Below are 57,671 nucleotides of genomic sequence, written 5' to 3'. Positions count from 1 at the left end.
CTGCCGCAGCGGCTGGCTACCGCTACCGACCTGGGGGCGCAAGCGCGGAGATCATATCGTGCGGCCTGAAGCGCGCCGCCAGAGCAAAGCAGAGCGGAGCAAATGGCCTGGCACCGCGCTGAAAGTAGCGTGACGTGACAGAAGGCCAGCCTCTCTTGTGCGCGGTGCGCTCAGCTCACACTCCTCACTGCAGGCTAGCTGGTTGGCTGGCAGAGCAGGAAGGAGGAGAGCAACTCCAATGCTATCACCGCCCGAAAAAGCTGTCAACGCCGAGGAAAGCTGCTACAATGCCAGTGTTTCAGCACTTCCCTATAGTTAGGAGTAATCTGAAAGAGGCTCCTGGGCTAAAAACAGGCAGCGGGAACGTTCTCTGAATGGAGCACAAGAGGGGGCAAAATCGTTGTATGTCTGATCTACATTCTCTGGCTTCTCCATCACCGACTGATCGCCCTGGTCCGCGGCTGGCGCCGGCGGTCCCGGCGCGCGGCGCAGGCCGCAGCAGCCGCTGGCGACCGGACGAAGAAAAACCATCGTGGCAGCGGCTCTGGCTGGCACTGATCTTGATTGTAGCTCTGCTTGCCTTGGGGGGAGCCGGCCTCTTTGTCTGGGGCTGGCTACGCAGCCTTGAACCTTCCCCGAATGCTTCGCTGCCAACCCCGGCCGTCGCCACCCTGCGCGTCGCGCGGGCGGCGCCCTACGCCGGCCTGACCTTCCAGGTAACTGACGCCCAATATGCCACAGCCTTCAGCGACGATCCGATCCGTCCTGGGCCGGCTCAGGTGCGCCTTCACCTGCATGTGATCAATACCAGCAATACCCAGGTCTCGGTGATCTATTACGAGGCGGCGCGCCTGCTGGTTCCTGGACAGAAGCCGATCGCGCCGAGCAATGTCAATCTGGCCGTCGCTCTGGGACCCGGCAAGAGCGCCGATGGCTGGCTGGACTTCCCGGTTCCCCAAGGAACCAGGCTGGAGACGCTCAAGCTTCAGCTCGGTTCAACCACGCTCAATGAGTCGTTGGTGGTTATTCCTTTCAGCGGCCCCTTTAATCCGGCTAGCTATAGTGGCAAAATCTATCCCCAGAACCTTACGATCTTCTACACCTATAACGCGCAGCCGGGCCTCTATCTGACCTATCACCTGGTCAGCGTGGAGCGTCAGTTTGCCTATAGCGGCTGGGGGCAGGTCAAAGCGGGCCAGCAGTACTACATTTTCAATTTCCGGGTTGATAATCCCAACGGCGTAGCCGTCAATCCCGGGCCTGGCTTTGACTATCTGCGCCTGGTACTCGATGGGAACGTGCGTGCTCCCCTCGATAGTACCCTGCCGACTGGCTTCAAGCCAGGCGCCCATCAGGTGGGGGGGCGGGTGATGTTCAGCGCCCCGGCGGGCCTTCATAGCCTCACGCTGCGCTTTCTCTACCAGTACGGCCAGGGGGGCAATGACTACAGCGTCCAGCTCTGACGAACGCTCGTCAGCTCGCGGGCAACGCGGCCCGCTCCCGCTACAGTCTGCTACCCGGGGAGCAAGCCGTCTCTCTCCAAATGAGGACGGCTTGCCCGCCTTCTCACTCAAGCTCACGCAATCTGACGGGGAAACGACTGTCCAGGCTAGCCGACCAGCCGAACCAGCCCGCCAGCGGGACTGGCCTGAATCCGCCGGTGCCAGGCCAGTCCTGTTCTGGGGCCAGTGGTCTTATGTGAGCGTGAGTGAGCGTCGCCCGTCAGGAGCGGATAAAGGCTAGCAGCTCATCGCGCTTGGCCTCCATCAGCTCGCGCGTGTTGGCCTCCACATTCAAGCGCAGGAGCGGCTCCGTATTCGAAGGGCGCACGTTGAACCACCAGTCGCCAAAATCGAGCGTGATGCCATCGAGGCGGTCAACTGAGCGCGCCTGCGGCCCATAGCGCTCGACCAGGGCCTCTAGCTTCCCCTGCACATCGCTGACGCGGCTATTAATCTCGCCGCTGCGCACGCGCGTATTGAGCGGCCTGATCAGCTCCGAGAGCGGCTTATTCTCGATCGAGACCAGTTCGAGGAGGAGCAGGAAGGCGATCAGGCCCGAATCGGCATACCAGTTGTCGCGGAAGTAGAAATGGCCCGAGTGCTCGCCGCCGAAAATAGCGTTCAGCTCGCGCATCTGGGCCTTGATGTAAGAGTGGCCCACGCGGGTGCGCACGGCCTTGCCGCCCAGGCGCTCGATCAGCTCAGGCACACTGCGCGAAACAATCAGGTTATAAAGGATCGTGGCCCCGGGGTGCTTACGCAGCAGGCTCTGCGCCACGAGCGCGGTGACCATTGAGCCATCGATCACATTGCCCTGCTCATCGACTGGAAACATGCGGTCGGCATCGCCATCGAAGGCGGCACCCAGATCGGCCCCTACCTCGCGGACCTTGCGCTGCACGTCGACCATGTTCTCCGGCTCGATGGGGCTGGCCGGATGGTTGGGAAAATGCCCATCCAGTTCAAAGTAGAGCGGGACCAGCTCGCAAGGCAAGTGCTGGAAGACGCGCGGCATGATCAGGCCAGCCATCCCGTTGCCGGCGTCAATGACCACCTTGAGCGGCCTGACCTTGCTCACGTCGATAAAGGACAAGGCATGTGCCACATAGTCATCGGTCACATCGCGCTGGATAACCTGGCCCTTGCGCTCCGGCTCAGGGAACTGGCCACGTAAGGCTAGATCGCGGATCTCGGCCAGGCCACTATCCAGGCTGATTGGCGCCGCCTGGGCCCGGCAGAACTTCATGCCATTGTACTCGCCCGGATTGTGTGAGGCAGTGATCATGACGCCTGCCGGGTAATGAAACTTGCCCACGGCGAAGTAGAGTTCATCGGTAGTGGTCAGGCCCAGATCGACAGCATTGACGCCCTGATCGGTAATGCCGCGAATAAGAGCCGCAGCCAGCGCCGGCGAGGAGAGCCGCATATCGCGCCCGACAGCGATTTCCGGCACGCCCAGATAGAGGGCGGCGGCCCGCCCGATCGTATAGGCCGCCTCGTCGGTCAGATCGCGGCCATAGATCCCGCGCACATCATAAGCCTTAAAGATGCTCGGATCTATTGGTTTCTGAGAAGTTGGTGTTGTACTCATGAGGCAGCGCTTTCCTCTGTTTTAACGATTTCCAGCAGCACCCAGGGGGCCCCGGTGCTGCGAGGATCGAAGATCTGGCCAACCTCCGTAAAGCCAGCTTTAGCGAAAGCTCGCCTGGCCGGGTGGTTAGCCTGGGCTGTCTCAGCGTAGACGCGCACCAGACCGAGCCTCTCGAAAAGGAAGCGCACCAGCGTGCGGATGGCCTCCGGCCCATAACCCTGGCCCCAGCGGCTCTTTTCGCCAAGGCCAAGGCCGATCTCGGCCTGGCGCAGGCGATAATCCAAGTTAAAGTAAGTGATCGTGCCGATAGGCACGTGGTGTTCGTCCTCTATGATAAACCAGAACTGGCGTCCATTGCCGATGACATAATTGCGCTCGAAAAGAGGCAAGAACTCCTCCAGGGTCTCCGAATAGGGGCGATGAGGATCGTAGCGCCAGACCTCATCATCGCGTTCCCAGGCAAAGACCAGGGGGGCATCGCTCTGCCGAGGGCGGCGCAGAAAGACGCGCTCCCCATGCAGCAGCGGATAAGAGTCGTTAGGCTGTTGTCGGTCGGTCATAGCAGTCCCAGTTCCTGTGCAAAGCTGGTCCCGGCGGCCAGCGGCTCAACGCCGAACGCCTGCGCGATCGTCTGGCCAAGATCGGCAAAGGTGGCGCGCACGCCCAGATCAACGCCAGGCCGCACGGCTGGGCCGTAGGCCAGCAACGGCACCTGTTCGCGCGTATGGTCGGTCCCGCGATAGGTTGGATCGACGCCATGATCGCCGGTGAAGAAAAGGGCGTCGCCCGGCTGCAGACGCTGACGTACGACGCCGAACCAGGCATCGACCTCGCGCAGGGCCTGAGCGTAGCCCTGGCTATCGCGTCGATGGCCCCAGAGCTGGTCAAATTCGACCAGATTGACAAAGAGCAGGCCGGTAAAGTCGCGTTCCAGCCAGCGCAGCGCGGCCTCCATGCCGGCCCGATTGGTTTCCGTGTGCTCGCTGGCGGTCAAGCCGCGCCCGGCAAAGAGATCCTCGATCTTACCGAGGCCGATGACGGAGTAGCCGCGGGCCTGCAAGTGGTCGAGGAGCGTCGGCCCGGTAGGCGGCAATGAGAAGTCGCGCCGGTGCTCCGTCCGCACGAAATGGCCGGGGGGGCCCGTGAAGGGGCGAGCGATCACGCGCCCTACGGCATGCTCGCCCACTAGCAGCGAGCGCGCGACCTGACAGATGCGGTACAGCTCGTCCAGGGGAATAACGTCCTGGTGAGCGGCGACCTGAAAAACGCTATCGGCTGAGGTGTAGACGATCGGGTAACCGGTGCGCAGATGCTCCTCACCCAGCTCCTTGATGATCTCGGTGCCCGAGGCCGGCTTGTTGCCGAGCACCTTCCGCCCGATCGCCGCCTCGAAACGGGTGATCAGCTCTGGTGGGAAGCCGTGTGGATAGGTAGGGAAAGGCTGACGCAGAATCAGCCCCGTGATCTCCCAATGGCCGGTCGTGCTATCCTTGCCGGCCCCTTGCTCGCTCATGCGACCCCAGGAACCATCGGCGTCGGCTCGCGGCGGTGTACCCATGATCGGCGTAATGTTGCCGAAGCCGGCGCGGCCCAGATTGGGCAGCTCCAGACCGCCGACGGCCTGGGCGCAATGCTCCAGCGAGCTGGCGCCCTCGTCGCCGTAGGCCGCCGCATCAGGATTGGCGCCAGCCCCAACGCCGTCCAACACGACCAGAATTGCGCGTTTCAGTGACCCCATTGTCTTTCTTCTTTCACCTGACTTTTATGGGCGCCAGTCGCGCATAGCGCGCTGGAAGCTCGCCCAACAGTGGCAGCGCATAGCGCCGAAAAGCCTCTGTGATCATCGTTCCGCTTGCATCCAGATACTCGGCCGGCAGACAACGCCTCTCGTTAGCGATCGCGGCAAGCGGCGCCAGACCGGTTGTACAGCGGTAGGCTGGCCCCTCTTCCCGCTGCAACGTTACCATCTGGTCGCTGTGGCCCGCAAGAGCGGCCAGAACGCCCTGACGCCCAACCAGCACCGCCTCAGCGCGGTCGACCGGCGAGACGTAGGCGCTGGCCATGCGCTGCAAATCGCCGGGTTTATCGAAGCGTGCCCGCAGACCAAGCTGACTTCTGACTGATTCTACCAGATATTGGGCCGCGCCGCTGAGTAGGGGATGGCCGAAGGCATCCACGCCCAGAGCACCCAGACTACCCAATGGGCGCCCGCTCTCATCCCGCACCGTCTCGGCCACAATGACGACGACGTAGCCCAGGCGGCGATAGATCTCCTCAACGCGTGCCAGAAACTCTGCCTGACGAAAGGGACGCTCAGGAACCAGGATCACATGCGGCGGGTCGCTCTCTTCGTCTTTGAGCAAGGCGGAGGCGGCTGCCAGCCAGCCGGCATCACGCCCCATAGTCTCGATGATCTTCACAGGATAATGCCAGGGAATGGAGCGCGTATTGAGGCTCGAATCCTGCGTCGCCAGCGCGATGAAGCGGGCAGCGCTGCCGTAGCCGGGACAGTGATCGGTCAGCGGCAGATCGTTATCGATAGTTTTGGGTATGCTGATCGCCTGTAGCTCGTAGCCCCGCTCCTGAGCGGCGAGGGCCAGGCGATGCAGGGTATCCGCCGAATCGTTGCCGCCGATATAGAGTAAATAGCGGATCTCGTAGCGTCGCAGCAGCTCTAGTGCGCGCTCTAGGTCCTCCTCGCGCAGACGATAGCGACAGGTGCCCAGAGCTGCCGAGGGCGTCTCACACAGGCGTGGCCACACCTCCGCCGGCTGCCGGCCCAGGTCAATCAGCTCCTCCTTCAGAAAGCCCTCAATGCCGTGAAGCATGCCATAGACATTGGCCACCCGCTCGCTTGCCAGCGCGGCCTCCACGGCTCCAACCAGGCTGGCATTGATGACAGCGGTGGCCCCGCCCGACTGGCCAATGAGCAGGTTAGCGCGGGCCATCTTCTTCAAGCAAACCCCCCGAACGAGTTATTCTGCGGCCATTATAGCAAGAGGAGGACGCAAAAGATACCGCCTTCTCCTCCCCACGCCGCAAAGGCTGGCCCCGCTATCCTGGGCAATCATGCTGAGAGGGCAAGCCATCGACCCACCCCGTTCAACTCCGCTCCTTTGTTGAATGAGATGGTACAATCGTTCTGTCCGCTAGAGCCGACAGAGCGGGAGGGCCTCCCCTTAGCGCGCCTGGCCGTCTGGTTGCCAGCGGCGCGCTGGGCCGGGCTGCGCCACTCTGTTGCTGCCGATCAGAGAGCGCGCTCTCTTGTCATAGATAGAGGCATAGCAATGGAGAAGAAGCAGAAGATTATTCTTGATTGTGACCCGGGACATGATGACGCGATTGCCCTGCTGCTGGCTGCGCGTCACCCGCAACTAGAACTATTGGCCATTACCACAGTGGCTGGTAATCAGACGGTAGAGAAGACCACGCGCAATGCGCTGAGTGTCTGTACGCTGGCGCACATTCGCGATGTGCCGGTAGCCAGGGGCATGGCACGGCCGCTGGTGCGAGAAGCGCGACACGCCGCCGATATTCACGGCGAATCGGGCCTGGATGGGCCGGCGCTGCCGCCGCCCGAGCGGGAAGCGGTCCCTGAGCATGCCGTCGATGTCATCATCGATCTGGTGCGCAGCACGGATGATATCGTCCTGGTTGCTACGGGGCCACTCACCAATGTCGCCAGCGCCATCACGCGTGAGCCGACGATCCTCTCGCGTCTCAAAGGCATCTATTTGATGGGGGGCGCTATTGGGCTGGGGAACGTGACTCCTGCCGCGGAATTCAACATCTACTTCGATCCCGAAGCGGCAGCCATTGTCTTTAACAGCGGCTGCCCGATCACCATGATTCCGCTGGAGGTCACACATCAGGCGCTGGCGACACCGGCAGTCATTGAGCGCCTGCGCTCTCTGGGGCGCCCTGTCCCTGCCTTCGTTTGCCAGTTGCTTGATTTCTTCGGAACCACCTATCGGCGCATCTTTGGTTTCGCGGCTCCGCCGTTGCATGATCCCTGTGCGGTGGCGGCCCTCATTGATCCGACCCTGGTCAACATGCATGCGATGCACGTGGCCATCGAGACGCGCGGCGAGTATACCCTAGGGCGGACGGTCTGCGATGTCTATGGAGTCTTAGGACGGCGAGCCAATGCCCGCGTCGGCTACGGCCTCAATACCGCCCGTTTCTGGGAGCTGCTCATCGAGACACTGGCGAGCTATGACGAGGTGACGTCAGGCGTCGGAGGCCAATAAAAAGCCAACAAGAAGCGGTGGCCATACCTGCCTGCCTGCCTGCCTTTGCCAGCCAGGTAGCTGGCCAGGCACGCGCGCAGAGGCGACAAGGGGAGAGTAAAGCGAGGATGAACACAAAAAAACGCGGGCGGACGGTGGGTGCCAGACCAGGCCCGCCCGCGCTACCAGGGAGAGAGATCACCTGAACGCGATCGAAGCTATATCCGGCGAGAGAGGAAAGCCGCCAGGCCAGGCCTAGCCCGCCGCTGTGGTCAGGCGATCTGGCTGGCCGCTGCCCTCCTCTCTAGCGAGCCTTAAATCTGATAGTCCATCTCCCAACCCTGCGTCAGTTCCTCGTGCTTCGCCAGGGGCTCGCCGCTCTTCACCAGCAGCTCAGCGGGCTTGGCCGCAACCACCGAATTAGGCGGCACTGACTCCAGCACGAGGGCCATCGCCCCGATCTTGCTGCCGCGCCCGATGGTAATCGGCCCGAGAATAGCGGCCCCTACGCCGATGGTCACATCGTCCTCGATGGTAGGATGGCGCTTCTGCTTGCGCCCAGGGCCTGGCCGCCACCAGCCGGTGGCGCCAAGCGTCACCTGGTGGTAGAGCATAACGTTATTGCCGATCTCGGCAGTCTCGCCGATCACCACACCGGCCCCGTGGTCGATAAAGAAGCGCTTGCCGATCTTCGCGCCCGGGTGGATCTCGATGCCGCCGGTGACGAGGCGCGCGAACTGCGAGATCAGGCGAGGAATAACAGGGATATGTAGATTATAGAGGAAATGCGCGATGCGATGGAAGAAGATAGCCCAGAGCCCCTGGTAGAGCAAAGCCTCAAAAATATTGTTACAGGCAGGATCTTTCTCAAAGATCACATCGATGGCATCCGGCCAGCGCGTGCGCTTGCGCGGCGGGCTGGTGGGTGCCGGAATCAGCATACCGGGGGGAACCTCCGGCAACTGAGAGAGATCGCTGTCTCTCTCCCTGGCCTGGTCGCTCTTGATCTCCTCTGACGTATGGTGAACCATGTAGCCACGTGCCCTTTCTGCAACAAAGAACCGGCCTGTTTGCTCTACTAGTGCCTTTGTTTGGAGTGTATGGCACGACCGGGCCGATGTCAAGTCTTCGCCTGCTGCCAGTGGCATCCTCGTCCAGAACGACCAGCGGCAGCCAGTCCTCTTCTCTGGTGGCCCGGCTCCTCTTGACAAGCAAGCCGAGCAATAGGTACAATTCTACAAAACAGGCTGCTTGCTCGCGAACCATCGGGCCGGCTTCAAGCATCGTATCGGGCCAGAATGGACGGATGATAGCAACGTTGCTCAAGTATTCTGGCCGGCTGGCTGGCATCGACAGCCTCGCCTGCGCCAAAGAGGGAGGCAGCGATTATGGCTTCCGAGGCAGGCAATCCATCGCAGCCCGTGGCCGGCGCGGGCAGCACGAGCAGCACGGCGGCAGCCGTGATTGCGCGTCTGGACCGTATCCCCATCTGGGCCTTGCCCTATCTCTACATCGGCATCATTGGAGCCGGTTTCCTCTTCACCTTTTTTGACATCTTTGACATCAACGTTTCCTTCATCCAGACCTGTGTACAGATCGTAGCGGGCTGTACCCCCGAATCGGCAGCCAACTATCTGGGGCTGCCAGTGCTCCTCAACCTGGTGGGCTACGTGATCGGGACACTCATCCTCAGTCCTCTGGCGGATCGCCTTGGGCGGCGCGATATGCTGCTGGTCACGATGGTCATCACCGGCCTCGGCTCGCTCTACAATGCCCTTGTCGGCGATTATGTCAACTTTATCATTGCCCGCACCATCACCGGCATTGGTGTAGGGGCGGACCTGGCCCTTGTAAACACCTATATCAACGAGGTGGCGCCGAGTGGGGGACGGGCGCGCTATACCTCCCTTATCTTTATCATGTCCTCGCTCGGCGCCTTTTTGGGGGTCTGGCTGGGCCTGCTGCTCACCACGCAGCCAGAGGCCTTCCCCTTGGGGCTGCCCTTTGCGCTGGCTGGCCCCGGCTTCACCTTCGGTTGGCGCTTGATGTATGGGATCGGCGCCCTGCTGGCGCTGATCGGCATTCTGATGCGCTTTCAATTGCATGAGTCGCCGCGCTGGCTGATCTCCCAAGGGCGTGTCGGAGCAGCGGAAGAGGTAGTCGCCCAGATGGAGGCACAGGCGCGGGCCCGCGTTGGTGAGCTGCCTGCGCCGTCCGAGATCCCTGTTGAGGCGCAGCCGGGGCGTATCCCGTACATCGAGATCTTTGGCAATCGTCTCTATCTGTTGCGCACCATCTTCCTCTTTGTGGTCTGGTTCATCGGGTATATCACAGTCTACGCCATCGCGGCGGGGCTAACTTCGCTGCTGACAGCCCTGAAATTCCCGCCGCCGGAGGCTGGCCTGATCGTGGCGATTGGCTCGGTGGGCTTCGTGCTGGTGGCTGTCTTCGATTATGCCTTTGGCGAGCTGTTGGAGCGCAAGTACTGGCTGCCGGTGGCGGCCCTGCTCACGCTGATTGGCTGCCTGCTGATCGCCCTGGGCGGGGCCGGCAATTTCGCTGTGGCCGTGCTCGGCTCGATTGTGCTCTTTTTCGGCTTCAATCTCTGGGTGCCGATGACCTACACCTGGTCGACAGAGCACTATCCGACGCGGGCGCGCGCTACGGGGTTCGCCCTGGTCGATGGTGTTGGCCACCTGGGGGGCAGCGTTGGCCTCCTGGTCATTCCTCCCCTGATCCCAACCCTGGGGCCACTCAGCACCTTTCTGATTATCGCTGGCTGCCTGATTGTGGCAGCGGTCATTGCCCAGTTTGGGACGGCCACGCGCCTGCGTCGTCTCGACGAGGTCTCTCCTTAGTTGGCTTTAGTCTTAGCGCTCTCCTGGTCCCCGGTAGGCTCTGGCCTGCAAGCCTCGTGTGGCTGGTGCTGGCTGGTGGTTGCGGCCAGGGCCTGATTGGGGCCATTGCCCTATTGACAGCCGACAAACTCTCCGCTATACTGGCTGTGCAACAGGTAGTGAGAAAACAACACGGTGGCCGTAGCTCAATCGGTAGAGCTCTGGATTGTGGCTCCAGCGGTTGTGGGTTCGAGCCCCATCGGTCACCCCTTTTTTTATGTGTGAGTGGCTCTAGCCTGGCGCCGCCTGAGTCTTCCGGCGCCGGCTGAGCAGCCTTGTAGTGCGGCGAACGATGCTCTACGGTCTGCACCTCCCCAATTTTGGCCCCCTCGCCGATGTACGCTTGCTCTGTGAGCTGGCTCAGGAGGCGGAGGCCGCCGGTTGGGATGGCTTCTTTCTCTGGGACCAGATTGCGCGGACAACTCTGTCGCCGACTAATGATCCGCTGGCTGAGGTCTGGGTGGCCTTGACCGCCATCGCTCTGCAGACTCAGCGCCTGCGTTTTGGTCCTCTGGTGACGCCCCTGCCTCGCCGTCGTCCCTGGGAGCTGGCTCGCCAGACGGTGACCCTTGATCATCTCTCACATGGGCGCCTGGTCTTGGGTGTGGGCCTGGGTGGTGGCTATTTCGATTTTGCGGCTCTGGGCGAGCCAGCCGATCTCAAGGTGCTGGGGGCAATGCTCGATGAGGGCCTGGCTGTCCTCAGTGGGCTGTGGAGTGGTCAGCCCTTCCACTTTGAGGGGCGCTACTATCATATTCAGGAGGCGCACTTTTTGCCCCCGCCTCTCCAACAGCCGCGTATTCCCATCTGGGTGGCTGGCATGTGGCCCAATCGCGCCCCGCTGCGCCGGGCGGTCCGTTGGGATGGTTTTATCCCCATCGGGCGCGATCTGGGACTGACAGAGATGCTCTCGCCCGAGACGATGGCGGAAATCGTGGCTGCTCTGCAGCGGCTCCGTTCGCAGCCGGGACCCTTCGAGGTGGTGCATTTCGGAATCAGCTCCGGCGAAGACCCGGAGGCCGATCGGGCGCTGGTGGCGGCCTATGCCCGCGTGGGGGTGACGTGGTGGGTTGAGAATATTGTGCCGGAGCGCTGGGGGTCCTGGCAACAGTGGCCTCTGGAGGCGATGCGCCGCCGGATTCGCCAGGGGCCGCCGCGCTAGGCTCTCTCTGGCTGTCTTCCTGCCTGGTGCGCTCTCCTCGTTGAGCTTCTTTCTCCCCGCTCACTGGCTGGTGAACTCTGGGAGACCCCGCTCCTGGTCCGACGCGCCGTGCTGTGGCGCTCGGCATGATCTGCTTGACCGCCACCCGGTTGACAGGACACAGGCACATGGCTGATGCCTGGCTTTGATCCCTCCAGGTTAACTGGCTGTGACAGATTTGCGACAAAGATCCGATATGGCCTTGACAACTGGGGAGTAGATTCATCTCCCAAGAGTGTCACTAAGCGGCGTGTTCTTAGTGACTGGATTGAGAGTGTCACGCCAGGCCGACAAAGGCCATGTGTGATCTGAGCGCAAGGTGAAGAAAGGAGCGTTGTTCCCATGTGGGACAATAGGGATGGGGCAACCGGTTGGGCGGCCTGGCCTCCCTCCGGGGCTACTGATGAGATACCAGGGGAGAGCTTATCTCAGCAGGTACTGCTGATGAGAGGCATGTCAACTGCCGATGGAGTTCCGGCGGCAGGCTTGTGGCCAGAGAGTGCTCAGGCTGCAAGCGAACTATCGCCTGCTCTGCATGCTGAGGCTGTCTTAGGCCTGCTCTCGTACCTGGGCGGCTGGCTCTCCGGCCTGCTGGTCCTCCTCTTCGGTGGCAAGAGTCGCCTGGTGCGTTTCCATGCCCTACAGTCCTTGTTCTTTTTTGGGCTGCTAATGATCATCGATATCTTCATGCTGATGATACCTGTCTATGCAAGCCGTTTCTCCTCCTGGTGGGGCTTACACGACTACGACCTGGAGGTCTTGGCGGCCTTGTCCTGGCTGCTACTGCTTGGCACGCTGCAAGTGGTGACCATCACGGGCTGGCTCATCGGCATGATTCAGGCGGCCCGCCGGCGTGTCTATCTCATGCCCCTGGTAGGGCGCCTGGCACTGCTCTTGGCCGGTGGACAGACATATAGCGCACGCTTAAAGTAATCGCTGTAATCCTATGCCAGAACGAGGAAACAAAACGCTCTTGCTCGTCGAAGACGCCCAGGACCTGGCGCAGCTCATCATTCGCGAACTGAAGGCTGATGGCTATGAGGTCCTCTATGCTCCTGATGGAGTGGAGGCCTTGCGCCTGCATGAGGAGCATCGTCCGGCGCTGGTCATTCTGGACTGGATGCTGCCGCGTATGGATGGGCTGGAGGTCTTGCGTCGTCTGCGCCAGCGGGCGCCTACCCCGGTGCTTATGTTAACGGCGCGCGGCGAAGAGACTGACCGCGTGGTGGGCCTGGAGGTAGGAGCCGACGATTACCTGACCAAACCCTTTAGTATGCGCGAGTTGTTGGCGCGGGTACATGCTCTGCTGCGGCGCGCCGAGCTGATTCAGCAGATGCTGCAACGCGATCTGATGCGGGCTGAGCAGCCGCTGACCTATGGACCGCTCTGCCTGGATGCTCAGGCTCACCTGGTGACCCTGGACGGTCAGCCGCTTGATCTTAGCCCAACAGAGTTTGAGCTGCTTCATCTCTTCCTGCGCAGTCCCGGGCGTGCCTTTAGTCGGACCTACCTGCTTGATACGGTCTGGGGCGAGAGCTACGTTGGCGGTGATCGCTCCGTTGATAATACGGTGCTGCGCCTGCGCAAGAAGCTGGGGGCCTTGGGAGAAGCGATCGAAACCGTCTGGGGGGTGGGCTATCGCTGGCGCGCGCGTGGCTCTGCCCGGGAAGGAGGAGAGCGATGAGGGAAGGATGGGCAAACTTCTGGCTGGGGGCCAAACGACAACGCGCTGTAGGCGAAGCGGTGCTGACGGCTCTATTGCTAAGCGGCTTCATCGGTCTGGCGTCTGCCACGGAGACGGGACGTGAGTTCAGTCTGGCGCTATTGGCGCCTTTCGGTTTAGGCTACTTCGCTATGCGGGCCGAGGTGGGACCACCCCCCTGGTGGCGGCGCTGGGGGCGTGACCTGGCCTGGGGGCTGCTCCTCCTGTTTCTGCTCAATGGGCTGCCTTTTCTCCTTCTAAGCCTGCAGGCTCTCTTTGGGGTCAATTTCTGGCCTGCCTATACGGCCGGTTTCCCGGTGGTGCTGCTGGCTACAGCTTTGGTCGATTTGATTGGCTTTATTATCTGGCGTGGATTTCTGCGTCTGCTCTCTCTATGGAGTCACCTGAGGCGCAGACAACTATTGTGGGCCTTGACCCACGCTCACGCTATGCTGGTCCTGCTCGCCGCGGGGCTAGTCATTCTGCTCTTTGATCTGATGGCCCTGGCCAGCCTGAACGATGTGGCGGTGGTGGTCTCGCTGACGATGGTGTTGGGGGTGATTTCGCTGATCGCTCTGCTGGCTGTTATTCCGCCCACTGCTTTCTTCTCCTACCTGGTGGTGCGTCGCACTACGGCCCGCTTGCGCGATCTGGCGGCGGCGGCCCATGCCTTGCGCCAGGGGAATTATACTGTGCGCGTGCCTGTCGAGGGCGAGGATGAAGTAGCTCAGTTGCAGGCCGACTTTAATGCGATGGCCGCTGAGCTAGAGCGCGCCCTCCAGGAGCTGAAGCAGGAGCGCGATACAGTCGCCGGACTGCTCAAGACACAGCGCGAGCTGGTGGCCGCCGTGTCCCATGAGCTGCGTACACCAGTGGCTACTGTGCGCGGCTATCTGGAGGCGGCGCTGCATCGCCTGGACCGCGGAGAGCTGCCGGAATCGTTGCCGCGCGATCTGGAGGTGATGGAGGCTGAGGTGTTACGGCTGCAGAAGCTGGTCGAGGATCTCTTTGCTCTGGCCTGCGCCGAGATTGGACGCCTGACGTTGCGCTGCGTGCCGACCGATGTGGGCGAGCTGGCCCGCCGCCTGGTGGCTGCCCGCGCTCCGTTGGCCTGGCAGAGCGGACGTGTGCAGGTGGTGGCAGAGACCCCGCCTCTGGGACCGCTGGCTCTGGTTGATCCCGAGCGCCTCGCTCAGGCGCTGCAGAATCTGCTGCACAATGGTATTCGCCATACCCCCCCTGGCGGCATCGTATCGGTGGCGGTCTCTCAGGAGGGCGATGAGGTGGTGATCCAGGTGCGCGATACTGGGGAGGGTATCCCTCCCGAGGAGCTGCCTCGCATCTGGGAGCGCTTTTATCAGGCTTCGAGCAAGCTGCGTCGCGATGGCAGTGGGAGCGGCCTCGGGCTGGCACTGGTCAAGGAGTGGGTGGAGGCTATGCAGGGCAGGGTAGCGGCGACCAGTGTGCTGGCCGAGGGCAGTTGCTTTACTCTCTACCTGCCCGCCGTCCGCGCTGAGGCCAGCCCGTCAGCGCAGCGCCAGTCAACGACCCCCCTGGAGCCGGTCTCAGCTCATACTTATGAGTAAAAGGATGTCAGATAGTCAACTCTCTACTAGAGATGTTTCTGTCCATAAAAATGGCGAGAGAGATACAAGCGGCTTCCTTTTCTTGTAGTCTGATTTGTGGAGCGGCCTCTCACTCGGAAATAAAGTACGCGTTTGCAGTGTTTTTTCTAGTAGATGGAGTGAATGCACTGAAACCCGTGCCGATGGTGGTGCGTGTGGCTAGATGAGAGCAGGTCGTACCCGGCTCGCTGGCCTATGGAGAGCGTAGGAGGAGAAAGGGAAAGCAAGCAAGCAGGTTATGGGGAAGAGTGCAAAGCGAGCGAGCGGACGGGTGGGACTGGCCGGCTGCGAGTGCACAGCCCTCATGGAGGTACCTCATGTCTGAGCGTGTCCTGACCATTGCCGACCTCTGTACAGCCATTGCCGAAGGCCGAATCCCTGCCACCGTGAAAGGGTCCGCATATCATGTCAACGCCCTGGAGGTGCGTCGCTATCTGAATCGCTTGCGCCCGCTCCCTTTTATTTCGGTCCGGCGTTCACTTCACTCCTCTCCCGAGTCCGGGCGTCATCGGGCCTCGTAGAGTGACCTGTCTCTCTGCGCCTCTGATTAGCTGGACTGGAGCGCGTCGAGAGGAAGGGCTGAACTGGGCTGCTCTCAGCAGAGTTGCTTTCGTCTCCCGGAAGCACTATAATAAGGGCCGGTGAACGGAACGAGGCAGCGGCGTGAGGCTGCTCATAGTGGCGCCGCTGGTTCACCAAGCACTGAGCTGAATGCTGAAATCATCCGCTGCGGGTGCGAGCCACTGGAGTTCAGAGCCGGATCATCTGGGCTGCTAATCTGTGACTTGCACTCGCTGCCGTAGAAAGGCGTTTCATGGAGCCACTGGAGTCTGATTATACACCGTTACCGAGCCGGCGCCGACGGGCTGCCGATCCAACACGGCGCTACAACTGGCTCTATCTCTTCCCAGCCGTTGGGATTCTCGTCGTACTGCTCTTTGCCTTCGCCGGCCTCTTTCAATTCAGCCTGGCCCCCATTATCGATGGCCTGATGGGGTTCCTGATCCTGCTGTTCGCCCTCTTTGTGGTGACGATCTTTTGGGCCTCCGCGCCCAGGCGCGGCGAGCAGTCTTGACGAGCGTCGCTGGCTGGCGCTCACCCTCTTATCTTGCCCCTGCTGCCGCTACCACTGCTTGTGGCAAACAGCAGGCAAAAAGGGTCACCCTTCTCTGGCTACGCTCGCCTGTCTTGGGCCAGCGCTGGTACATGCGGCTCTGTCTTATCTCAGGCACACTAAGGGCGCTGCCAGTGCCAGCCAGGACCGATGAGCGAGCCAATTCCGAAGGGTGACCCTCTTTCTTCCCTCACAGGAATCTCTCTTGTGGCCTGCTAGCTTTAGCTTGCTGGCTCGTAACGCAAGCTCGGGTCCCTCCCTTCAGCTCCCTTCAGCCTAAAGGCTGCCAGCCTTCAGCCGGCAAGGGCACCCCTGCCCGCTCACCCCAGAGCGCCAACGCGATCAGCTCCGCCGACTCGACCAGCCGAGGCCCTGAGCGGTTCAGGTAGTGGTTTCCATCGATAAGGTAGACGCGTCCCTCACGCACGGCGCGCAGGGCGGGCCAGTAGGGATGCTGCTGGAGGAGGGCCGCATCCTGCCGTGTACGCTCCACGTCGAAGCCGCAGGGCGAGAGAATCAGCACCTCTGGATCAGCCTGGCGCAGCTCGTCCCAGCTCACCCACGGCGCATGCTGCCCACTGGCGCTCAGGACAGGCTCGCCACCAGCGCAGGCGATCAGCTCGGGCGTCCAGTTGCCCGACCCCATCAGCGGGTCAAGCCATTCCAAAACGGCCACGCGCGGTGGCTTCCCGCGCTCAGCGCTGAGGCTGGCACAGCGCTGACGCAGCGCCTCCAGACGTTGCTGATAGCCGGCGATTAGCGCCTCTGCCTCGGCCTCACGTCCCAGCGCGGCCCCCACCCGTCGCAGGTCTTCCCAAACATCGCTGAGACGATAAGGGGCCAGCGAGACGATCCGCGGCTGCAAACCGGTGAGCTGCCGCACCGCCTCACTTACATCGCGCTCGCTGACAGCGCAGACCTCGCATTGGGTCTGCGTCAAAATGACATCCGGTTGCAGCTCCTGAAGACGAGAAACATCGATCTGATAGATGCTCAGAGCTTGAAGCGCGGCTTCGTTGCCACTCCGGCGTGTTCCGGCAAGCTGCCGCACCTGGGCATCGATCCCTGCACTGCTGGTATTGATGTCGATGACGGGACGGCTCAAGGCTGGCAAACGCTGGACTTCAGGCGGATAGTCGCATTCATGAGAGCGCCCCACCAATTGCTCTGTGCAGCCAAGGGCCGCCACCATCTCTGTTGCGCTGGCAAGCAAGGAAACAATGCGCATCGTTGCTCTCTCCCTTCTTCTCTGCCCGTGACAATGTTGCGTCGCTACTCCTGATCGGGCCTATACACTGCTCTCATCATCACATCGGCAGGCAGGGACTGGCGACGCCGCCAGATACAACCAGCAAGCCACTGCCACGAGCGGCAGCAGGGCTATGGGCGTTGTCTCCCTGCGCTCCTCTATGGTATCACAGCAGCGCCAGCGCTCTGCATCACAGACCCTATGCGCCTGCTCTCTCGGCATCCTGAGCCTGCCAGGTCGACGGCACCAGTACACGCAGGCGCTCGGGGGCGATGCGCACAGCGATGGGCGTCTTCCCCTTGACCTCGCCATCTAGCGTCACCTCACAAGGCCCTGTCGGTGTCTCGATTGTCACCCCAACGGCCTGCCAGTGTCGCAAGCCCGGCAGGACCGACAGCTCTGCGGGATGGCGCGCGGGTCCCTCGCCCGCCTCACCCTGCCCACTCTCGCCGCCAGCGAAAAACTGGCCGATGGCTCCCGCGATCTCCTTCCAGTCAGGTCCCTGGACGACCACGATATCGAGCAGGTGATCGGTAATGCTAGAGCCTGGAATGCTCAACTGCAGTGGGCCGCCAAAGATGGGGGCATTGATCACAGCAACCTGCATGACCTGACAGCGTAGCTCTGCCGGTAGAGACGCGCTCTCGCAGGACTGCCCGGCGGTAGGGGGAATAAATAGCCCTTCAAAGCGCAGCACGACCTCAAGCGGCTCATGAGAGCGCAGGGCTTCGAAGGCTGCCACAGGGTAGGTCATGGCCCCGAAGCGCTCCCGCATCTCGCTGCTTGTGGCCAGACGAGCGAATTCAACGTTCAGACCAATGGTCAGGGTATGACAGAAGTAGTCACCCTCGCTCCCTAGAGCCTCAGCCGCAGAATCTGCGGTGGCAGGTGCTGCCGGGAGGGCCATGCCGACGTCGACCGCCGCCTCATGACCGGCCACGATCACCTCAACGGCACCGCTTAGATCCTGGGGAATAGCCAGCGAGCGCGCTGTGTCATTGGCCGTGCCTAGCGGCAGAATGGCCAGCGGCGGCCCCTCTTTGAGAACATGCCTGATCATCCCCCCAACCAGACCATCGCCGCCCGCGGCGATGGCTAGGTCGAGACCCTGGGCGCGCCAACTGGCTCCCTGTGGCGGTAATTCGTTTAAGCTCGTGATCGGCTCAACCTGTACCAGCTCAATATCGGCCTCTTGTAGCAGCTTAAGAGCCTCTTCAAGCTGCGGCGCCCGCCCAGAGTGGGGACTATGGATGACGATTGCTTTGCGTTTGCCCGGCATTGGTTCCTCCCGACTGGTGTGAAGTCGCTTCCTGATGGCTTCGCTGAGGAGTATATACCGCTGATGAGTGGCCTGTAAACATGCGTAGATCTGCCGAGTGTCCCTATCCCACTGGTAGTCTGTCTACTCGCTTGAAAGCTCCCTTGATCGCCCTGGCCCTTGCCACCAGATAAGAAAGTGTCGCTCTTGCAGCCCCGCCCTTTTTGCCGGATAATAAGAACATCATTTCATTTTGGCACCGATGCCCACGCGCGGCGCCCAGCCCAGCGCCCGGCGCGCCTAGATCGCCTACCCGCCGCAGGGTTGGCATCATCCGCGGCTGCGATTCTCAGGAGGTTGAGTCACCGTGTCTGAGTATCAACAGAGATCCCAGGCGCCCACTTCTGCCCCATCTTCGTCTCCGCTTCCGCTTCGCCTGGTTCCGCTCTCGCCTGGCCTGGCTATGGGGCCGGTCTGGCTCTATCGCTCGCCAGCGCTCCAAGAGCAAAGCCAGTCCCAGTCAGCGACCAAGACCGCTGGAAGCAAGCTAACACCAGATCAAATAGCCGAGGAGCAGCAGCGCCTGCGCGCGGCGGTTGAGCAAGCTGTGACCGAGCTGCAGGCCCTGACTGCCCAGGTGGCGCGCACGGTGGGCAAGGAAGAGGCCGCTATTTTTGAGGCTCATCAGCTGATTCTGCAAGACCCCGAGATTCTCGATGCGGCCCTGGAGCGCATCAGTCAGCAGGGCCTCTCGGCTGAGCAGGCCCTGCGAGAGGTTGCCGAGGAAAATGCTCAAGTGTTGGCCGCCCTCGATGATGAGCTGCTCGCGGCGCGCGCTAGCGACGTGCGCGATGCTACCGGGCGCGTGCTGCGCCTGCTCTCCGGCCCTAGAGCAACCTCCGGGGCTTCCCTGCTCCCCCAGGCCGACAGCGTGCGCGAACCAGTGATTCTCGTGGCCGATGATCTCACCCCCTCCGATACCGCGACACTCGATCCGAAGCTGGTCGCCGGTATTTGTACAGTCTTCGGCGGCCCCACGACCCACGCCGCCATTATCGCCCGCTCTCTGGAGATCCCCGCTGTCAGCGGTCTGGCCCCCGAACTCTTTGAACAGCTCACACCTGGCCAGCGCATCGCTCTCGATGGCGGGCGCGGCCTGCTCTATCTCAAGCTGACACCCGAACAAGAGCGAGAATTAAAGCAAAATATTCAAAGGCAGCAGCATGAACGAGCACAGCGAAACCAGCAACGCGAGCACTGGCGCGGGCGTCCGGGGGCCACAGCTGATGGCATCCCTGTCGCTATCTTTGCCAACGTCGGCGATGAGGAGGGAGCCGGGCAGGCTGCTGCGCTGGGAGCCGAAGGCATCGGCCTGCTGCGTACCGAATTTCTCTTTAGCGGGCGGCCTCAGTTCCCCGATGAAAGAGAACAAGAGGCGGCCTACGTACGTCTCTTCCAGGCCTTTGCGGCTGGCCAGCCAGCGGGCAAAACCATCATTGCACGCACACTCGACGCGGGGGCCGACAAGCCCTTCCCTGCTCTGGAGGCCCTCATTGGCGCCTGGCGCGAAGCCAATCCGGCCCTGGGTTTGCGCGGGGCGCGCATCCATCTGCTCCATGAGGAGCTGCTCCGTCAGCAGCTCCGCGCCTTACTACGTGCCGCCCAGGCCACGGGCGTGACACTACACATCATGTTCCCCATGATTGCCACAGTAGAGGAAGTGCGCCGCCTGCGCGCAGTGACGGAGGCGACGCTGACCGAGCTGGAAAGGCAAGGGCTGCGGCTGGAACCAAAGCCGGCAGTAGGCATCATGATCGAAACGCCCGCCGCTGCCTTGATGGCCGATGTTCTGGCGCGCGAAGTTGATTTCTTCAGTATTGGCACCAATGATCTCTACCAATACGTGATGGCGGTCGATCGCACCAACGGGCGAGTGGCCTCCCTCTTTGGGCGTCTAGAGCCGGCGGTCTGGCGAGCCATTGCCCAGATCGCCAGGGCCGGTCAGCAATATGGGCGCCTGGTGGCTGTCTGTGGTGAGCTGGCCGGTGACCCTGTCCTTGGCCCGCTGCTCGTTGGCCTGGGGGTGCGCGAGCTAAGCATGAACCCGCCAGCCCTCCTGGCCGTCAAGGAGCGGCTGGCACGTCAGCCCCTGGCCTACTGGCAGGCCCAGGCTCAGCGCCTCTTGCAAGCTGAGACCGCCAGCGAGCTGCAGCATATGCTAGAATCTATAGCGTAGGCCGGGCAGGCGGCAACGACACGACAGAGGCAGGCAGGCAGGGCCTCACGCTCACCAGCGAGGAGGCGACGGCAGCGAGGCCAGGCTAGATCAGGCCAGTCAACTCTATCCGCCTGGCCTTTTGCTTCTCTGCCCGGCTTCTGGCTTGTTGAGGGCCGGCCTTCTAGAGAGGCGAGCCTTGACATGACAGTCGCGAGCTGCTTGCGATCTACTGAGCTATTAGCTGTGCAAAAGGAGTAGATAGGCATGGGTGTCATCCATCGTCTCCAGTCCCAGGAGCGTGGAGAACTGCGCTGGGAAGGCGTGCCAGTGCGCGCCTATGGGCCGGACAATAGCCGGGCCAAGGACGCGACGCGCCAGATCCTGATTGGCAACGACGAGGGAGCGCAGAACTTTCATCTGCGCTATTTTGCTGTGCAGCCTGGAGGACATACCTCGCTGGACCAGCATGCCCATGATCATGGTGTTTATGTGCTGCATGGGCGGGCGCGTCTGCGCCTGGGCGATGAGGAGCACGAGGTCCGCGCGGGCGATGCCATCTATATTCCCGGCAACGAGATCCATCAATTCTTTGCCTTGGGCGACGAGGCTTTCGGCTTCCTGTGTGTCGTCCCGGCCAAAAGATGAGTGGGCGGGGGCGAGCAAGCGCTATGCGTGCTGTTGAATATCACAGCAACCAAGATGTGCGGGTCGTGGAGCTGCCGCAGCCGACCATTGGCCCTGGTGAGCTGTTGGTCCGGCTTGTGGCCTGTGGCATCTGCGCCAGCGACGTCATGGAGTGGTATATGCGTCCGCGGGCGCCGCTCTATCCTGGTCACGAGCCGGTGGGCATAGTCGAGGCTGTCGGCGAGGGGGTGGAACCGTTCAAAGTTGGCGACCGCGTCTTTGTACACCATCACGTGCCATGCATGGTCTGTCACTATTGCCAGCGCGGCGCCTTCTCGCAGTGCCCGACCTTCCGCGCTACCCGTCTTGATCCCGGCGGCCTGGCCGAGTATATTCGCGTGCCGGCCCCCAATGTCGAGCGCGACGTACTGCCGCTGCCCGCCTCGCTCTCGTTCGAAGCAGCTACCCTGATTGAACCGCTGGCCTGTTGTATTCGCGGCATTGAACGCGCCATGATGCGCCCCGGCGATCGCGTCCTGATTCTGGGGGCAGGCAGTAATGGCATCCTGCTGGCACAGTTGGCACGGCTACGCGGAGCGGTGCGTGTCATGATCGTGGACCCGATTGCCTATCGGCGCGAGCGAGCGCTGGCGGCGGGGGCTGATCTGGCTTTTGATCCAGAGGAGGGGGCGCTCCTGCCGCGTGTGCTCGCCGCCAATGAAGGACGCAAGCCCGACGTGGTCATTGTCACGCCTTCGAAAGTCCAGGCCATGCGGCAGGGCTTAGAGCTGGTGGGACCAGGCGGCACGGTGCTGCTCTTTGCCCCGCCTCCGCCGGAGGAGCAGCTCCCCGTGACACCAAATGAGCTGTTCTTCCGTGAAATCACCTTGCGCACCAGTTACTCCGCTGGCCCTTATGAGACGCGCCAGGCGCTTGATCTGCTGGCTCAAGGTCGGATACGCGCCGAGAGCGTGATCACCCATCGCTTCCCTCTGCACGAGGCCTCACAGGCCTTCCGGCTGGTGGCCCAGCCGGGCGAAGCGCTCAAAGTGGTGATCATGGCTGCGACCCCTCCTGTAGCGGAGGTCAACAGCGAGGTCGGAGCTGAACGGACGGACGGCGGCCGAGCCGGGGCCGGCTCAGGAAACCGGCGGCTGAGCTAGCTGCAAGGTCCTTCGCCGCGGTCGCAGTCCGATCCCCGTTGCATGGCGTTGGCGTCAGCCGGTGCAAGGAAGCACTATAATTCTTCACAGGAGAGGTTGCCGCCACGACGGCCAGGCTTCCCTGGCCTGGCCTGGTCCGTGTGCAGGCCACAGAGCGAACGAAGGCGCGAGCATCAGCTTGCCCTGGGGGGGCAGTTGTCCTACAATAGAACGGTATTCGTCGAATAGCAAGCGAACGATTAACACACATTAGGAAGGCAAGAGGATTGGCTGATGACGACAACTCAGGCACAGACTCAGGTCGAGCAATGGACCAACCTTGCTCAGCAGCTGCGTGTAGATAGTATTCGCTGTACCACTGCGGCGGGTTCGGGACATCCGACCTCATCGCTTTCCGCCGCCGATTTAATGGCAGTGCTGCTGGTCAGCTACCTGCGCTATGATTTCGATAATCCGCGCCACCCGAATAACGACCATCTGATTTTCTCCAAGGGCCATGCCGCGCCGCTGCTCTACGCTATGTACAAGGCGGCGGGCGCCATTTCCGACGAGGAGCTGCTCACGCTGCGCAAGCGTGGCAGCCGGCTAGAGGGCCATCCGACGCCGGTTTTGCCCTGGGTAGAGGTGGCGACTGGCTCGCTGGGGCAGGGCCTGCCGATCGGCGTCGGGATCGCGCTGGCGGGCAAGTATCTGGATAAGCTCCCATATCGCGTCTGGGTTCTGCTGGGCGATAGTGAGATGGCCGAAGGCTCGATCTGGGAGGCCATCGAGCATGCGGCTCACTATAAGCTGGATAACCTGATCGGCATTCTCGACTGCAATCGCCTGGGCCAGCGTGGCGAAACGATGCTTGGCTGGAACACGGCGGCCTACGCTGAGCGAGCCGAGGCCTTCGGCTGGCGAACGTTGGTTATCGATGGGCATAACTATGAGGAGATCGATCGCGCCTATGCCCAGGCCGTGAAGACCGAGGGAGCGCCGACGCTCATCATTGCCCGCACGCTCAAGGGGAAAGGGGTCTCCTTCCTGGAAAACGCCGAGGGCTGGCACGGCAAGGCCCTCAGCAAGGAACAAGAGGAGAAGGCGCTAGCCGAGCTGCCTCATGTGCGCAGCCAGGTCTTTACGGTGCAGAAGCCCGAGGATCGGCAGCCGGCGCGCGCGGGTGAGCGTAAGCCCCTGGAGCTGCCCCGCTATGCCAACGGTCAGGAGGTGCCGACACGCAAGGCTTATGGCGATGCCCTCAAAGCTCTGGGCGCTGCCTATCCCGAGGTGGTGGCGCTCGATGGCGAGGTCAGCAACTCGACCTACGCCGAAGAGTTCGCTAAGGCCTATCCCGAGCGCTACTTTGAGCAATACATCGCCGAGCAGCAGATGATTGCGACGGCCATCGCCATGAGCGTCTGCCGCCGCGTTCCTTTCGCTTCAACTTTCGCGGCCTTCCTGACGCGAGCTTACGACTTTATCCGCATGGGGGCCATCTCCCGGGCTAATATCCGCCTGTGTGGCTCGCATGCCGGTGTGTCGATCGGTGAGGATGGGCCGTCTCAGATGGGCCTGGAAGACCTGGCCATGATGCGGGCCGTCTTCGGCAGCACCGTTCTCTATCCCTGCGATGCCAACCAGACGGCGAAGCTGGTGGCTCAGATGGCTGAGCATGGCGGCATTGTCTACCTGCGCACAACGCGCGAGAAGACGCCCGTGATCTATAGCCCTGAAGAAGAGTTCCCCATCGGTGGCAGCAAGGTGCTGCGCCGCTCTGATAACGATCAGGCGACGATCGTGGCGGCTGGCATCACGGTCCACGAGGCCCTGAAGGCCTATGAGTATCTCAAGTCCGAAGGCATCCTCGTGCGTGTGATCGATGCCTATTCGGTTAAACCGATCGATGAGGAGACCCTTTTCCAGGCTGCTGATGAAACGAGGCAGCGTATCGTGACAGTTGAGGATCATTGGCCAGAGGGCGGCCTGGGTGAAGCCGTACTGGAGGCCTTTACGCAGCGCGCTGGTCCATTGCCGCGCGTAGTCAAGCTGGCCGTTCAGGAGATGCCCGGCTCGGCCAAGCCAGCGGAACAGCTAGAGGAAGCCGGCATCGATGCCCACCACATCGCTCAGGCGGTCAAGGCCCTGATTCATAGCTAGCCTGCCTGCTGTTGCCGCAGCTTCCCCTCATCTGGCTGGCAAGCCAGATTGCTCGTCCGGCTCTTGCTTCCTCTGGCTAACTGGGGGCCGGACGAGCAGCTCTGGCCTGCCCTGGGCCAGAGGGTTAAAGCGGCGAGCGAAGCCGCAGAAGGAGGCGCCAGTGAAGGAACGGCTCACTGGCCCGGAGGGAGAGAGCCATGTCCGCAGAGGGAAGGGAGTTATTGCGACCTCCACGAGCGGTGGTGCTGGCGGTGCTCTTCGACTGGAGCCTGCTGGTGCAACTGCTGACCATGCCGTTTCTGGCGCGCTGGCTCAGGCTTCCTCCCTCGCTCAGCCTTCCCTGGCTTTCACCCGCGCTCAATACCTTGCTCTCCTTGCTCTCAGCCCTCCCGTTCGTCCTATTGCTGGCGCTGTGCGGTGAAGGAGTGCGCCGGGGCCTGGCCTGGGCGCGTAACGTGCAGGTGGCCCTCAATTCCCTGCTCGCCCTGGCGGGACTGGCCGGGATCTATACGCTCTGGCTTGATGCCCAGCGCGGTAACTATTGGCCGCTGGTGACAATAGTGACGCTGGTGGGACTCTCGCCGCTCATCATCTGGGGGCTGTACCAGCCAGCAGCGCGCCGCTGGTTCAGTCCACCTCCTGAGCTGGCCTCAAGGATCAGGCAGCGTCGGGCCAGTGTGCCGCCATCTTGGTCGTTGCTGCTCGCCACGCTGGGGCTGGGTCTGCTGGAAGCGCTGGCGGCTCTCCTGCGCTGAGCAAGAGGAAAAAGCAAGGTCCGCCTGGCTTGACGACAGGCCAAGCGAGGCCATATCATGAGGCCATGTGCTGGGCTGGCATAAGGCGATAGCAGGGCTAGCGCGATCCCTTTCGTTGCCTTACTGGGCCTGTCGCTCGGAGCCAGATCCAGCCCGCGCTATGGCGGCTGCGAACGCGAGAGAAGGCGAGAAGGAGTGAGGCCGTCAGGAAAGCGCGAGAAGAAGGCCCAGTCAAAATTATCAGCTTGAATGGGGCAGTGAGTGAGTCAGGAGACAGAATCGCTGGAGTGGCGTTCAGTCAAAGAGGCGCTGGCCGGCTTTTCGGCTGAGGCGGTGCGCTCGGCCCTCAGACGAAAAGCGGCGGTTGTGGCCTACACTGATGGGGCTTGTATCAAGAACCCGGGCGGCCCCGCCGGCTGGAGCGCGATCCTGGTGCCGGTCGAGCGGCTCGACATGCCGCTGACCGACATACCTGTCGAGCGCATTGAGGCGCACGGCCATATTCCTCCTTCGGCGACAACGACCAACAACCGGGCGGAAATCGCTGCCTTGCTGGCCGCCTTAAGCCTGGCTCCCCCGGATCGCCCGCTCAAGATCTGGAGCGACAGCCAATACACGATCAAGGTGGCGACGGGGGACTACAAGGCGCGCATGAACCCCGATCTGTGGCAATTGTTCCGCTGGCTGGTCAACCATCGCACGGCGCCTTTGTCCTTTGGCTGGGTGCGAGGCCATGCCGGGCAAGTACTCAACGAGCGTGCCGATGAGCTAGCTGGCCTAGGGGCCTGGCAGGACGATCGCGCCGCTTATGAGCAATGGCTGCGCTCACAGCAGCCCGAGGCGCGCTCTGGAGTCAGAGCCGGGACCGACCGCGGCGGGGGAGAGCTGGCATCGGCAGATGAATGGCGGCCGTCGGCGGCAGAGTTGGCGCATATGCGTGATCAGGTCCAGGAGCTGCTGACGCTCCTGGAGAGCGGGCGCATCGCCCTCAAAGATAACGAGCGCCAGTTTCTGTACAATATGGCTCAGCGTCTGCGCTACCCGGACTTCGTCCCGACAGCAGGCCAGCGCAATTGGCTCAAAGGTCTCTCCGCCCGTGCTCGTCGGGCGCTCTGAATGAAGCCTGTAGAAGAGCGGAGCTGAAGCCACGCGCTGGGCAGCTATGTCAGGGCGTTTCGACTGCTGACTTTTATTGGTTCCCTTGTGGGAAGGATGGTGTTGTGTGATCAATCGGCATGTAGTAGAGCGCTTTACTTTCTTGCTAAAACTGGTGAGGCCGCCGGTGGGGCTGGCCTTTGTCGACGAGGTGCCCCCAGGCATTGAACATACGACGGTTGGAGTTCCTTCGGCCTGCACCTTCTGGCGCCTGGCCGAGCAAGGCGTCTTTTATGCCACCGCTGCTGATCATCAGCAGTGCCCCATTGGCATGATCACAATGGGCTTTCTCGCGCCCACGGCCCTGGACGAACGTGCGCGGGCGCTGGTGCAGACAATGGCGAACGTTGGCTACTTCTCTCCCGAGGAGCTGCGCAGTCTGCCAGTGGTCGAGAAGAAGCACACAGCTATTATCTATGGGCGCCTTGACCGCTTTCCAGTAGAGCCAGATGTCGTGCTCGTGCTGTTAGATGCCCATCAGGCTATGCTGGTAGCCGAAGCTCAGGGCGCGGTCAACTGGCTGGAAGGAGGCCAGCTTGCCTTTGGGCGCCCAACCTGTGGCATCATTCCGCGCACGCTGCGCACCGGTCAGCTCTCCCTCAGCTTTGGCTGCGTAGGGGCGCGCACCTACGTGGGTATGGAGCCGTCGCAGATGGTGCTGACCCTCACAGGAGGCCGCTTCGCTGAGCTGGTCGCGCGCCTGGAAGAAAGCGTAGCCGCCAATGAGGCTCTGGCTCCCTTCCATGCCCAGCAGAAGGCGAACTGTCCCGCTTAGCGTTGCAACGCAGGCAAGAGCCTGTCTTCTCTTCTCTGGCTGGCGCTCGTCCTGCAGACCTGACGGAAGCCTGTCCGCTGCCGGGCGCCAGCGAGCCTCATACCTCAACTGGCGAGAAAGGACAGACGGCGATGTCTCCCTCGATACCCAATCACGTGCGCATCCTCTTCAATCGCCGCGTACCAATGCGTGATGGGGTCACACTGTCCGCCGATATCTATTTGCCGGCCCAGGGACAGGGACCGTGGCCAACCATTCTCCTGCGCACGCCCTATTTGAAGGCCCAGACGCGGGTAGCTCAGCAAGCCTTGGCCTTCGTGCCGCACGGCTATGCGTTTGTGGCGATGGATGTGCGAGGGCGCGGCGACTCTGATGGCGAGTTTCTACCGTATCGCCAAGAGGGGCCAGATGGCTACGATGCAATCGAGTGGTGTGCCGCGCAGGAGTGGTGCGACGGCAATGTTGGTACGCTGGGGGCCTCCTACGCGGGCCGCCTTCAGTGGCTCGCAGCCCTGGAGCAGCCACCTCACCTCAAGGCGATGGTCGTCCTGGTTACGCCCTCCGACCCCTTTGTAGAGACGCCAACCGGCCTCCCCAGCCCGATGCATCTCTGCTGGGAGCACTATGTCAGCGGGCGCGTCAATCAGCCGATGGAACTGGTCGATTGGGAGCAGGTCTACTGGCATCTCCCCCTGTTGACAATGGATGAGCGGGCTGGGCGCTTCAATGCTCACTGGCGCGCGCAGATCGCTCATGCCTCACTCGATGACTACTGGCTGCCCCTCTGCTATCAGCGTCGCTTCGAAGAGCTGGCTGTACCGGTCCTCCATATTTCTGGCTGGTACGACGACGAGCAGATCGGCACGCCCCTTAACTACATCGGCATGACCACCCGGGCCGCTACGCCCGAGGCCCGCGCGAATCAGCGCCTGATCATGGGTCCCTGGGGCCACCAGGTGAACGCGAGCCGCAGACTGGGAGACATCGACTTCGGCCCCCAGGCCCTGATCGATCTCGAGGCCGAAGAGCGTTCCTGGTTTGATCGCTTCCTCAAGCGACGAAGCCAGGAACCGCCGCCCTCGCCCGTGCGCCTCTTCATTATGGGGGCCAACTACTGGCGCGATGAGCACGAGTGGCCGCTGGCGCGCACGCGCTGGACGCGCTTCTATCTGCACAGCGGCGGCAGAGCGAATAGTCGCTTTGGCGATGGACGCCTCTCCCCTGAGCCGCCGTCGGGCGAGGAGCCGTATGATTGCTACTACTATGATCCGGCGCGGCCCGTTCCCTTCATCACTGAGCCAACTTCGGCTCAGATTGGCGGACCCGACGACTACGCTGCCGTCCAGCGCCGCGATGATGTCCTCGTCTATGTCACTGAGCCGCTGGCGGAGGATGTGGAGGTGAGCGGTCCCGTGCGTCTGGAGCTGTATGCCTCCTCATCGGCGCCCGATACGGACTTTATGGCGATGCTCCTCGACGTCTGGCCCAGCGGCTACCGCCAGCGCCTCTGCGATGGCATGGTGCGCGCCCGCTTCCGCGAGGGCATGGAACGCCCATCCCTCATTGAGCCGGGCCGCATCTACCGCTACGAGATCGACTGCTGGAACACCGCTCAGCTCTTCAAGGCGGGCCATCGTATCTGCCTGCAGCTTAGCTCTAGCGCCTTTCCCAAATACGACCGCAATCTCAATACGGGAGCGCCTTTGGGTCTCACCAGTGAGATGGTCGTGGCTGAGCAGCGTATCCATCACGATCGGGCCCATCCCTCGGCGCTGATTCTGCCAATCATCCCTTCTTCAGCGGAGGCGCCGCAGTGAGCGAGCAAGTGAGCGGCACCTTGACAAAGCCCAGCTCGTGCAAGATCATAGAGGGCAAAGATGCCAGGAGAGCTGGAGCCAAAGGGGCCGTCGACCAAGGCCGGACGCCAGTACTGGCGCTGACCAGCGTCGGAAGGCGGAGGGTGGAAAGAGAGGAAAAGGGCCAGCCCACAGGTAATGCTCGCCTTGTTATGGGGGAAGAACAGTGACTACGATTAAAAGAGAGCCAAAGGCGCAGGAACAGAGCACAACTGCCCACCCGGAGTACCTGCCGGAGAGCGCTCAGGGAGAGCGAGAGCAGGAGCGCGAAGAGCGCAACCCAGGCATACCGCTCGACTTAGGCTGGCTGCGTGAAGTGCGCGTCAATCGCAGCGCCGTTGAGCGGCGAGCTGCGACTTTGCCGACCCGGCGCACTGTCAAACGCGAATGGCAGGCCGCCTGGTTGTTACGCGCCATTACCTGTCTGGACCTGACCACCTTAGCCGGCGACGACACGCCTGGCACCGTGCGCCGGCTCTGCGCCAAGGCGCGCCGCCCCGTGCGTAGCGAACTGCTGGAGGCTCTGGGCGTGCCCGAAGAGCGCATCCAGGTCGCGGCGGTCTGTGTCTATCACAATCTGGTACCAGTCGCCGTGGCGGCTCTGCGCGGCACCTCGATCCCCGTTGCGGCGGTCTCCACGGGCTTTCCCGCCGGGCAGATAGCCCTTGAGCAGAAGCTAGCCGAAATTGCAGCTTCCGTGCGAGCTGGGGCCCGTGAAATCGACGTCGTCATCTCGCGGGCCCATGTCCTCACCGGCAACTGGCAGGCTCTCTACGAAGAAGTGCGCGCTTTCCGGGCCGCCTGCGGCGAGGCCCATATGAAAACCATCCTGGCGACGCACGAGCTGGCCACCCTGCGCAATGTCGGCATGGCCAGCCTGGTCTGTATGATGGCGGGCGCTGACTTCATCAAAACCTCCACTGGCAAAGAGGCAGTGAATGCTACCCTGCCAGTCGGCCTGGTCATGGTGCGCGCCATTCGCGACTACTACGAGCGAACCGGCTATCGCGTCGGCTTGAAGCCCGCTGGCGGCATCCGCAGCGCGAAAACGGCTCTCGACTGGCTCATACTCATGAAAGAAGAACTAGGCGACGAGTGGCTCAATAACCGCCTCTTCCGCATCGGCGCCAGCGGCCTGCTCTCCGACATTGAGCGTCAGCTCTCCTACTTTGTTACCGGCCACTACGCTGCTGCTCACTATAATCCCCTGGTCTGAGCGTGGGCGGCGGCGGCTTGGGCCGTGCGCCCGCCACAACAGCGAAAGCGCCACCGGTGGCCGGGGTCGCCTAGCTGATCAGCGTCGTATAGACAACAAGGCGCAGGCGCGTCTGATGCTCGCTGGCGATCCAGTCACCGGCACAGGTAATCAAATTGAGGTAGCGCCCGCTTGTATCGGCAAAGATCTGCTGGAGCGGCGCGCCAGCGGGTGGATAGAAGGCCAGGGAGCGTACACGGAAAGACCGCCAGCGTCCCTGAGCATCGAGCACCTGGACGCTGGCGCCCGGCTGCAGCTCGCGCAGGCGCCAGAAGACAGCCGGGGCTCCTCCTGGGCGGTCGAGATGGCCATCGATGACAGCGCTGCCGCGCTCGCCCGGACGCGGACCGAGCTGGTACCAGCCCACATCGTCCCAGGGCTGGCGCGCCGGTACCGCCAGCTCTCCGCTGGCCGTCACCCCTACCGGCTCAATAGCCGCATCGACCCCAATGGCCGGGATGCGCAAATGCACGGGCTGCCCTGGCGCCTGCCCGTTGCCTGTGCGCGGCGAGATATCGGGCAGCCTGGCCTCTCTGTACGCTAGTGGTCTGCCATCGCGCACCTGGCTGACCACCGTAGCGGTCTGCCCGCAGCCGCTGATCAGCCAGAAACACACCAGCACAAGGCCAACCCAGGTCAGCCTCTTCAGTCTGCTCATCGCCTGCTGTAGCTGAAAGCATTCCCCACTGCGCATAGTGAAGAACTGTATGTCTGGCCCCGCAGCCGCTCGCGATGACCGCCGAAATCGGCGCTTAGCCTCGGCTGCGCAGCACCAGGGCCGACGAGCCACCGATCACCAGTAGCAGGAGAGCCAGGACCAGCGGCAGCCCCAGCGGTACACCCCCCGCAACAGAGGGAGAGGCGGACGGATCGCTCCCCGTGTCCGGTAAGCCAGGGGTGCCCGCCACCTGGCGCGCCACCAGCTCCAGTTTCGGCAGACCTGCCGGTAGGCCAATACTGAAGATACTGGTAATCTGATTCGCCGGAACCTCTAGATTCAATTGCTGAGAAATGTTCCTCTGGGTCAAATCTACATCAAACGTATAGCGTCCCGGAGTCAGCAGCGTATAATCGCTGGCCTGCAGATAGCCCAGATCTTTAATCAGAGGGGTACCATTGGCCAGCAAGGTTGCCGGACCGCTCTCGGGAGACAGATGATAGAAGCGCAGCTTTGCCTTACCGGTCACCAGGCTATTATCCTCCTTGAAGACCACCAGTGACAGGCCGGTCGCCTGCACCCCGATAGCTGCCACCGTATAGGCGAAGCCCGGCTCTACCGAGAGCGTCTGCGTAATCACCGCCGCGTCGGGTCCCTTACCGATCACGGCCACCTGGACCTTATGCGGTCCCGGGGGAATAGCCAGGTAATCGGTCACGGTCCCGAACTGGAAATTGCTCAAGGCGCGCTGCCCATCGAGAAAGATATCGGCCACGCCGATATCGGGCGAAGCGTGCATAATCCGCACGAAAGCTGAAGGCGAAGCCGCAGCCCTCTGGCTGGAGCCGAGGCCTGGCGCCCAGCCGAGTGAAATAAGGCAGCATGCCATGAGCATGAGCAGCCGAACACTGCCCGGCTTGAGGTGACGATGCGCGCTGTTGCTCATAGACTCTCCTCCTGAGATCAACCTGTCCCACCTTTTTCTTGGGTAAGAGACGGATGCGCTTTCCGGTAGTAAAACGAACAAAGATGGTTAAGAGTAAAGCGAACTTGTGGCATCAGTCACGCTACTTCACTTCTCAGCGCGCGCTCGCACAGCAGGCCAAGACCCTGCCTGGGAGGCTGTGCCTGGCCCGTAGCTGACTCAGGTGACTCTACTCATAGCCTCTCTGCCAGGAAGGGCGCCACGCTGAGGACAAGCAACGTGAGCGCTTCAAAGAGCTGGGCAAAACGCCCGGAAGGTGGCCCGGTGAGCCAGGCCAGGCCGGATACCAGGAGCAGGCAAAACGGGGGAAGGCCCGCGCTAGCCCGCTGACCGAAGAAACGCCCCTGCGCATCCCGCAGCGTGAAGATGCTCGCCAGATAGAACGCCGTCCCGGCGAGAGAGAGAAAGATGGCTGGTACTGTTCCCACTCTCTGAAGAAGCAGCAGAGCTGAATTCAGCCCAAAGAGCACCATGCTGGCGGCCAATCCTGTGACCGCCAGGCTCTGAGCCAGGACCAGGCCCCTGGGAATACCAGGCTTTGTCTCCGCTAGCCGCAGAAACAAGCATCCGCCAAAGATAGCGTGTCCCAGCAACAGAAGGAGCAGGCCAGGCCCAGGCCACCGTTGCAACAGAGCCAGAGCCAGCCCCCAGCTCGCCAGTGCAGGCCCTAGCAGCAGGCTGCCCCACCTGACTCGCGCCCGGGCAGCCTCAAGAGCTGTACTCGCACGGTGCCGCCGTCGCTTCCTTTGCCGCTGAAGGGCCTGGTATGCTGGATTTCGCTTGAGCAAGCGGGCTCGTGCCTGGAAACGGGCGGCCTCCGCTGGCAGTCCCTGCTCTTGCAGCGCCCGCCCCAGGGACTCGTACGCGCGAATCGCGCTCTCATACATCCACATAAGCTCTTCATGCTCTAATTGATCATTAATGGGGGCCGATTCAGCCCTGCGGAGGCGAGGAAGAGAGAGCAGCTCTTCATCGCCGAGCGTACTGACCTGCTCCCAGTCGATGGCAGCCAGACGGACTAGAGACCAGGGAAGGCCCGAGACCAGCGCACTCCCATGCTCAGCGTCCTGCAGAAGGACGCCCTCCAACCTGGTATGTTCATCGATCCGAGAGCCACGCAAATCGGCACCTGCCAGACGTGCCTGGCGGAGATCTGTACCGCGCAGGTCAGCGGCCAGGCGCGCCCAACAGAGATTAGCCCCCTGAAGGAAGGCTCCCCGCAGATCGGCCAGCGTGAGATCGGCTTCTTGCAAAACGGCCTGACTAAGATCTGTGCCCTGCAAATTGGCGGCGCTCAGATCGATGCCCGTAAGCGCAGCGTGGCGAAGATCGGCACCGCTCAGATCCGGCCCCTGGCCATAGATGGAAGAAGGGAGCCGGAAGAGGAGAGGCTTTTCCTGCAGGCGCCAAAGGTTCCAGAAAGAGACGCCCTGTCTGAGTATCTCCAAATGTTCTGAATTACTCATTTGTCAGCCTCCGTGCGCAAAATAGGAGCAGTCAGATCGTCTTCCGAAAGGCCCCTGTGATAGCCAGGCAGATAGCATGAGTATACCCGCCAGCATCAGCATATAAACGTTAGTGGGCGGAGCAATTGCATAACTCTTGTTGATCTATCGATCAGCCCGTATAATGGAGCAAGTATTGTCGACAAGCGTATCGCTAAGCTGGAGTCTGCGATGCAGAGAACACAGGCCAGGCTGAGGACGGGGTCAATCATTAAAGATCCCGCTCAGACCCGCTATCGTGTCGAAGCCTGCCTGGGCACGGGGGGATTTGGATCGGTCTACCTGGTAACAGAACTGCGAGGCTCTGGCAGGCTCTTTGCTCTCAAGGAGGTTGTCACGACCACTGAGCGCGAGCGGCGCAGCCTGGCGCTGGAGGCGAGCCTGCTCATGCGCCTGCAGCACCCCGCTTTACCGCGGGTCTATCGCCTTTTTGACGATGTGCGCAGCCAGCGCAGCTATTTAGTGATGGATTATATCCGCGGCGCCAATCTGGAGGAGCTGCGGCGCCTTACACCTGGCTGGCGTATTCCTCTGGTGCACTTGCTGACAACACTAGAGCCGGTGGTCGATGCGCTTGATTATTTACACAGTCAGCAGCCGCCCGTCATCCATCGTGATGTCAAGCCTTCGAACATCATTGTGCCCGCCGCCGGTCGCGGAGCCGTTCTCGTTGATTTCGGCCTGGCCAAGCTCTATGTCCCCGATGGTATGACGACAACCCTCCGCCAGGGAACGCCGGGCTTTGCTGCCCCTGAGCAGTACGGCGGGCACGGTCGCAGCGATATACGCACCGATGTCTATGGCCTGGGGGCCACGCTCTATACGCTGCTGACCGGTCACCTGCCCTGCGATGCCTTTGAGCGCGTGCTGTTGCTTCAGAACGGGGCCGAGCGCGATCCGCTCAGGCCCGCTCATGAACTGGCGCCCGAGCTACCGCAGGCCGTCAGCGAAGATCTGCAGCGGGCGATGGCCATCAATAGTCAGGAGCGCTTTACTGGGGTGCGCGAATTCTGGCGCTCGCTGGTGAGTCATGCCCAGGCCGAGCCTGTGGAGGTGACCACGGATCGTCAGACGGCTACGCCAGCCCTGGAGGTCATGGCCGCTTCGACCGAGTTATTCCCAGAACGTAAGGCCCTGGAAGGCCGCCAGCGGCAGCCTCTGCGGCGGCGCCTGGTCCTCAGCAGCCTCGTTCTGGCCCTGGTGCTGACCCTGGTTGCCGGTGCCTTCGTTATTGGATTGAGCGGCTCGCTGCGCTCGCTGTTCGCTCGCTCATCTTCTTCGCCGCTCTCTGCCGTTCAGGCTCAGGCCACGGCCAGCGCTCCGGCTCAGGTGCCGCTGGCGGGCGAGGCCTATCCCTACCCGGCCCTTTTCGCCGACTATGTGGGGACTGCTCAGGATCTCTTGACGAATACACGCACTCCTCTGGTGCTGTCGCGCGTGCAGCAGCATCAGGAGCGCTTCTCGGGCTTCTTCAGTGGGCTGGGCCAGAGCGGGCCTTTCACGGGCACCTTGGACCGGCAAGGATCGATTCATTTTACAGTGCCAATCTATGGGGGAAAGGCAACGCTGGTCTTTGAGGGCATGATTAAAGTGGGCAGCCAGATGGCTGGCAGCTTCGAGGTTCACGATGAGAATAACCACTTCACTGGCGAAAGCGGCCTCTGGTCCCTCTCTCCCGGCCTTCCTCATAATGACTAGGAATCCGGCTTGCTGGCTCGCTCGCCTGGCGACCGGCCAAGCGGCAAGGCTCACGACGCTCGATATTGTCTTATAGTCTAGACACTAGACGGGAGAAGCTGGCTGTATCAGCCTGTGCTCTTTCTCTTGGCTTTGTGGCTCCGTGCTGCTGACCGATGCTCGCTTGTTGATGCGCGGGAATGGGCCTGGCGAGCGCGGGCTGGGGGCTAGAGGCTTGCCGCCGGCGAGCTGTCTGGGATACAATAGCCCTTACCATCGGGCCTGGCTGCTGACCTGCTCGCTGGCAAGACGTTCAGGGGGCGTATCACTACGATGAGCGTGTTAGAGCTGTTCGAGTCGATGGAATATGGACCGGCTCCCGAAGCGGCGGAGCCGGCGCTGCAATGGCTGGCCCAGCGCCAGCCCTTCGACCTCTTCATCAATAATCGCCGTGTTAAGCCGGCCAGTGGTCAGTATCTGGAGACAATGAACCCGGCTACTGGCAAAGTGCTGGCGAAGGTAGCGGCGGGCAACGCCGCTGATGTCGATGCCGCCGTGGCGGCAGCGCGGCGCGCCTTCCCAGGCTGGAGTAAAACACCCGGCCACGTGCGCGCGCGCTACCTCTATGCCATCGCCCGCCATATCCAGAAGCATGCGCGTCTGCTTGCCGTGCTGGAGACCCTCGATAACGGCAAACCGATTCGCGAGACCCGCGACATCGATATTCCGCTGGTTGCGCGTCATTTCTATTATCATGCTGGCTGGGCCCAGCTCATGGAGAGCGAGCTTGCTGGCTACGAGCCGCTCGGCGTCGTAGGGCAGATCATTCCCTGGAATTTCCCCCTGCTTATGCTCGCCTGGAAAGTGGCCCCGGCCCTGGCGATGGGAAACACGGTCGTACTCAAGCCGGCGCGCTATACTCCCCTGACGGCTCTAAAGTTTGCCGAGATCGTCGAGGAGGTTGGCCTCCCGCCGGGGGTCGTCAACATTGTCACCGGCGAAGCCGGGCAGGTTGGCGAGGCCCTGGTACGTCATCCTGATGTCAACAAGATTGCCTTCACCGGGTCCACCGAAGTAGGCCGCGCTATCCGCCGCGCCACCGCCGGCTCTGGCAAGCGCCTCTCGCTGGAGCTAGGGGGGAAATCGCCCTTTGTGGTCTTTGACGATGCCGACCTGGACAGCGTTGTCGAAGGGGTGGTTGATGCCATCTGGTTCAATCAGGGGCAAGTCTGCTGCGCTGGCTCGCGCCTGCTTGTCCAGGAAAACATTGCCGAGCGTCTGATCGCCAAAGTGCAGGCGCGCATGGAGAAGCTGCGCGTTGGTGACCCACTCGACAAGGCGGTCGACATCGGAGCTATTGTCTCGGAGGCCCAGCTCCGTGAAATTCAGCGCCTGGTCGAGCGCGGCGTTGAGGAGGGAGCTCAGCTCTGGCAGCCAGCGTCAGCGGCGTGTCCGCGCGAAGGCTATTTCTTCCCGCCGACGCTCTTCACCAACGTCGCCCCGGCCATGACCATTGCCCAGGTGGAGATCTTTGGTCCGGTGCTGGTGACCATGACTTTCCGTACACCGGACGAGGCGGTCACTCTGGCCAACAATACGCGCTACGGCCTGGCGGCCAGCGTCTGGAGCGAGAATATCAATCTGGCTCTCGATGTGGCCGCGCGCCTGCAGGCTGGCACCGTCTGGATCAATGCGACCAACCTCTTTGACGCCGCCTGCGGCTTCGGGGGCTATCGGGAGAGCGGCTTTGGACGTGAGGGCGGCAAGGAGGGCCTCTACGAGTACGTGCGTCCGCGCTGGGAAGGCGCCGCAGCCCGCTCAGGCCGCCGGCGTGGACTGGCCGAGACCTCGGCGGGCGGCGAGAGCAAGGCCCACAGCGGCAACGGTCATGCCGAGCATGGCAGCAATGGCGTCGTACTGGCCGGCAGCGAGGTCTTTGCCGATCTGGCTGGGCGCATCCCGCCGATCGATCGTACTCCCAAGCTCTTCATCGGCGGCAAGCAGGTCCGTCCGGACAGTGGCTACAGCCTGCCGGTGCGAGATCCCCAGGGCATGATCATCGGCCAGGTCGGCGCCGGCAACCGCAAAGATATCCGCAACGCCGTCGAGGCGGCCCACGCCGCACGCGCCAGGCGCGAAGCTTCAGCCCACCAACGGGCTCAGGTCCTTTTCTACATTGCCGAGAACCTGGCCGCTCGCGAGCAAGAGTTTGCCCTGCGCCTGGTCCAGCAGACAGGCCGCACCTACGCCGACGCGGCGGCGGAGGTCCAGACGGCCATTGCCCGCCTCTTCAGCTACGCGGCCTGGTGCGATAAGTTTGAGGGCAGCATTCACCGCCCGCCCCTGCGTGGTATGGTGCTGGCAGTGCGCGAGCCAGTGGGCGTCATCGGCATCGCCTGCCCCGATGAGTTTCCGCTGCTGGGCTTTCTCTCGCTGGTGGCCCCGGCCCTGGCGATGGGCAATACGCTAGTGGTGATCCCTTCACCGCAAGCTCCCTTGAGTGCCACCGACTGCTATCAGGTCTTCGAGACCTCGGATGTGCCCGCCGGGGCGGTCAATATTGTCACGGGCGAGCGCGAACCGCTCATTCAGGTGCTGGCCGAGCACGAGGATGTCGAGGCGGTCTGGTACTTCGGCAGCGCCGAGGGCAGCAAGCGCGTCGAGCTGGCCGCCGCCAGCAATATGAAGCGTACCTGGGTCAACTATGGTCACCTCCGCGACTGGCTTGACCCCGTCCAGGGCGAGGGAGAGGAGTTTCTGCGCGAGGCGACCCAGGTCAAGAATATCTGGGTGCCCTACGGCGAGTAGCCCTGTCGCTCTCTGGCCTCTTCCTCACTCCCCCTTGACAAAGATACATACATGTGGTATGTATGTTTGTCAAGAGGAGGAAGGAGAAGGCGATGAGGCGAACACGGGAGGCGGCGGCCCAGACGCGTGAGCAATTACTGCAGGCGGCCCTGCGCTGCTTTCTAGAGCAGGGCTATGCCGCCACGACACTGGAGGAAATTGCGCGCCGGGCCGGAACCACGCGCGGCGCCATTCAATGGCATTTTGGCAGCAAGGCCGATCTCTTCAATGCCGTGGTGCGCGAGCAGTACGAGCGCGCCGCGCGCAAGCTGTTGCCGCTTTATCAGCGCGATGGCTCCCCACTGGCAACGCTGCGTGAGATTCTCCTGGCCTGGCTGAGCTACCCCGAAGAGGATGCCGACTTTCGGGCCATGCTGGAGCTAACCACGCTGCGCACCGGCATGCTGCCAGAGCTGCAGAGCGGTGTCGCTGAGAAGATCCAGGCTGTCGAGGCTGGCATTGCCCACTTTGCCGAGCTGCTCCGTCGCGCCCGCGTGGCCGGCGAGATCCGTCCCGACATCGTTCCCGAACAGGCTGCCATCACGGCTTACGGCCTGATCATGGGTCTCAGCAGCCTCTGGCTCCTCAATCCCAGAGCCTTTTCTCTGCGCGCCTGCGCCGCCGAGGCTGTTGAAATCTTCATTCGTGGCCTACGCACCTCCTAGGTTGCTTTTTTTTAGCTCACATACATACATTCGGTATGTATATAAAAAGAGAATGGAGGCAGACAGCTATGTCCCTTATCAGCGTCAGCGATCTCTGGAAAAGCTATCGTTGGCGGGATGGCAGCATTGAAGCCTTGCGTGGCCTCTCTCTAAACGTCGCCGAGGGCGAATGTTTTGGCCTCCTTGGGCCGAATGGGGCGGGCAAGACCACCCTGCTACGGATACTGGCCACCCTGCTCCCAGTGGACCGAGGGAGCGTGACCATCGCTGGCATCGATCTGCGGCGTTACCCGGAGCGCATACGTCGGACCCTTGGCTATGTCGGTCAGCAAGGAGGTACGGATATCCAGGCAACAGTGTTTCAGGATCTCATGCTGCAAGCCCATCTTTATGGTCTGAGAGGCAAGGCAGCGCGGCGACGCGTTGTCGAAGTGCTGGAGCAACTGGAGCTGAGCCAGCTAGCTGGCAGGCCCGTCGCCTCCCTTTCGGGGGGGCAACGTCGGCGTCTCGATCTGGCGCTGGGGCTGGTGCATCGTCCTCCTCTCCTCCTGCTAGATGAGCCGAGTTTGGGCCTTGACCCTGCCAGTCGGCGGCAACTCTGGGACTGCCTGCGCGCCCTACGCGACCAAGGGGTTACCATCCTGCTGACCACCCACTATCTTGACGAAGCCGATCAACTCTGCACTCATCTGGCGCTCATTGACCAGGGGCGCATCATTGTTGACGGTACCCCGGCCCAGCTCAAGCAAGAGAGCGCTGGGGCGACCCTCGTCCTCACCCTGGAACCATCCGGCTCGGCCAATCCTGGGAAGCAGGCGGCGGCCCTCCTGCGCACCTGTCCATTCGTCCGTTTCATTCAGGAAGAAGGCAGCGCAGAGGAGCTGCGCCTCTCTGTAGAGCAGGGGGAAATTGCCCTCCCTGCCGTACTCCGTCTGCTTGAGGGGGCTGGCCTGACCGTCACCAGCCTGGTTCTGGAACCTCCCTCGTTAGATGACGTCTTCCTCCGCCATACTGGTCGCTCCCTGAAAAAGGCAGCGTTGGCGGCCAACCCTGGCGCCCGTCCTGATTTCACCTGGAAAGGAAAGTGATGAGCCGCATGCAACTTCTCTCTAGTGTTGCTAATCTCTGGCTGCGCCATATCCGGCAGACCTGGCGTCAACCTATCTGGGTCATCTTTGGTCTCTTTCAGCCGCTCTGCTATCTGCTCCTCTTTGCGCCGTTGCTGCAGAATCTCAAGGGCATCCCGGCCATTCCGGCGGGGAAGACCATCACCATCTACGTTCCTGGTCTCCTGGTCATGATGGCCCTCTTTGGAGCGGGCTATGCCGGCTTTGGCCTTGTCGCCGAGCTGCAGAGCGGATTTGTTGAGCGCCTGCTTGTTGCGCCTATCCCGCGGGCGGCCTTGCCGCTCAGCCGCATCCTGCAAGACAGCTTGACCCTGCTCATCCAGGTGCTCTTGATCTGTCTCATTGCCCTGCCACTGGGGCTGCAAATCTCTCCCGGTGGTTTCTTGCTGGCGCTCCCGCTGCTTACCCTGTTGGGCCTGGGACTGGCGGCCTGCTCCTATGCCCTGGCCCTTCTCTTGCGCAGCGCCGAAGCCCTCTCGTCCCTGCTCAACATGGTCAGCCTTCCGCTCTTACTGCTCTCAGGGATCATGCTTCCCCTGACGCTGGCCCCGTCTCCGTTACAAGCGATAGCGCGCTTCAATCCCCTTACCTATATCGTTGATGGGGAGCGAGCCCTCTTCCTGGGCCGGCTGGGGGAGGCAGCCATCTGGCAGGGCTACCTCTGCGCCAGCCTCCTGGCCTTCCTGGCTCTTGGCTGGTGCCTGCGCTCCCTTAAGCGGGCGGTCCTCTAAGCAGTAGACCTGCTCACCCTGCGGCGGCCTTACCCGCGGTCTCCCCCTGGTCTGGGCTGCACAGAGCGAAAACCTGGTCGCCGCAGGCGATAGGGATCGCCTCCTCAGCGAGGCAGGTCGCATAGAAGCCGCGCTGTCCCCGGTCCAGAAACTGCAAAGCCGCTTTCAACTCGGGGGGAGAGGCAAACAGCGCCTCTGGACCCAGGGCAAAACGCGTAAACTCCAGACAGGGCGTCGCCACGCGCAACCGCGTCAACCGGACCCGCCGTCGCGTTTCGACGCCGACAATAACCAGCCCATTGAGTAGCTGCTCCAGGCGGACTGGCTCTTCTGTCGCAATCAGCACATTCTCCCCCGCGCAGCCATCGACCAGATGCTCACCGAAGCGCGCGCGCATAGCCCGATAATGGGCCGTAAAACCCAGCGAAACCCCATTCTTTCCACCGCGATTGCGCGAGCGCGGATGCTCACGATGGTGTACATCCAGCAAGCGCGAGCCGTCCGGCAGCAGAGCGAAGACCCCATCGGCGGAGAGCCAGAGCTGAGAGACAGACCGCAGCGGGGACGGATCGTAGCACAACCCATCATCGTCTCCTGGCACCTTGAGCGGGGACGTCTGAACCTGAAGGTGCACGATCGGTCCGAGCGGCAGCCATTCCTCCTCTTCTTTCCCTGCGCTCCCGGCAGGCAAAACAGTAGACATAGCTTTCTTCCTTCCCTCATCAGGCAAAAACAGAGTGCTGGATACAACAACAGCAGGACGATGCGCGGGGACGCAGCACCGTCCTGCTGGCTCTGCATCGCTGAGCTAGCTCAGGCGAGAAGACGCGCGGCGCTCGCCGCAACTAGCGGCCCACCACGCGACGGAGCTGGCGCACCACCTGCTCCAACTGCTCGGCGGCGCTGGTGGCCGAAGTAGCACCCGCTGCCAGTTGCTCGCTCACCTGAGTCGTGACCTTAATCGCCGTTGCTAGCTTCTGGTTGCTCGTCTCCTGATACTGGATAGCCTGCTCAATATAGCGCGCTGTATTGGCCATCTCCTGTAACGCCCGCTGCGCTGTGCGCGCATCTAGCTGCGGCCAGCGCTGCAGCAGCTCCGTCACCATCGACATCAACTGACGCACGGCCACATTGCTGGCATCTGTATAATATTGTACCGATTGCAGACCCACCTGAGCCGAATCGATCACCCATTGCTGTTCACTAGACGAACTTTGCTGCTTAGCGGCCAGCGTCTGCAGCGACTCGCTGCTGCGGCGCAGGTGGTCAACCGAGCGCAGGATGGGCTGTGTAATGCGCTGCCCCAGCCAGAGACCGACAAAGGCGGCCAGTAGGAGCATCGCCGCCGCGATCACGATCGTACTCACCATCTGATTATTGACCACCGCAGTCACGGTGCTGACCGGACTAAGCACATAGTACGTCCAGGGAACGACCGTCATCTTGTGACGCAAGATTTCGTATGGCTCATTCTCGCTGGCAGGGGTGGCCTCGAAGGAGGACGACATTTGACTGCTGCGCAGCGAATCAGCCAGCGCGCTATCGGCCAGCAGCGGCAGACTATCTTGATTGCTCTGCAGGCCGTAGAGGCCCTCGGTCTTCACTTCTTGCATCTCTTGGGCTGAGAGAGGGGCCACGGCCTTGAAGCGGCGCGTAGGATCAGGATCGGCGATCCGTACCCCGCGCTCGTCGAGCAAGAAAGCATAGCTACCAGGCCCGTTAGCGCCAGTCTCGCTGTTGACAGTGTTCCAGATGAAGTCGATATTGAGCGAAGCGCGCAAGAAGCCAATGACGTGCTTCTGATAGGTAATAGGCGCGTAAATATCGATCGAGGCCTTATTGTGGTCGCTATCGTAGTAGACGCCAGAGATAAAGAGCTGGTTGGCGTTGACGCGCCGCAGGTACGGGAGAGGAACGAGAGACTGACCCCGGTTCTGGGGGCGGACGTTGGTCGGCCAGTACTGGACCAGGTGCCCTTGGGCATCAAAGAGACACCAGAGAGTATAGCGGTTATCTCGGTTTATTCCAGCTTGAAGGGCGTAGAGCGAGTGAACGCTGAAATTGGGGTCCTGGCGCTCGGCTGGGGGAGCAAGCAGAAACTGGATCACCGAGGGCACCTGGACGAGGGTCTCAGCGTCAAGCAGTCGTTCATTCAGATAATTACTGATCAACTGAACGCGCTCGCTGGAATCGGTATCCAGAGAGGTGCGCGCCTGAGCAGTCAGCGCAGGGCGAGAGACGAACTGACTGACGACGATCGTGATAAGCAGCGGGACAATAGCGACAAAGACCAGGAGCAAAGAGACTCGCGCGGTCAGGGAGAGGCCCCGCCGGCGGTATGACGACATCGCTTGATCACGCATGGAAGAAAACCCGTCCTTTGGTATCCAGGGGGCGGCTAGCAACCTCCCGCCCCGATCTACAGGCACTGGCGTAGTGGTGCTGGCTGGCACCGAGCTACTGGAAGAGGTGAACTGGCCTGCCCTGGCCTCAAGCCTGGCTGGGGCCGCTTATTATACAAGATCCCCAACAAAGCTGCTGGCAAAGCGAGCAAGTAAGTCAATAAGCAAACGAGTGCTTCCAGGCGAAGCCGAAGGGAAAGCCAGGGCTGGCGCTGGTCGCGCGCCACAACCTCCTTAATGAGCGCTGGATGCCTTATTATTTCTATGGATTATGATTATTCATCCTTGAATATTAGGGTGAAGAGACCACGAAGCCGGCGCGCTCCAAATCTGCGAGCAAGCGTAAAACCTCCTCCTCGCTGCGGCCCATCAGGCGGGCCAGCTCGGCGGGTGTGCGATTACCATCGATCAGCAGGTAGAGCCGGCGGTGGATACGCGAGAAACCGAGCTGCTCCAAGCGATGGAGAGCATCGTCATAGAGCGACACGCGGCTTGGAGCGCGAGAGAACGACCCACTTCCGGGCAAGGGCACCCATCTAGCCGGATTGGGTTCAGTCTGGCGCGGAGGCGGCGACGGGGTTGCCCGCTGGCCTGTAGCTTGGCCTAAGCCCGGCGCAGTCGCTGGGCCTGTACCTGTACCTGAGAAGGGCAGAGGTCCCAGCGGGCCCGAAGATGGGGGCCCGGACATACGACGCAGGCGCGGGTCAGTCCCCTGGCGCTGTGGGAGAGCCGGCAGCGAGCCGGGAGTAGCGTGACCATCGAGCAAAGGTGGTGGCGAAGACGAGGGAGGGGTGAAAGGCACAAAAGCAAAACGGCAAGGACCCCAGAGCTTCAAGCGCCTGAGGGCTTCTGTGCCGCTATGTGGCCCGAGCCGTGCCTGCACTGGCTGTCCATTCACAAATGTGATGGCACCCTCTTCCAGATTTGCCCCTTCCCCACGCTCAACCGTCAGCAGGCCTGTCTTACGTCCTAGCTGAACGACCTCGATCACATCGGCGAGCCGATTCGTGACTGTCTGTCGTTGCTGTGGCATGGGTGCCTCGCTCTGCCCGATAATGTCCGCTCTCCGCTCCCCATTGAGTCGAATGTCGGCAGCAATCGCCAATTTATGATAGCATAGACAGGGTAAATGTACCATCCCTAGCGTATCTTCTAGGATATCTTTCTTAGCACGCCAGGGGCTGTTTCTGTTCCAGGTGCCTGCTGTGATAAAATCTGCATGGTTGGTATTTCGAGGAGAGCGCTTGTGATCTGAGAGAGCTGGGCGGGTGGGGGTGGGCATTTCGGGCTTGCCAGCCGCACCGGCTGATGCTATACTGCAAGAGCGTTTGCGCGCAGCCAGCCGACTCGCTAGCTGGCAGGCGAGCGCTTACTACGGCCTGTAGAGGAGCGTCTGCTTATGGAGTCTCGCGGCTCTTCTTCTCATAGCGGGACCGGGCCGCAGCCGGGCGCCGCGGCTCAGCCGGATAGGGATGATCGCCTGCGGCCCCTGGCACACTGGTCTGTTCCGGCTCTGGCGCGTGCTTGTGCTGAGGAGACGAGCCGCTTTCTCAGGCAGAATCGCGCGGACGAGCGCTACTGTCTGGAGCTGTTCCGGCGAGCCTTGGTGCTGCGCGATGAAGAAGCCTGGGCTTATGTCTATCAGCAATACGCCCCGCTCGTCTTGAGCTGGGTGCATCAGCATCCGGCGGCCTCCTCTTTGTTGGAGCGCGATGGCGGGCAGTCGGTAGTGAATCTGGTCTTTGCGAAGTTCTCCCAGGCTCTGACGCCAACCCGAGTCGAGCAGTTCGATTCGCTGGCCGCGCTCTTGAAGTATCTCAAGATGTGCGTGCACAGCGTGGTTACTGATGAAGGGCGCGCGCAGCAGTTCCAGCAACTTGAACAGGCGCTAGAGGCTCTTGAGCATGAGCCTGCTGTGGCCGATCCCGCTGAGGAGGTAGTGACTCAGCTTTCTGCTCAAGATCTCTGGCAGGCCATTATGGAGGAGTTGCATAGTGAGGAGGAGCGCATGCTGATCTATCTGGCTTATGTCCAGGGGCTGAAGCCCTCCGAGATCTGCCTGCGCTTTCAGCATCTTTTCCCGTCGGTGAACGATGTCTACCGTCTGAAGCGCAATATGTTAGATCGTCTCCGACGCAATCGTCGCCTGCAAGCTCTGATGAAGGGGCTGTGATTGCTGACGCTGGCGCCTTAGCGCTCGCCGCCCGCCAGGTGGGTCGGGCCTGGTATCGTTAGTCAAGCGTGGTCGGCCCGGTCTGGCTGCGGGAGGTTCCCTGGCTCTTGCAGACGGCTGTCAAAGGCGTTAAAATCGCAAGCGTGGCCGTTTATTGGTGATAAAAGCGGGGAAAGCAGACGGGCTGACAGGCGGGATGGTTGCTCGCCTGAGCGCGACCGCTGACCCTATCGCCCTCGGTCGGTTCCAGGTTGGAGGCTTCAGTCAGGTTTTACGCAAGCAAGCCAGTAGGTATGGAAAAGAGCAGGTAGCGGTGTCGTAGTGGTCGCGCTGGCTCCCCGGCGCTTTGGGATTGTAGCGGTGGGGAAATAGGGAGAGAGGCGCTGCGCTAGCCGGCCAGCCAGTTTTACTCAGTTCAGTGAGAGGTCAAGAGGAAACGCTCATGGAATGTCGTCAACGGGGTGCTATCAGCGACGAAGAGATGCTCGCCTATCTTGCCGGTGAGGAGGTGCGGCCCGCGGTGCTGGAGCACCTGGCTACTTGTCCCACCTGCGCTACGCGGGTGGAGAGCTATCGCCGTCTTGAGTTGACCTTGCTCCAGTCGCTCTATCGTTGGGATTGTCCCCCGGCTCAGGTGCTTGGCGAGTATTATCTTGGCCTGCTCAATAAGGAGGTCGCTGTGGCTGTGCGTTTCCATCTGGCTACCTGCCAGCACTGTACTGGCGAGCTGGCGGTACTCTCCCATTTTCTGGCGGCGGAGACTCAGCTAGCAGAGGCTTCCCCTCTCTCTGAGCTGGACCTTGCGGAGTTGGAACTGGCTGCCTCGCTGGCTCTCGAACAGGCAGAAGAGGCGTCGGCTGAAGCCGAGGCCGACACGGGTGAGGCGCTGCCCTGGCCCTCTTCTTGGCCGCTGGATGATGGCCCGTCTCAGGCGCGCTCTTTGGCGGCGGCTCGCCCGGGCCGTGCCTCCCTGGGTGAGCAGATGGCTTCCGGCGCGCGCCGCATTGTGGCGACGCTGCTGGCTCCTCAACCACGCCTGGCCTATCAGCGCGATCTGGCCCCAACGGAGCAGGCTGAAGCCCTTTGGCCGCGCCGCTATAGCGCTGAGGATTTTAGCATTTCTCTCCATGTGGAACATGGCTCTTCGCATCAGGACGGCCTGGAGCTGATCGGGTTCGTCACTCGCAAAGGTACGGCTCTGGAGGCCCTTCAGGGAACGCCAGTGCGTCTGACGGCTGCCTCTGGCGCGGTACGTTCTGGCAAAATTGATGAGTTGGGGAATTTCCTCTTCTCCGCTCTGGCCCCGGAGACTTATACCCTCGAATTGCAGTTTCCGGAAGGAACTGTGGTGATCGAGTCGTTGCAGCTCGCCCTCCCAGAGTAGCTTTGTCCCTCTTGCTGCCGGCTATCTGCCTGTGCGCTTGTCCTGGCTGTTCGTTGTTCAGCATGGTTCACGCCTGCCTCTTTGCTGGCCTGGGCTGGTAAGGCGTGATTTTTGGGCCTTCCAAACGTTTGGAATCTGGCTGGAAGAGAGGATAGCCAGGCGTACCAGCTTGTGGGTAGTCCCCTTCCTCTGCTTTTGCTATCGTCATTTTTATCTCTCTTTATGGCGTGTACTTATCCTGCCGACCGATGGATATTCTGTATGGCGAATTGGGAACTGCTCGCTGAGCTGCTCGTGAGGGCAGACGAGGAGGAGGGCCGGCGCTTGCTGATCGAGCAGCTTTCCTCGCTGCCTCCCCTGGCGCTGGCGCGTCTGGTGACAATGCTGAAGCGGGAGGCCGATCGGCGCTGGCATGACGAGCCGCAGCTTTCCTTGCGTCTGGCTGCCTATCTGTTGTTGATCGGCAAGCTCACAGGTCGGCGCGACTACTGTGGGTTGGGTTTGCTGACTCGGGCCGAGGCCCTGCGGCGTCTGGGGCGGGATGAGGAGGCTCTGCAGGACTTCGACGCGGCTGGTGAGGAATTCCTGGCCTGCGATGATCAGCTTGGCTGGGCTCGCACGCGTAGTGGACGCATTGCCGTCTGCCTCCAATTGGGTCGTTTTCAGGAGGCCCTGCGGGACGCGGCGGCGGCGCGAGCGATCTTTCTGCGTCACGGGAACTGGTTACGCGTCGGCCAGATGGATGCCAACGCGGCCATTGTCCACTATGAGCTTGGTCACTACAACCAGGCTCTGAGCCTTTTTGAGCGGGCCATCGAGGCCTATCATCGTCATGGCGAGGGGGTAGAGCTGCCGCTAGCCCGGGCCTGGGCCAATAAGGCGGTCACCCTGGCCGCCCTGGGTCGCTTTCGTGAGGCGCTGGCTCTGCACGAGCAGGCGCGGGCTACCTTTGCGGCGTACCGTGGTCAGGAGCTGGCGCTGGCGCGTCAAGAATTGAATATAGCCCAGATCTATGCGGCCCAGGGCTATTTCAGCAAGGCGCTCGCCCTCTTTGAGCGCAGCCGGGCGACTTTTCAGCGTCGCGGGCTGGCATTGGCTGCCGCCGAGGTGGCCTGTGAGGCCTGCTATTGCCTGCTGCGTTTGAATCGCGGGCGCGAGGCGGCTAAGCTGGCGGAGGAGGCGGTGACGTTTTTCCGGGCGGTGCCTGGTGGGCGCGGTCAGTATGGCCTGGCGCTGGCTCTGATGTGGCAGGCGCAGGCGGCGCTGGCCTTGAGAGAGCTGGCCCGTGCAGAGGGCTTGCTCACGGAAGCGCGCCAGCTCCTGGAAGCCGGTGGCTTGCAAATCCCGGCGGCCTCTCTGACACTGCTGCAGGCGGAACTCTTGCTGACCAGCGGACGGCTTGAGGAGAGTTTGGCCGCAGCCCGGCGCGCCGCCACGGCTTTCTCCCAGCAGGCTGCTCTCCCTCAGTTAGCGCGTGCTCTCCTGCTGCAGGCCCAAATTGCTGCCCGCTCTGGCGATGAGGCTCTGGCGGAGTCGCTCTGTGATCAGGCTCTCGCCCTGGCTCAAGGGCAGGGAATGGTCGAACTGGTCTATCAGGGCGAGGATTTACGGGGCCAGCTCGCAGAGCGGCGCGGTGCCCTGGCCGAAGCTGCTCACGCCTATGAACGGGCGATCCAGTCTATCGAGGAGATTCAGGCGCGCCTGGTCTTCGATGCTCGTGCCAATTTTCTGGAAGACAAGCGAGCGATCTATGAAAGGGCGGTGCTCCTGGCCCTGCGCCGCGGAGATGGAGCGCAGGCTTTGGGCTATGTAGAACAGGCCAAATCAAGGGTGCTCGGCGATTATGTGCGCAATACGCTGGAGATTCGCGTCCATGTCGAGAAGAGGGGCGGGCCGCCAGAGCAGGAGGCGCTGCTAGAGGAGCTGGCGCGCTTGCGCGAGGAACAAGCCTGGTTTAGTTCGCTCCTCTATGGAACTGAGCAGCGGGTGGATTTAAGTGAGACGGCGATTATGCGTTTGCGGTTGGTTGATCCTGCTCAGGCCCGCGAGGAGATGCGGCAGCGCGAGCGGCAGATTGAACGTTTATTGGAGCGGCTGCACCTGCCGGCTGAGGATGGTCCGCCTCTTTCACGGACGGAGACCAGGGGGAAAGAAGGCTGGCTAGAGCGTCTGGCGACTCTGGAGCATTCCCTTGAGCCACGGACGGTCGTGCTAGAATACTATCTGGCCGGCGAGGATCTCTACATCTTCTCGTTGGCGGAGGGTCACCTGCGCTGGCGACGTCTGCGCCAGGCCGTGCCTGAGCTGGAGCGCCTCTATGCGCGTTGGCGCCTGAATCTCGATCTGGCGGGACAAGCGGCGGCGATGGGGCCGCCTGAGCAGGCCGAGAGTGAGCTAACTGCGCTGCAGGAGAACTGTCTAGGCCTGCTTCAGAGGCTTTATCATTTGCTGCTGGAGCCAGTGCTGCCGGCTCTTTACTCCTGCGAGCGCTTGCTCATAGTCCCCTATGGTCTGCTGCACTATCTGCCGTTCCATTGCCTCTTCGATGGAGTGCAGTTTTTAGTAGAGCGTGTCGCGGTCTCGTACCTGCCGTCGCTAAGGCTGTTGGAGGTCTGCCGGCGTCGTGGTCAGCGTCTGCGCACGAACCGAGAGGGCCTGCATCAGGCGCTGGTGTTGGGTCTCTCTGATCAGGGGCGTCTGCCGTGGGCTGTGGCGGAGGCTCAGGCCGTTGCCCGTTTGTTGGGCGCTCCTTGCTATGTCAATGAGGAGGCCACAAGCCTGCGCCTCCTGGAGGCCGGTCCCCAGGCACCGTTATTGCATATTGCCGCTCATGGTCTCTTTCGTCTCGATGCGCCGAACTTCTCGTTTATCCAGCTTGCTGACCGGCAACTGAGCGGGATCGAGGTTTTTAATCTGGATCTGGCTGCCTGCTCGCTGGTAACTCTCAGCGCCTGTGAGACGGGGCGGGTGGCGCTAGGGGGCGTCGATGAAGTGATGGGGTTGGGACGCGGCTTTCTCTATGCGGGCGCGGCTTCGCTCTTGCCGACGCTCTGGAAGGTGGATGATGCCAGTAGTGCTGAGCTGATGACCCTCTTCTATGAGCGGCTGCTGGCAGGGCGCGCCAAGGTAATAGCCCTGGCGGAGGCTCAGCGCTCCTTTCTGGCCCGGACGCGTGCCTCTTCACGCTCAGGTTATGCCCATCCCTATTTCTGGGCGGCCTTTCAGCTGATCGGCGACCCCGGTCCGCTGCTCTAGCCGGCTGGCCGCCGGGGTCTGGCGGTTGCGGAAGAACAGGGGTGGGATATAATTGGGCTGGAGTACAAAAGAGGAGCGGGCAACCATGAGCGTAGTGGGCCGCTCGCCGCTCTAGCCGGCTGGCCTGGCCCTTCTCGCGAGGGTGTCCGCTCCAGGGAGCGGATCAATGCAAGAAGCACGCGATGTTTTTCCCACCTCTTTTCTGCTGGATGACCAGCAGCGGCGTCTTATCCTGAGCTGGAGCGATGGGCATGAGAGCGTTCACTCGTGGGAGAAGCTGCGCCGCGCCTGCCCCTGTGCTATTTGCGCTGGCGAGGGGGGAACGCCGGGTATGTTGCAGCGCCGTCAACAACTGACGACGGAAGAAACGACGCTGGTCAACCTGGAGCCGGTGGGGCGCTATGGCCTGACCCCTATTTGGGAGGATGGTCATCGCACGGGCATTTTTACCTTTGAAAAACTGCGCCAGCTTTGTGAATGCCCACAGTGTCGCGCCAGCGACAAGTAGCATAAGAACAATCCAGAAGTCCTGTTCCTCTTCACAAAGATGGCCCTCTGGGTCATAGTAATAAATGTAGTACATCTAGACAATGGCAGACATGTATCTCTCGCTGCAGAAGAGTGAGCGCCGTCTTTGTGAAAGGAGGTTCTCCATGAGTGGAGGAAGCTCACCTGTGCACGAGAGCGCCTCAGCGCGCCGCCAGCCAGGGCGCCTGCTCTCAGGTTGGACGATCCGCCTGTTGGTCGCTTTTGTGATAAGCTGGCTGCTGCTGCTGGCGTTCTTTGCAAGTGGGGCTGTCTCGCACTAGCTACTCGTAGAGTAGAGAGGTCTGCGGCTTGCTGCGCAGGCATCTTATAGCTGCCCGGTTGCTAGTGGCCGCCTGCGCTGCTGGCGTCCTTGGTAGCGTTGCGCCCGGCTGGCAGCCAGCGGGATCTGACCGTCCCAGGGGCCTTGCTGGTCCCGGCTCAGCCAGGTCTCCGCTTGCTGCTCGCGTTGCTGCCTGGTGCCTCGCCTACCCTGTCCTCGCCTCTTGCACTCTGTCTCTGCCGGAGGGCCCGGAGGCTCGCTCTCTCCTCAGACCCTTTCCAAAGCCGCTTGTGGGCGCGCGAGTCCTCTGCCTGCCCCCGCCCCTTATGCCGAGGCCCGGGCCTCGCGCACTGAACGGGCATAGGCCTGCAGATGGATCGAAGAGAGACGGCGCTCAATGATCTGCCGTGTTACCGGTAGTGTGCGCAGCCTGAGCGGGAGATGGGGCAGGGTGCTGCGTAGTCCCTGCATAATTAGCTCAAACGCTTGTTGGTGACCTGGCCCCCAGGGATAGCCATAGAGGGCCCGCACTGGCTCTGGCAGCAAACCACAGGTGATCAAGAAATGGAGATGGAGCGCCGGGCGAAAGACGCTTGGCAGCGGTGGAAAGAGCACAGTATGAGCCAGGCGACGCGCCTGGGGCGTGGCAGCCAGCCGATCGCTCTGGATCATGTCGGCGACATAGCTCTGCAGGTCAGCCAGCGTCGCCGGCATGTACCTGGGCTGCAGTCCCAGCAAGCGCGCCTGAGCCTTACTCTCCTGATAGTAGCGCTCCTGCTCATCGCGGGTCAATGGTCCGATGAGGCTGGTATAGAGGAGCAACGCCGTATCAACCAGGGTAGCGTGAACCCACAGCAGCAGCTCCTGATCGCGGGCCCGGTAAAAGGTGCCGCGGCGATAGGCGCCGGCATCGTGTGACAGATGGCCAAAGACGCCAGCATGGAGACGGTTGATGGTGCGCGCCGCCTCGTGGGCCTCGGGCCGACCTCCAAAGGTAAGGATTTGACCGAGCATGAATGTATGCAGAGTGCGCGCCAGCGGGTCGGTAAGGTAGCTGCTATGGGTATAGACGCCTTCTGCCACCAGCGGATGAGCGATCTGCAGCAGGACTGCGCGCGCTCCTCCCAGGAGAATCGCCGCCTCACGTGTAATTTTCCAGGTCACGCTCTCGGGACCGTAGTAGCCGTAATTGCCCTCCCCGTTGGTCTTCAACGTGGCTTGCCTGGCCTCTTTCATGCGTCCTCTTCTCCTCACTTTGCTCTCGGCCTACCTCTGCAGCAAGCTCCTGCCTCTTCAGCTAACATAGCCTTCTACTGCACACTTGAAAGTTCTCTGCCGTTATGCCTGCTCCTGGCCTGATCCCTGGAGCTGAGCCAGGCGCTGCTGAAAGGCGCGCCCCATCAGCTCCTCCGCCTTCTCAGGATCTTGCTGCATGACTTGCAGAATCAGGGCCGTATCGCGATCTGGTGCCAGCGTCAGATCGCGCCGGTCATGCAGGGCCGCCTGAAGCATTTCATGAGCAACCTGCTCAGGAGTGAGCAGGGCCTGAATATTGAGGAGCTGCGAGTCGGCTTCCGCCTGATGGACCATTGGGGTGTCCACCCACGAAGGGTAGACCGTGGTAATGCCGATGCCGCTCCCATAGAGTTCTGCTCGTAGCGCGGCGGCAAAGCCTCGCACGGCCCACTTGCTCGCGCAATAGCCGCTGAGGGCAGGCACCGGCAGCTTGCCAGCGACCGAGGAGAGAAAGATGAAGTGGCCCCGGCCCTGGCGCCGCATGATCGGCAGGGCCGCTTTGACACAGTGGAAGGTGCCCATGAAGTTAATAGCCAACAGAGCTTCCATGTCGTGGGCGGCGAAGCTATCGATCGGCCCGCCGCGTCCGATGCCGGCGCTGGTCACCACCAGGTCGAGATGACCGCCGTCGAGGGCCGCTGCTTGTCGCATCAGCTCCTCAACCTGAGCCGCAACGGTGACATCGGTGACGACGGTCAGCACCTTGCCGCGTGCTTGGCCGCGGCCCTCATGCTGTAAGCGTTGGGCAGCCTCCTGCAGGCCATCCTTGTTGATGTCGGCAAGCACGACGTGGGCGCCTCGCTCATGGAGGGCGCGGGCCGTTGCCAGGCCAATGCCGCTGGCCGCCCCCGTCACGACGGCCACAGCGTTCGCGATCGCTGTCAGTGTCATTGCTCGCAGCTCCTCTTGCTTTTCAATAAGCTGTACCGTGATCGCCTCTCTGCTGTTCTGCCCTCAAAAGAGGCGGACAGAACAAGGCTCCTGTGCGGATTCTACCGCGTCCTGGAGGGAGCTGCAAGGCTGCGAGGAGCAGGAGCAGGCAAGCGCCGGCTCTTAGCGCTGCTGCGGTGGCAGAACCTGGGAACTCTCTTCGGGATAGGAGATCAGCGGCTGCGTGTAGCGGTTCAGAGGGACTTCTTGCGCTTCTGAGGGTGGTGTGGAGAGACCCGACGAGGCGCTGGCCGCGCTCGTGGTCTGCGCGGGATAACCCTGGTGGTAAGGCGTATAGGCTGGCTCAGCAACGCTCTTCGTGCTCGCCTCCGGCTCCGACGTTGGGGAGGCCGGGGGGCCAGAGAGCGGTGAGGATGAAGCAGGGGGAGACGCGCCAAACAGGTGCGCTAGACCTCGTCCAAGGCTACTGATGATGAAAGAGCAGAGCAGCGCTAGCAGCAGCCAGTTCAAGGAGCCGCTGAGAAAGAACAGAGCAATGGCCAGCAGCCAGACAAGGCTGTTCAAGCCCGCACTCGCTCGTCGCCGGGCCAGGGCATGGAAAAGGCTGCTCACGGCTAATCCGGCGAAGAAGACAGACAGCAGCAAATGCCAGTTCGCGTGGACAATAGCATACGCTATCCCGGCAAGGGCGATCAGCGTCAGCAGCGTGTCCAGGGCGCTTAGCAGCCTCCCATAGATCTGCTGCCGCCGATAAGCATGGACCTGCCGCCGATAGGCGCGCGCCTGTTGGCGGTAGAGCCGGGCTTGCTGGCGAACCTGCCGCCGATAGGCTTTGACCTGCTGACGCCAGTTTGGAAAATTCGCTGTCATGGCTCTATTCCTCGCCTCGCTTGGCTAGCTCTCTTCTCTCCCATGAGTGAGAGGCCTGCAGGGAGTGAGAGCGTGCTCTCCTTCTTTTGTGTAGACGCAAGAGCAAGCCGCTGCTCCAATCCCCAAGCCTCTTTCACTGGCAAGAGCTGTATCTCTGGCCTGTTCCCCAAGCCATTCATGGCAGCATCGCGTCCAGCGTGCGCTTGATCGCCACCAGGGCCTTTTCAACATGTTGGCGCTCGATACCGTAATGAGTCACGGCGCGCAACAGGCCATTGCCCATGCTGCTTAGCAAAACCCCCTCATCCTTGAGACGAGCCAGAAACTCGCTACAGCGTTCCTCGCTCAGGAAGCGCTCGCCATCGCAGAGACGGAAGATCACAATATTGGTCTGCACGCGCTGCAAATCAAGCCTCACCTGGGGCAGCTCAGCCAGGCCCAGAGCCAGGAGGCGAGCATGCTCATGGTCCTCTGCCAGCCGGTCCACCATCTGCTCCAGAGCCACGAGGCCAGCCGCTGCCAGTATCCCGGCCTGGCGCAGGCCGCCGCCGAGCACCTTCCGTGTCCAGCGCGCGCGGCGGATAAAGTCCCGACTGCCCACCAACAGCGAACCAACGGGGGCGCTCAAGCCTTTCGAAAGGCAGAACATGACCGAGTCGGCCTCGGAGACAAGCTGACTGGCTGGCACCCCCAGGGCCACCGCGGCATTAAAGATCCGCGCCCCATCCACATGGACCTGTAGCCCACGAGCATGGGCCAGACGGCAAAGAGTCGTCATTTGCTCCAGCGAGAGCGCACAGCCCCCGCAGCGGTTATGCGTATTCTCCAGGCATAGCAGAGCCGTTGGCGGCGTATGCTCATCGCTGTCGTCGGTAATGGCCGCTGCTAACTGCTGCAGATCGAAAGAGCCATCGGGCTGGTTCGGCACCACCCAGAGCTGAATACCGCCCAGGCGGGCTGCCCCCCCGCCCTCATAGCGGTAAATGTGCGCCTGATCGCCCACAATCGCCGCTGCTCCGCGACCCACATGCGTCAGCAAAGCCGTCGTATTGCCCATCGTTCCACTGGCCACAAAGAGCGCTGCCTCTTTACCGAGGCGCTCCGCCGCCAGCTCCTGCAAGCGGTTCACCGTTGGATCTTCACCATAGACATCATCGCCAACCTCTGCGCGGTACATCGCCTCGCGCATCGCAGGGGTTGGCTGTGTCACCGTATCGCTGCGCAGATCGATCACCATCGTACGCTCCTTCTCTGGGGTCCTCTCCAGGGTGCCAGCAGGTCTGCCTGGCACAGCTCAGGCTGGAAGGAAAACAAAGAGACCTTCTTCAGTATACCGCATGCGCTTTCCACTGGGCGGCGGGGAGCGCAGCGAAGCGAGGCAATCGGCGCCGTGCGGCACCAAGTTAGGCCAAAGAGAGACTCCATGCTGATCGACTGGAGCAGAGCGGTCCAGACCGATCAGCATGGAGTCCCTGGAGCAGATACAGATCAATCAAACCTCAGACACCAGCGCTACTGGCGTACTGAGATCATAAAGCTGCGTCAGTGTAGTGCTCCAAAGAGGCGCACCATAGCAAACCTGGAAGCCCCGGTTGCTTGGTCCTGGCGAACCTGCAGCATCACCAGGGCCTTATCGCCCGGGTTCCCTAGCGAATCGAAGCTAATACGACCACTAGCGCCGTCGAAGGCCGGTAGTGGACCGTTACCGAGAGCATTAAGCATAGCGCGCACATTGGGGCCATTGAGCGCGCCCTTAACGTAGGAGGCCGCGCGGGCAATCACGCGCACCGCATCGTAGGTCATAATGGCATTCTGGTCGGGGGGTGGAGCATTATTAGCGCTCTCCTTCTGGTTCTGGAAAATGCCAGCCCAGTCGGTGAAGAGCGTAGGCTGCTCCAATTGCGGCACGCCGGTCCACTCGCTGGGATCAGCGTAGGCCAGCACATAAATACGCTGCATATCCTCGGGGAACGAGCGAGCCAAGAAAGCGTCTACGCTATCTCCCTCGCCTAACAGCAGGCTGGTAGCGACCGACGGACCGGTCAGCACCTTCAGATTGGCCAGCGCCGTATTATCCGGCTGGGCCCGCGAGAGAATCCCGATCTCATGAGCCAGCCGCACCGCATCGACATCAGTGCCGGCCAGAAAGATCACATCGGCCTGATGGGCCAGAGCATCGGCGATGGCTGTACTGTAGCCCTCCACGGGAGTGGTTCCCGACGTAAACGTATCGCGCGCGCTCTCGACCACACGGCCATCCAGCATCTGGACGCGAGCCACAAACGCATTGGCCAGCGCCACGCTGGACTCATCCGAAGGCGAGCGCATCACCAGAATCGCATCAGCGTGTAACTGCTGCAGGGCGAACTCAGCGAGCGCATCGCCCTGGACATTGTAGGGCGGGCTGATGCGGAAGAAATAGGGATTGCCCGCCAGATTGACATCAGGGGCCAACTGTGAAACCAGCGGCACATGAGCCGAAGCGATCAAATCACGCACCGCCTGAGTCTGGCTACTCGAAGGCCAGCCGACCACCCCGATGATATGGTCCAGGTTGTCCGCCTGGATCACCCGATTGACAATGTCGCGTGCCACCTCGGTCACACTGGCCTTATCGGGCGGAGAGCCAGCGATCAGAATGCGCAACTGATAATTATGAGGCAACCAGGCAAACTCATTGATCTCATACTGAGCCACATAGACGGCTTGCAGCATAGCCCGGGTGGCCGCCAGAGAGCGCGGGTCATTGGGGTTGAAGCTCAGACCCACCACGATCGTCACAAAAGGCTGACCGTTTTGCTCGATCAGCAGATTCTGGCTATAGATCAGGGCCTCGGCATCGGTAGGATCGAGCGTAATAGCGGCGTTCAAGGCGCTGGCGGCGGTATCCAGATCGCCCGCCTGCAAAGCCCGAGCGGCGGTCAGCTTCTGAGCAACGTCCTTACGCCCGGCATAGGAATCCAGCACGAAGCGACCGTCGCTGACAGCGATGCCGCGCGCCTGCCAGCTCTGCTGCTCATGCCGTAGCTCCTGCTGCCAGGCAGCGGCAGCCTGACGAGCCTGCTGAGCAGCAGCGGTCTGCTGAGCCAGAGCCGTGGCGGTTGCCGCAGGATTGGGAGCACCGGTAGAAAGCGGGGCCCGTTGGGCAGCTACGATGATGCCCGCTACCAGCAGCGCGCAGACGCCGAGCATAACGGCAACGAACGTCAACGTAGAGCGGCGCGTCCCCGAACGACGACGGGAGCGTGGCGGTAGCGCTCCTGTCGTGGGTGAGGGGAGGGTTTTCTCTCCGCCACGCCGTGGAGTAGCGGCGGCGATCGCCGCTAATTCCTGCAGCATCTGGGCTGGACGCAGATAGCGCTGAGCGGCAGCTACGCGCAGACCACGCGCCAGGATCGCTTCCATGCGGGCGGACACCTCGGGATTCAGCCGGCGGGCCGGCGGATAGAAAAAGGCCATATGCTGGCGCGGGTCATAGGTGGTCAGAGCATAGTAGAGGGTCGCCGCGATCCCATAGAGATCCGTGCGAGTGTCGGTGACGCCATGAAACTGCTCGGGCGCGAAAAAGCCAGCGATGGCCTTGCCCTGCATTTCCGGGGGCAGTCGGGGAGGGAAGAGCGGCATCAGGATCAAAGAGACCTGGTGACCATCCGGGCTGACAATGACGGTCTCCGGGCTGATGGCGCCATGAACCAGCGACGGCTGTTGCGAGGCTAAGACCTGTACCATCTCGCAGAGCTGTCGCCCGTACTCAGCCACCAGACGCTCTGGTAGTGGTCCCCCTTGTTGCTCAACCAATTGCGCCAGGCTCTGCCCCTCGGGTTGCTGGAGCACAATGTAGTAGCAGCCGCGCTCGCTGAAGACATCGATCAAGTGTGGAAAGCCAGGATGCTGGCCTAACTCGGCCAGACGCTGAGCGGTCATGCGTAGCTCTTGCTCCAGCCGGCTGGCCTGCTCGGCGGTAGGGATCACCTCGCGAATCAGCACCAGCCGGCTCACGGACTGCGCATCCCTGGCCAGCCATGCTTTCCCCTGATCGTACTGGCTGCGCGGTAGCGGCACCTCCTCGATGATCCGATAGCGTCCCTC

At 62.0% G+C, this 57,671-nt stretch carries 46 protein-coding genes and 1 tRNA gene (1 of these 47 only partly in view); 29 read left to right on the top strand and 18 right to left on the bottom strand.

Going from position 1 to position 57,671, the window contains the following annotated elements; genetic code table 11:
- Positions 1 to 404 precede the first annotated feature (404 nt).
- On the top strand, positions 405 to 1,463 hold the full coding sequence (locus tag AC6H1L_RS03435; RefSeq protein ID WP_497600153.1) for a hypothetical protein: 1,059 nt from the start codon (positions 405 to 407) through the stop codon (positions 1,461 to 1,463).
- 259 nt (positions 1,464 to 1,722) lie between these two features.
- Here the strand turns inward: AC6H1L_RS03435 and AC6H1L_RS03430 are convergent, their stop codons facing one another.
- Genes AC6H1L_RS03430 through AC6H1L_RS03415 form a run of 4 tightly spaced genes read right to left on the bottom strand, consistent with a single transcriptional unit; the run spans position 1,723 to position 6,041 of the window.
- Complete coding sequence (locus AC6H1L_RS03430; protein WP_497600152.1) at positions 1,723 to 3,093, bottom strand: phosphohexomutase domain-containing protein; 1,371 nt, start codon at positions 3,091 to 3,093, stop codon at positions 1,723 to 1,725.
- Entirely contained in the window at positions 3,090 to 3,653 is a 564-nt protein-coding gene (locus AC6H1L_RS03425; RefSeq protein ID WP_497600151.1) for a GNAT family N-acetyltransferase, read from the bottom strand. Before AC6H1L_RS03425 ends, AC6H1L_RS03430 begins: the two co-directional genes overlap by 4 nt.
- On the bottom strand, positions 3,650 to 4,831 hold the full coding sequence (locus AC6H1L_RS03420; protein WP_497600150.1) for a phosphopentomutase: 1,182 nt from the start codon (positions 4,829 to 4,831) through the stop codon (positions 3,650 to 3,652). Before AC6H1L_RS03420 ends, AC6H1L_RS03425 begins: the two co-directional genes overlap by 4 nt.
- Before the next feature lie 13 nt (positions 4,832 to 4,844).
- The gene (locus AC6H1L_RS03415; protein WP_497601498.1) at positions 4,845 to 6,041 is read right to left on the bottom strand and encodes a 6-phosphofructokinase; all 1,197 of its coding nucleotides are present in this window, start codon (positions 6,039 to 6,041) and stop codon (positions 4,845 to 4,847) included.
- Between the two features lie 180 nt (positions 6,042 to 6,221).
- On the opposite strand from AC6H1L_RS03415, the gene AC6H1L_RS03410 reads away from it, so the two are divergent.
- Complete coding sequence (locus tag AC6H1L_RS03410) at positions 6,222 to 7,343, top strand: nucleoside hydrolase (RefSeq protein ID WP_497600149.1); 1,122 nt, start codon at positions 6,222 to 6,224, stop codon at positions 7,341 to 7,343.
- Positions 7,344 to 7,636: 293 nt separating this feature from the next.
- Here the strand turns inward: AC6H1L_RS03410 and epsC are convergent, their stop codons facing one another.
- Positions 7,637 to 8,353 carry a serine O-acetyltransferase EpsC gene (gene epsC, locus AC6H1L_RS03405; RefSeq protein ID WP_497600148.1) on the bottom strand — a complete coding sequence of 239 codons (717 nt, stop codon included), beginning with the start codon at positions 8,351 to 8,353 and terminating at the stop codon, positions 7,637 to 7,639.
- A gap of 357 nt (positions 8,354 to 8,710) precedes the next feature.
- On the opposite strand from epsC, the gene AC6H1L_RS03400 reads away from it, so the two are divergent.
- The 8 genes from AC6H1L_RS03400 to AC6H1L_RS03365 all read left to right on the top strand — a co-directional run bounded on the left by AC6H1L_RS03400 (position 8,711) and on the right by AC6H1L_RS03365 (position 15,822).
- Entirely contained in the window at positions 8,711 to 10,180 is a 1,470-nt protein-coding gene (locus tag AC6H1L_RS03400; protein WP_497600147.1) for an MFS transporter, read from the top strand.
- 174 nt (positions 10,181 to 10,354) lie between these two features.
- A tRNA-His gene (locus tag AC6H1L_RS03395) sits at positions 10,355 to 10,427 on the top strand.
- A 72-nt stretch (positions 10,428 to 10,499) separates the two neighbouring features.
- Entirely contained in the window at positions 10,500 to 11,381 is an 882-nt protein-coding gene (locus tag AC6H1L_RS03390; RefSeq protein WP_497600146.1) for an LLM class flavin-dependent oxidoreductase, read from the top strand.
- A 381-nt stretch (positions 11,382 to 11,762) separates the two neighbouring features.
- Entirely contained in the window at positions 11,763 to 12,353 is a 591-nt protein-coding gene (locus AC6H1L_RS03385) for a DUF4870 domain-containing protein (RefSeq protein ID WP_497600145.1), read from the top strand.
- 13 nt (positions 12,354 to 12,366) lie between these two features.
- A complete protein-coding gene (locus tag AC6H1L_RS03380) occupies positions 12,367 to 13,104 on the top strand; it encodes a response regulator transcription factor (RefSeq protein ID WP_497600144.1) in 738 nt (245 codons plus the stop codon).
- Entirely contained in the window at positions 13,101 to 14,708 is a 1,608-nt protein-coding gene (locus tag AC6H1L_RS03375) for a sensor histidine kinase (RefSeq protein WP_497600143.1), read from the top strand. The genes AC6H1L_RS03380 and AC6H1L_RS03375 overlap by 4 nt, the downstream gene beginning before the upstream one ends.
- A 356-nt stretch (positions 14,709 to 15,064) precedes the next feature.
- Entirely contained in the window at positions 15,065 to 15,268 is a 204-nt protein-coding gene (locus AC6H1L_RS03370) for a hypothetical protein (RefSeq protein ID WP_497600142.1), read from the top strand.
- Between the two features lie 293 nt (positions 15,269 to 15,561).
- On the top strand, positions 15,562 to 15,822 hold the full coding sequence (locus AC6H1L_RS03365; protein WP_497600141.1) for a hypothetical protein: 261 nt from the start codon (positions 15,562 to 15,564) through the stop codon (positions 15,820 to 15,822).
- A 310-nt stretch (positions 15,823 to 16,132) separates the two neighbouring features.
- On the opposite strand, the gene AC6H1L_RS03360 is transcribed toward AC6H1L_RS03365, so the two are convergent.
- A complete protein-coding gene (locus tag AC6H1L_RS03360; protein ID WP_497600140.1) occupies positions 16,133 to 17,089 on the bottom strand; it encodes a cobalamin-binding protein in 957 nt (318 codons plus the stop codon).
- A gap of 220 nt (positions 17,090 to 17,309) precedes the next feature.
- Positions 17,310 to 18,389, bottom strand: a complete 1,080-nt coding sequence (locus tag AC6H1L_RS03355) for a diacylglycerol/lipid kinase family protein (RefSeq protein WP_497600139.1) — start codon at positions 18,387 to 18,389, stop codon at positions 17,310 to 17,312.
- Between the two features lie 346 nt (positions 18,390 to 18,735).
- Between AC6H1L_RS03355 and ptsP the strand changes: the two genes are divergently transcribed.
- The 9 genes from ptsP to deoC all read left to right on the top strand — a co-directional run bounded on the left by ptsP (position 18,736) and on the right by deoC (position 30,269).
- Positions 18,736 to 20,604 (top strand): phosphoenolpyruvate--protein phosphotransferase, encoded by a 1,869-nt coding sequence (ptsP, locus tag AC6H1L_RS03350; RefSeq protein ID WP_497600138.1) that lies wholly within the window; start codon positions 18,736 to 18,738, stop codon positions 20,602 to 20,604.
- Positions 20,605 to 20,850: 246 nt separating this feature from the next.
- A complete protein-coding gene (locus AC6H1L_RS03345; RefSeq protein ID WP_497600137.1) occupies positions 20,851 to 21,231 on the top strand; it encodes a cupin domain-containing protein in 381 nt (126 codons plus the stop codon).
- Between the two features lie 23 nt (positions 21,232 to 21,254).
- Positions 21,255 to 22,373 (top strand): zinc-dependent dehydrogenase, encoded by a 1,119-nt coding sequence (locus AC6H1L_RS03340; RefSeq protein WP_497600136.1) that lies wholly within the window; start codon positions 21,255 to 21,257, stop codon positions 22,371 to 22,373.
- A 273-nt stretch (positions 22,374 to 22,646) separates the two neighbouring features.
- Positions 22,647 to 24,512, top strand: coding sequence for a transketolase (locus AC6H1L_RS03335; protein WP_497600135.1), 1,866 nt, complete (start codon positions 22,647 to 22,649; stop codon positions 24,510 to 24,512).
- Between the two features lie 197 nt (positions 24,513 to 24,709).
- The gene (locus AC6H1L_RS03330) at positions 24,710 to 25,267 is read left to right on the top strand and encodes a hypothetical protein (RefSeq protein ID WP_497600134.1); all 558 of its coding nucleotides are present in this window, start codon (positions 24,710 to 24,712) and stop codon (positions 25,265 to 25,267) included.
- A 261-nt stretch (positions 25,268 to 25,528) separates the two neighbouring features.
- Positions 25,529 to 26,383, top strand: coding sequence for an RNase H family protein (locus AC6H1L_RS03325; RefSeq protein ID WP_497600133.1), 855 nt, complete (start codon positions 25,529 to 25,531; stop codon positions 26,381 to 26,383).
- 106 nt (positions 26,384 to 26,489) lie between these two features.
- Positions 26,490 to 27,197, top strand: a complete 708-nt coding sequence (locus AC6H1L_RS03320) for a DUF169 domain-containing protein (RefSeq protein WP_497600132.1) — start codon at positions 26,490 to 26,492, stop codon at positions 27,195 to 27,197.
- A gap of 131 nt (positions 27,198 to 27,328) precedes the next feature.
- Positions 27,329 to 29,014: a CocE/NonD family hydrolase gene (locus AC6H1L_RS03315; protein ID WP_497601497.1), complete on the top strand. Its 1,686-nt coding sequence runs from the start codon at positions 27,329 to 27,331 to the stop codon at positions 29,012 to 29,014.
- A 268-nt stretch (positions 29,015 to 29,282) separates the two neighbouring features.
- Positions 29,283 to 30,269, top strand: a complete 987-nt coding sequence (deoC, locus tag AC6H1L_RS03310; protein ID WP_497601496.1) for a deoxyribose-phosphate aldolase — start codon at positions 29,283 to 29,285, stop codon at positions 30,267 to 30,269.
- A 70-nt stretch (positions 30,270 to 30,339) separates the two neighbouring features.
- Here the strand turns inward: deoC and AC6H1L_RS03305 are convergent, their stop codons facing one another.
- The 3 genes from AC6H1L_RS03305 to AC6H1L_RS03295 all read right to left on the bottom strand — a co-directional run bounded on the left by AC6H1L_RS03305 (position 30,340) and on the right by AC6H1L_RS03295 (position 33,417).
- Positions 30,340 to 30,966: a class F sortase gene (locus AC6H1L_RS03305; protein ID WP_497600131.1), complete on the bottom strand. Its 627-nt coding sequence runs from the start codon at positions 30,964 to 30,966 to the stop codon at positions 30,340 to 30,342.
- A 94-nt stretch (positions 30,967 to 31,060) separates the two neighbouring features.
- On the bottom strand, positions 31,061 to 31,912 hold the full coding sequence (locus tag AC6H1L_RS03300; protein ID WP_497600130.1) for a DUF4397 domain-containing protein: 852 nt from the start codon (positions 31,910 to 31,912) through the stop codon (positions 31,061 to 31,063).
- A 212-nt stretch (positions 31,913 to 32,124) separates the two neighbouring features.
- On the bottom strand, positions 32,125 to 33,417 hold the full coding sequence (locus tag AC6H1L_RS03295; RefSeq protein WP_497600129.1) for a pentapeptide repeat-containing protein: 1,293 nt from the start codon (positions 33,415 to 33,417) through the stop codon (positions 32,125 to 32,127).
- Positions 33,418 to 33,627: 210 nt separating this feature from the next.
- Between AC6H1L_RS03295 and AC6H1L_RS03290 the strand changes: the two genes are divergently transcribed.
- The 5 genes from AC6H1L_RS03290 (at position 33,628) to AC6H1L_RS03270 (ending at position 40,503) form a co-directional block, all read left to right on the top strand.
- On the top strand, positions 33,628 to 35,154 hold the full coding sequence (locus AC6H1L_RS03290) for a serine/threonine protein kinase (protein WP_497600128.1): 1,527 nt from the start codon (positions 33,628 to 33,630) through the stop codon (positions 35,152 to 35,154).
- Positions 35,155 to 35,466: 312 nt separating this feature from the next.
- Positions 35,467 to 37,941: an aldehyde dehydrogenase family protein gene (locus tag AC6H1L_RS03285; RefSeq protein ID WP_497600127.1), complete on the top strand. Its 2,475-nt coding sequence runs from the start codon at positions 35,467 to 35,469 to the stop codon at positions 37,939 to 37,941.
- A gap of 92 nt (positions 37,942 to 38,033) precedes the next feature.
- Complete coding sequence (locus tag AC6H1L_RS03280; RefSeq protein ID WP_497600126.1) at positions 38,034 to 38,645, top strand: TetR family transcriptional regulator; 612 nt, start codon at positions 38,034 to 38,036, stop codon at positions 38,643 to 38,645.
- Positions 38,646 to 38,713: 68 nt separating this feature from the next.
- Positions 38,714 to 39,733, top strand: a complete 1,020-nt coding sequence (locus AC6H1L_RS03275; RefSeq protein WP_497600125.1) for an ABC transporter ATP-binding protein — start codon at positions 38,714 to 38,716, stop codon at positions 39,731 to 39,733.
- Positions 39,733 to 40,503, top strand: coding sequence for an ABC transporter permease (locus AC6H1L_RS03270; protein ID WP_497600124.1), 771 nt, complete (start codon positions 39,733 to 39,735; stop codon positions 40,501 to 40,503). Before AC6H1L_RS03275 ends, AC6H1L_RS03270 begins: the two co-directional genes overlap by 1 nt.
- A gap of 13 nt (positions 40,504 to 40,516) precedes the next feature.
- Here AC6H1L_RS03270 and AC6H1L_RS03265 read toward each other — a convergent pair whose 3' ends face one another.
- From AC6H1L_RS03265 to AC6H1L_RS03255, 3 genes are all read right to left on the bottom strand, one after another.
- Positions 40,517 to 41,206 carry a hypothetical protein gene (locus AC6H1L_RS03265; protein ID WP_497600123.1) on the bottom strand — a complete coding sequence of 230 codons (690 nt, stop codon included), beginning with the start codon at positions 41,204 to 41,206 and terminating at the stop codon, positions 40,517 to 40,519.
- 142 nt (positions 41,207 to 41,348) lie between these two features.
- On the bottom strand, positions 41,349 to 42,866 hold the full coding sequence (locus AC6H1L_RS03260; protein ID WP_497600122.1) for a cache domain-containing protein: 1,518 nt from the start codon (positions 42,864 to 42,866) through the stop codon (positions 41,349 to 41,351).
- Positions 42,867 to 43,197: 331 nt separating this feature from the next.
- Positions 43,198 to 44,043, bottom strand: a complete 846-nt coding sequence (locus tag AC6H1L_RS03255) for a DUF4388 domain-containing protein (RefSeq protein WP_497600121.1) — start codon at positions 44,041 to 44,043, stop codon at positions 43,198 to 43,200.
- Between the two features lie 261 nt (positions 44,044 to 44,304).
- Here AC6H1L_RS03255 and AC6H1L_RS03250 point away from each other — a divergent pair, with 261 nt between their 5' ends.
- From AC6H1L_RS03250 to AC6H1L_RS03230, 5 genes are all read left to right on the top strand, one after another.
- Positions 44,305 to 45,078 carry an RNA polymerase sigma factor gene (locus AC6H1L_RS03250; RefSeq protein WP_497600120.1) on the top strand — a complete coding sequence of 258 codons (774 nt, stop codon included), beginning with the start codon at positions 44,305 to 44,307 and terminating at the stop codon, positions 45,076 to 45,078.
- 442 nt (positions 45,079 to 45,520) lie between these two features.
- The gene (locus AC6H1L_RS03245; RefSeq protein WP_497600119.1) at positions 45,521 to 46,462 is read left to right on the top strand and encodes an anti-sigma factor family protein; all 942 of its coding nucleotides are present in this window, start codon (positions 45,521 to 45,523) and stop codon (positions 46,460 to 46,462) included.
- 261 nt (positions 46,463 to 46,723) lie between these two features.
- The gene (locus tag AC6H1L_RS03240; RefSeq protein WP_497600118.1) at positions 46,724 to 49,717 is read left to right on the top strand and encodes a CHAT domain-containing protein; all 2,994 of its coding nucleotides are present in this window, start codon (positions 46,724 to 46,726) and stop codon (positions 49,715 to 49,717) included.
- Between the two features lie 166 nt (positions 49,718 to 49,883).
- Entirely contained in the window at positions 49,884 to 50,225 is a 342-nt protein-coding gene (locus AC6H1L_RS03235; protein WP_497600117.1) for a gamma-butyrobetaine hydroxylase family protein, read from the top strand.
- A gap of 145 nt (positions 50,226 to 50,370) precedes the next feature.
- A complete protein-coding gene (locus AC6H1L_RS03230; protein WP_497600116.1) occupies positions 50,371 to 50,526 on the top strand; it encodes a hypothetical protein in 156 nt (51 codons plus the stop codon).
- A 323-nt stretch (positions 50,527 to 50,849) separates the two neighbouring features.
- Here AC6H1L_RS03230 and AC6H1L_RS03225 read toward each other — a convergent pair whose 3' ends face one another.
- The 5 genes from AC6H1L_RS03225 to AC6H1L_RS03205 all read right to left on the bottom strand — a co-directional run.
- A complete protein-coding gene (locus tag AC6H1L_RS03225) occupies positions 50,850 to 51,761 on the bottom strand; it encodes an oxygenase MpaB family protein (RefSeq protein ID WP_497600115.1) in 912 nt (303 codons plus the stop codon).
- Positions 51,762 to 51,863: 102 nt separating this feature from the next.
- Entirely contained in the window at positions 51,864 to 52,712 is an 849-nt protein-coding gene (locus AC6H1L_RS03220) for an SDR family NAD(P)-dependent oxidoreductase (protein WP_497600114.1), read from the bottom strand.
- A gap of 162 nt (positions 52,713 to 52,874) precedes the next feature.
- Entirely contained in the window at positions 52,875 to 53,582 is a 708-nt protein-coding gene (locus AC6H1L_RS03215; protein WP_497600113.1) for a hypothetical protein, read from the bottom strand.
- 175 nt (positions 53,583 to 53,757) lie between these two features.
- A complete protein-coding gene (gene ltaE / locus AC6H1L_RS03210; protein WP_497600112.1) occupies positions 53,758 to 54,819 on the bottom strand; it encodes a low-specificity L-threonine aldolase in 1,062 nt (353 codons plus the stop codon).
- A gap of 305 nt (positions 54,820 to 55,124) precedes the next feature.
- Positions 55,125 to 57,671, bottom strand: the 3' portion of a protein-coding gene (locus AC6H1L_RS03205) for a hypothetical protein (protein ID WP_497600111.1). 195 nt of this gene lie beyond the right edge of the window; 2,547 of the gene's 2,742 nt are visible here — the last part of the coding sequence; its start codon lies off the right edge, out of view — the gene reads right to left on this strand; its stop codon occupies positions 55,125 to 55,127.

Source organism: Thermogemmatispora argillosa (assembly GCF_059696725.1).
The sequence above is the reverse complement of the archived record's forward strand: the minus strand, read 5'-3'. Positions and strand labels throughout refer to the sequence as shown.

Bases quoted from the DNA above. Each gene is read 5' to 3' on its own strand.
- AC6H1L_RS03270 (WP_497600124.1), top strand. From the start codon at position 39,733: ATGAGCCGCATGCAACTTCTCTCTAGTGTTGCTAATCTCTGGCTGCGC.
- AC6H1L_RS03420 (WP_497600150.1), bottom strand. From the start codon at position 4,831: ATGGGGTCACTGAAACGCGCAATTCTGGTCGTGTTGGACGGCGTTGGG.
- AC6H1L_RS03430 (WP_497600152.1), bottom strand. From the start codon at position 3,093: ATGAGTACAACACCAACTTCTCAGAAACCAATAGATCCGAGCATCTTT.
- AC6H1L_RS03400 (WP_497600147.1), top strand. From the start codon at position 8,711: ATGGCTTCCGAGGCAGGCAATCCATCGCAGCCCGTGGCCGGCGCGGGC.
- AC6H1L_RS03215 (WP_497600113.1), bottom strand. From the start codon at position 53,582: ATGACAGCGAATTTTCCAAACTGGCGTCAGCAGGTCAAAGCCTATCGG.
- AC6H1L_RS03365 (WP_497600141.1), top strand. From the start codon at position 15,562: ATGGAGCCACTGGAGTCTGATTATACACCGTTACCGAGCCGGCGCCGA.
- AC6H1L_RS03240 (WP_497600118.1), top strand. From the start codon at position 46,724: ATGGCGAATTGGGAACTGCTCGCTGAGCTGCTCGTGAGGGCAGACGAG.
- AC6H1L_RS03370 (WP_497600142.1), top strand. From the start codon at position 15,065: ATGTCTGAGCGTGTCCTGACCATTGCCGACCTCTGTACAGCCATTGCC.
- AC6H1L_RS03245 (WP_497600119.1), top strand. From the start codon at position 45,521: ATGGAATGTCGTCAACGGGGTGCTATCAGCGACGAAGAGATGCTCGCC.
- AC6H1L_RS03355 (WP_497600139.1), bottom strand. From the start codon at position 18,389: ATGCCGGGCAAACGCAAAGCAATCGTCATCCATAGTCCCCACTCTGGG.
- AC6H1L_RS03260 (WP_497600122.1), bottom strand. From the start codon at position 42,866: ATGCGTGATCAAGCGATGTCGTCATACCGCCGGCGGGGCCTCTCCCTG.
- AC6H1L_RS03335 (WP_497600135.1), top strand. From the start codon at position 22,647: ATGACGACAACTCAGGCACAGACTCAGGTCGAGCAATGGACCAACCTT.
- AC6H1L_RS03225 (WP_497600115.1), bottom strand. From the start codon at position 51,761: ATGAAAGAGGCCAGGCAAGCCACGTTGAAGACCAACGGGGAGGGCAAT.
- AC6H1L_RS03315 (WP_497601497.1), top strand. From the start codon at position 27,329: ATGTCTCCCTCGATACCCAATCACGTGCGCATCCTCTTCAATCGCCGC.
- AC6H1L_RS03410 (WP_497600149.1), top strand. From the start codon at position 6,222: ATGGTACAATCGTTCTGTCCGCTAGAGCCGACAGAGCGGGAGGGCCTC.
- AC6H1L_RS03425 (WP_497600151.1), bottom strand. From the start codon at position 3,653: ATGACCGACCGACAACAGCCTAACGACTCTTATCCGCTGCTGCATGGG.
- AC6H1L_RS03255 (WP_497600121.1), bottom strand. From the start codon at position 44,043: ATGGTACATTTACCCTGTCTATGCTATCATAAATTGGCGATTGCTGCC.
- AC6H1L_RS03280 (WP_497600126.1), top strand. From the start codon at position 38,034: ATGAGGCGAACACGGGAGGCGGCGGCCCAGACGCGTGAGCAATTACTG.
- AC6H1L_RS03285 (WP_497600127.1), top strand. From the start codon at position 35,467: ATGAGCGTGTTAGAGCTGTTCGAGTCGATGGAATATGGACCGGCTCCC.
- AC6H1L_RS03295 (WP_497600129.1), bottom strand. From the start codon at position 33,417: ATGAGTAATTCAGAACATTTGGAGATACTCAGACAGGGCGTCTCTTTC.
- AC6H1L_RS03375 (WP_497600143.1), top strand. From the start codon at position 13,101: ATGAGGGAAGGATGGGCAAACTTCTGGCTGGGGGCCAAACGACAACGC.
- AC6H1L_RS03250 (WP_497600120.1), top strand. From the start codon at position 44,305: ATGGAGTCTCGCGGCTCTTCTTCTCATAGCGGGACCGGGCCGCAGCCG.
- AC6H1L_RS03300 (WP_497600130.1), bottom strand. From the start codon at position 31,912: ATGAGCAACAGCGCGCATCGTCACCTCAAGCCGGGCAGTGTTCGGCTG.
- AC6H1L_RS03230 (WP_497600116.1), top strand. From the start codon at position 50,371: ATGAGTGGAGGAAGCTCACCTGTGCACGAGAGCGCCTCAGCGCGCCGC.
- ltaE (WP_497600112.1), bottom strand. From the start codon at position 54,819: ATGGTGATCGATCTGCGCAGCGATACGGTGACACAGCCAACCCCTGCG.
- AC6H1L_RS03235 (WP_497600117.1), top strand. From the start codon at position 49,884: ATGCAAGAAGCACGCGATGTTTTTCCCACCTCTTTTCTGCTGGATGAC.
- AC6H1L_RS03360 (WP_497600140.1), bottom strand. From the start codon at position 17,089: ATGCGCATTGTTTCCTTGCTTGCCAGCGCAACAGAGATGGTGGCGGCC.
- AC6H1L_RS03380 (WP_497600144.1), top strand. From the start codon at position 12,367: ATGCCAGAACGAGGAAACAAAACGCTCTTGCTCGTCGAAGACGCCCAG.
- AC6H1L_RS03220 (WP_497600114.1), bottom strand. From the start codon at position 52,712: ATGACACTGACAGCGATCGCGAACGCTGTGGCCGTCGTGACGGGGGCG.
- epsC (WP_497600148.1), bottom strand. From the start codon at position 8,353: ATGGTTCACCATACGTCAGAGGAGATCAAGAGCGACCAGGCCAGGGAG.
- AC6H1L_RS03415 (WP_497601498.1), bottom strand. From the start codon at position 6,041: ATGGCCCGCGCTAACCTGCTCATTGGCCAGTCGGGCGGGGCCACCGCT.
- AC6H1L_RS03385 (WP_497600145.1), top strand. From the start codon at position 11,763: ATGTGGGACAATAGGGATGGGGCAACCGGTTGGGCGGCCTGGCCTCCC.
- AC6H1L_RS03435 (WP_497600153.1), top strand. From the start codon at position 405: ATGTCTGATCTACATTCTCTGGCTTCTCCATCACCGACTGATCGCCCT.
- AC6H1L_RS03275 (WP_497600125.1), top strand. From the start codon at position 38,714: ATGTCCCTTATCAGCGTCAGCGATCTCTGGAAAAGCTATCGTTGGCGG.
- AC6H1L_RS03330 (WP_497600134.1), top strand. From the start codon at position 24,710: ATGTCCGCAGAGGGAAGGGAGTTATTGCGACCTCCACGAGCGGTGGTG.
- AC6H1L_RS03305 (WP_497600131.1), bottom strand. From the start codon at position 30,966: ATGAGCAGACTGAAGAGGCTGACCTGGGTTGGCCTTGTGCTGGTGTGT.
- AC6H1L_RS03340 (WP_497600136.1), top strand. From the start codon at position 21,255: ATGCGTGCTGTTGAATATCACAGCAACCAAGATGTGCGGGTCGTGGAG.
- AC6H1L_RS03345 (WP_497600137.1), top strand. From the start codon at position 20,851: ATGGGTGTCATCCATCGTCTCCAGTCCCAGGAGCGTGGAGAACTGCGC.
- AC6H1L_RS03265 (WP_497600123.1), bottom strand. From the start codon at position 41,206: ATGTCTACTGTTTTGCCTGCCGGGAGCGCAGGGAAAGAAGAGGAGGAA.
- AC6H1L_RS03290 (WP_497600128.1), top strand. From the start codon at position 33,628: ATGCAGAGAACACAGGCCAGGCTGAGGACGGGGTCAATCATTAAAGAT.